This is a genomic window from Agrobacterium sp. CFBP2214 (assembly GCF_030209895.1).
Lineage (GTDB): Bacteria > Pseudomonadota > Alphaproteobacteria > Rhizobiales > Rhizobiaceae > Agrobacterium > Agrobacterium radiobacter.
Window position 1 is genome coordinate 1 of the sequence record NZ_JARVRC010000021.1, and the last position, 57671, is coordinate 57671.

Sequence of the window (57671 nt, forward strand, 5' to 3'; positions counted from 1 at the left end):
ACCCGTGTCAAACCGCTTCAACATCAAGCTTGCAACGGGGGAACAGTCCATAGATATAAAACGTTGCTTCTGAAATTCCGTGCTTGCGGCAGAGGTCGGCCACCTTCGCGCCAGCCTCCTGCTCCTTCAGCACCGCAATAATCTGCTCTTCCGTAAATCTCTGCTTCTTCATTCGTCCGTCCTTTAATGGGCCGGACTCTAATCCAATCTGGAGGAAATTCGCAGTGGCAGGTCATCGTCAGCGCAGGAACCGCCTGAAACGGCGAAGCGCAAAAACGAAGAGCGCGGAGCCGATGGCCAGCAGCGCCAGCAATTGCGGCCAGACCACATCCAGCCCCGCCCCTCTGAAAAGCACCGATTGCGCCAGAATGACAAAATGGGTGTTTGGCGCAAGAAGCATGATGTACTGGATGATATCAGGCATGCTTTCACGCGGCGTCATGGCGCCCGAGAGCACCTGCAGCGGCAGCAGGAACAGGATCAGCAACATGCCGAATTGCGGCATGGAACCGGCGACGGTCGCGAGGAATATGCCCATTGAGGTCATGGCGAAGAGTTGCAATGCCGTTCCGAGCAGGAAAAGCGAAAGCGAGCCTTCGATCGGAATGGCGAGCAGCCCCCTGACGACCACGAACAGGGAAAATGCCGAGGCCACCAGCACGACGAGGCCCATGGACCAGACCTTGCTGAGCATGATTTCCAGCGGCGTGACCGGCATGACCAGCAGATGCTCGACCGTGCCGTGCTCCCGCTCGCGAATGAGCGCCGCCCCCGTCAGCACGATCGACAGCATGGTGATGGCGGTGATGATATTGTTGATCGAGCCGAACCAGGACTTGTCCAGCTCCGGGTTGAAACGGGAGCGCAGGGTGAGGTCCACCGGCACCGCAGTCGCACCGCGATAACGGTTGACATATTCCTGAACTTCGCTGGTCACGATGCTCTGCACATAACCGCCGCCGCTGAAGGCCTGGCTCATGCGGGTGGCGTCGATATTGAGCTGGATGGCCGGCTGCTGACCCGCCATCAGCCGGCGCTGGAAATCCGGAGGGATGTTGAGCGCGAAAGTATCGAGCCCGGCATCCATGCGCTTGTCCATTTCCGCGATGGAAATCTGCTTCGGCGGTGCGAAATAGGGTGGATAAAACGCCGTACTGATGCGGCCGGAAAGCGGTGACTGATCCTCATCGACAATGGCGATGGCGGCATTGTTCAGCGTTTCCGGCAGCGCGCTGGAGCCGGTGTAGATCTGCAGCGTGAAGGCATAGACAATCAGGAGCAGCAGCATGCCGTCACGCGCAAGGCCACGCAGTTCCTTGATGCCGAGCTGGAAGATGTTGGACGAAAACAGCCTCATGACGCCTGTTTCCTCAAAAGTGCGGCACCGGCACTAAGCAGCAGCGGAATGGCTATGATGAGCGGCAGGAACGAGCCGGAAAGCCCGGCGAAATCAAGCCCCTTCGAAAAGGTCCCGCGCGAAATGGTCATGAAATAGGTGGCCGGATAGATGTTACCGATAAAGGCGCCGGCGCCCTGCAGCGAGGAGACGGGATCGATCATGCCCGAATATTGCGTGGCCGGAATGAGCGTCAGCAGGGCCGTGCCGAAAATCGCTGCGATCTGGCTCTTCATGAAGGATGACATGAGAAGGCCAATGGAGGTGGCGATGATGACGTAGAGCAGCGCTCCCGCCGCATAGGCGAGATAACTTCCGGTGAAAGGCACCTGGAAGACGAAGACCGCAAATGCCGTCAGAAGCAGGAAATTGAGCATGCCGAGGGCGACATAGGGAAGCTGCTTGCCGATCAGGAATTCCAGCCGCGTGGTCGGCGTCACATAGAGATTGACGATGGAGCCAAGCTCCTTTTCCCTGACGACGCTGAGCGCCGCCAGCATGGCGGGAATAAGCATGAGCAGCAGCGGAATGACCGCCGGCACCATGGCGACGAGGCTTTTGACATCAGGATTGTAACGATAGCGCGTCTCGATGCTGAAGCTGTTCTGTGTGGCGGCGCTGCCGTAAATCTCGGCGGCCTTCCGCGCAAGCCATGTCTGGTGCATACCCTGCACGTAACCGCGCACCGTCTCGGCGCGCTGCGGCATGGCGCCGTCGATCCAGGCGCCCACCTCCACCGTCTTGCCGCGCAAGACATCCCGGCCAAAGCCGGGGGGAATTTCAATGGCAAGGCTGAGTTCCCCATCACGCATGCGCCGATCCATATCGGCATAGTCGCGGATCGGTTCCTTTTCGATGAAATAACGGGAGCCGGCAATATCGAGCACGTAGTCACGGCTGATGGTGGAATCGTCGCGGTCCAGCACCGCAAAGGTCAGGTCCTCGACATCGAGATTGATGCCGTATCCGATGACAAACATCAGGATAACGCTGCCGAGCACCGCCAGCGTTCCGCGAATGGGATCACGCTGCAATTCCAGCGCCTCACGGCGGGTATAGCTGAACATGCGCCTGAAATCGAAAAACCTCTTGCGGACGGGGGCGGCATGTTGTGTCGTGGGCACCTCAGCTGCCGGAGCGGACGGTGCAACGGGTTTCACTTTTTTCACACCCGAGGCATCCTCGAGATAGGCGACGAAAGCCTCTTCAAGCGTTGCGGCATTGCGGCTTTTGGTAATCGCATCAGGCGTATCGCTGATCAGCACCTTGCCGGCATGCATCAGCGAAATACGGTCGCAGCGCTCCGCCTCGTTCATGAAATGGGTGGAGATGAAGATGGTGACATTGTCGTTGCGCGAGAGATCGGCAAGGATTTGCCAGAACCCGTCGCGCGCCACCGGGTCGACACCGGAGGTCGGCTCATCGAGGATGAGAATGTCAGGCGAATGGATCATCGCCACCGCCAGCGACAGCCTCTGCCGGATGCCGAGCGGCAGGTCGTCCGGCAGGGTTTCCATGACCGCGCCGAGATCGAATCGCTCCGCCATTTCGGCGATACGCGGCTGAATGGTGTCTTCCGGCAGCTTGAACAGGCGGGCGTGAAGATCGAGGTTCTGCCGCACCGTCAGTTCTGAATAAAGCGAGAAGGCCTGGCTCATGTAACCGACGCGGTGGCGGATCGCCATGTCGCTCGCATCCACCTTGTGCCCGAAGAGCTTGGCCTCGCCTTCGCTGGCCGCCAGAAGCCCGGTCAGCATCTTCATGGTGGTGGATTTTCCGCAGCCGTTCGAACCGAGAAAGCCGAAAATCTCGCCGCGCGGAATCTTGAAGCTGACATTGTCGACGGCGGTGAAATCACCGAAGCGCATGCTGAGATGCGACGCCTCGATGGCGTAATCGCCCTCACCCGTCACCTTGCGCGGCGCGATATGGACCTCGTGGTAACCCTTGCGCTTTTCTTCGGGAAGAAGCGCGATGAAGGCTGCATCGAGATTGGGTGCCGACGTGCGCTCGAGAAGTTCGGCGGGCGAACCGGTAGCCAGTATTTTGCCGCCATCCATGGCGACCAGCCAGTCGAAACCGGCGGCCTCTTCCATATAGGCCGTGGCGACGATGACGCTCATGCCCGGACGCCCGGCCCGGATGGAATCGATCAATTCCCAGAACTGCCGGCGCGACAGCGGGTCAACGCCTGTGGTCGGCTCATCGAGGATAAGCAGGTCCGGATCGTGGATCAGCGCGCAGCAGAGCCCGAGTTTCTGCTTCATGCCGCCGGAAAGCTTCATCGCGGGGCGATCGGCGAATGGTTCGAGGCCGGTGCTCTTCAGCAATTCGGCAATGCGCGCCTGCCGCTCCCTGCTGCCCTGTCCGAACAGCCTGCCGAAAAAGTCGATATTCTCGAAGACGGACAGGGTGGGGTAAAGGTTCTTGCCAAGACCCTGCGGCATATAGGCGATACGCGGGCAGGTATCCTCACGGTGGCGCGGATCGGACATGTCGCCACCCAGAACCTCCACCTTGCCCTTCTGGATGGCCCGCGCGCCGGAGACGAGCGACAACAGGCTCGACTTGCCGACGCCGTCAGGCCCGATGAGCCCTACCATCCTCCCTGCGGGAATCTCGACCGATATATCGGCCAGCGCAATAGTGCTTCCGAAGGTCAGCCGCACATCGGTCAATCGCGCGACCGGTGCGTTCCTGTCATTCGTTGCGGGAGGCGCGACCATGGTGGCCACCGTCACTTGACGAGATTGCGTTCGAGGTTTTCCGGCCAGGCGGCCTGCGGATCAAGCCGTACATAGGCCATGCCGGGCAGTCCGGTTTTGACATACTGGATATATTTCTGCAGCAGTTCCTGCGGAATTTGCGCCCGCACCCGGAAGGTGAGCTTCTGGCGTTCCTCTTCGGTTTCAACCGTCTTCGGCGTGAACTGCGCGACATCGGCCACAAAGGAAACTTTCGCCGGGATGGTGTATTGCGGTGCCGCATCCAGTATCAGGCGCACATCGGAGCCCATGGACGTGCGGCCAGCCTCTGCCGTCGGCAGGAAGAAGGTCATGTAGACGTCTCCGAGATCGACGAGGTTGAGAACCCGTCCACCGGCGGACAGCACTTCTCCGGGCTGGGCGATCCTATATTGCACGCGGCCGTCGCGGGGCGATTTCAGCGTCGCATCGGCTATGTCAGTCTCAATGCTTTCAATATCGGCCTGCGCCGCATCGACAGCCGCCTCGGCATCAACGATCTGCGCTTTGGCCGCGTTGATTGCCGCATCGGAGGCGGCAAGCGAGGCCTGCGCGGAGGCGAGTGTGGCGCGGGCGGACAGCTCGGCGGCTTCACCGTCGTCGACGATCTGCTGCGAAACGGCATTGCCCGTCAGCAGCTGCTTCGAGCGCGCATAGGTCTTGGAGGCGGAATCAAGCTGGGCCTTGCGCTGTTCCACGATCGCCAGCGCCGAGGTCTTCTCCGCCTCCCGCTGTGCGACAAGGCTGTTGGCCGTATCGATTGCTATTTTCGCACGGCGAAACTGTGCTTCCGCCTGACGCTTCCGCGCTTCCAGCTGGGCGGTGTCCATCTGCGCCAGCACCTGTCCGGCCTTCACGAAATCGCCTTCGCGCACCATGATGTCCTGAAGGCGACCGGCGGTCTTGGTGGAAATGTCGATCTCGACCGCCTCGATCCGACCGTTGCTGGACGCGAAACCGGAAGGCAGCCCCTCCCCCTTCAGCTTCGACCAGGCAAAGTAAGCGGCAACGGCAACAGCCAGAACCACCAGACCAATGAGCAAGCCTTTTTTAGACATCCGTCTTCCCCATGAACCCTTCAGGTTTCAACCGTAATACGTAAAAACCGAAGAAGCCAGCCACCATCGCGTTTAGAATTCGCACCCGACATTTCTCCTAGCCAAGCGAGAACAGATCGGGTCAAGGGCTGTTTAGGTGTCGTGGTGTTTCGTGGCCTTGACACAAGTCAAATGGGCCCAAGGATGTTTCGGGCAGGAAGCTGGGAGGGTGCAAATTGCGCTCGTCAAACGTTCTGCTGCTGTCGTCGCGACTGTCCAGAGGTTGCTAACACCACACTCGTCGTCATCCACGGGTTTGACCCGAGGATGACGACGGAGAGGTTTTAGGGCCACTGCCGGAAGTCCCGAAGGCAAGTGCGTTTCTCACAGCCGCCTTCGGACTTCCGGGCAAAGACAGGGCCAACCTTAAACCGCCCGCGCCCGCTTCACTTCCACCTGCGTCCATTCCGGCAGCCAGTCGCGATGGGCCAGCAGCAGATCGTCCACCAGCGACCATATCTGGTCGAGGTCGAGTTCGGCTGCGGTATGCGGGTCCATCATCGCGGCATGGAAGATATGCTCGCGATTTTCGCTCATCAGCGCCCGAACCGTCAGTTCCTGCACATTGATGTTGGTGCGCATCAGCGCTGTCAGTTGCGGCGGCAATTCGCCGATGAAGGTCGGCTGTATGCCGTTATGATCGACCAGACAGGGCACTTCCGCCGCGCAATCAAATGGCAGCGAGGTGATGCAGCCATTGTTGCGCTGGTTGCCGTAGATGACAGAAGGCTCGCCGGTCCAGACCGAGTTGATGATGGAGGAAGCATATTCCTTCGATTGTTTGACCTCGATCTTCTCGGCCGAACGATAGGCCGCCGCCTGCCCTTTCCAGCGCTCGATCTGCTCGATGCAGCGCTTCGGATATTCATCAAGCGGGATGCCGAATTTCTCGATCAGGTCTTCGCGTCCTTCCTTGATGAAATAGGGCGTATATTCGGCAAAATGCTCGGAACTTTCGGTAACGAAATAACCGAGCCGCGTCAGCATCTCGTAACGCACCTTGTTGGGGCAGCGCGGGTTCCAGCCGGGCTTTGGCGCACGGCCTTCGCGATAGGCGCGCACGAGATCGGGATAAAGGCTCCTGTAGCTGCCATCCGGCTGGCGATGTTCGAATTCGAGGAAAAACGCCATGTGATTGATGCCGGCCGAACGGTAACGGATTTCCTCGTATGGGATATCGAGATCATGGGCGAGTTCCATGGCCGTGCCCTGAACCGAATGGCAAAGACCCACCTGCCGGATCGTCGGGTACTTCTCGGCAATCGCCCAGGTATTGATCGCCATGGGGTTCACATATTGCAGCATGATCGCGTTCGGGCAGACGGCCAGCATGTCTTCGCAGATCTTCCACAGATGCGGCACGGTGCGAAGACCGCGCATGATGCCGCCGACGCCGAGCGTATCGGCAATGGTCTGGCGCAGGCCATATTTGCGCGGCACCTCGAAATCGGTGACCGTGCAGGGCTCGTACCCGCCTATCTGAAAAGCGACGACGACGAAATCCGCGCCGGCAAGCGCCTTTTTCTGGTCGGTATAAGTCTCGGCCTTCGCCTTTGCCCCCAGCGTCGAAATCAGCTTGTTGACGACGATGGCGCTTTCTTCCAGCCTTTCACGGTTGATATCCATGAGTGCGATGGTGGCGCCCGAAAGGGCCGGACGCTGCAGCACGTCGCCGACGATGTTCTTCATGAACACCGTGGAGCCTGCGCCGATAAATGTGATCTTGGGATCTCTTGCCATGTCTACCTCCGGCATTGGAATTCAAGCGATTTCGAAGGCGGCCCGTACAAGCCGCTGAGTATATTCTGTGTTTGGGTTTGTCAGCACATCCTCGACAGGACCTTGCTCAACGATCTGCCCGCGCTGCATGACGATGACGCGGTGGCAGAGCGCGCGAACCACTTTCTGGTCGTGGGAGATGAACAGGTAGCTCAGACCCCGCTCGTCCTGCAGCTTGCGCAGCAGATCGATGATCTGCGCCTGCACGGAAAGATCGAGCGCCGAGGTCGGCTCATCGAGCAGGATGAATTCCGGCTCCAGCGCCACGGCGCGCGCAATGGCGATGCGCTGGCGCTGGCCGCCTGAGAACTCATGCGGGAAACGTGAGAGGATGTTACCGGGCATGCCGGCCGCCTCCAGCGCATCACGCACCCGGTCCAGCCTTTCTGTCTTGGTCCGGCCAAGGCCGTTGATGATCAGCCCTTCCTCGATGATCTGGCCGATGGTCATGCGCGGATTGAGCGACGCGAAGGGGTCCTGAAACACGATCTGCATGCGCGAACGCAGGGGCCGCATCTCAGCGCGGGAGCGGCCATCGACCCTCTCCCCATCAAAGATCACCTCGCCGCCCACCGGTTCGTTCAGCCGCAGCAGGGATTGGCCGAAGGTCGTCTTGCCGGAACCGGATTCGCCGACGAGGCCCAGAGTCTCGTGCCGATTGAGGGTGAGCCCCAGGCTGTCGACGGCGATCAGTTCCTTCAGTTCCGGTTTGAACAGTCCGCCATAACGCATCATGAAGGAGACACGCACGCCGCTTGCCGTGAGCAGCACGCCGGAATTCTCCGGCAGCGGCTTTGCCGTTCCCTGCGGTTCGGAAGCGAGCAGCCTTTTCGTGTAGGGGTGCTGCGGTGCTGCAAACAGCTGTTCGGTGGTGTTATGTTCGCGCATCTCGCCATGCTGCATGACGTAAACGTAGTCGGAAAACTGCTTCACGATCGTCAGGTCATGGGTAATGAGCACCACGGCCATGCCGCGTTTTTTCTGCAGATCGCGGATAAGGTTGAGAATCTGCGCCTGCACCGTCACATCGAGCGCGGTGGTGGGTTCATCAGCAATCAGCACATCAGGATCGTTGGAGAGCGCCATGGCGATCATCACACGCTGCCGCTGGCCGCCGGAAAGCTGGTGCGGATATTGTTTCAGCCGCGCTTCCGGTTCCGGTATCTGCACCTGCCGCAGAAGATCGAGCGCCCTTGCCTCCGCTTCCTTGCGGCTGAGTTTTGAGTGCACCCGGATCGCCTCGACGATCTGGCTGCCGATCGTATAGATCGGGTTCAATGAACTCATCGGCTCCTGAAAGATCATCGAAATGCGATTGCCACGCAGCGCCCGGCGCTGGCGTGATGAGAATTTCAGGATGTCCTCGCCGTTGAAGCGCACCACCGCCGATTTCGAAATCGTTGCCCGCTTCGTCAGAAGGCCCATAACGGTGCGAGCCGTGACGGATTTCCCCGAACCGGACTCGCCGACGATTGCGATCGTCTCGCCGCGATAGAGCTGGAAGGAAATATCTTTCACCGCCTCCACCGTTCCGTGCTCCACCTTGAAGGTCACGGCAATGTTGCGGGCATCGATAATGGCATTGTCCTTGCGGTCATCGGCATCGAGGCGGATGGCGGGGGCGTAGGCGTTGTTCTGGGCAGCTACCATGTCACGCTCCTCTCAATAGGGATCGACGGCGTCACGCAGGCCGTCGCCCAGCGCGTTGAAGGCAAAGACGGTGACCAGCACGAACCCGACCGGCGCGAGGATCCATGGATAGGAACCGATGACGGAATAGGTCGCGGTATCCTGCAGCATCAGCCCCCAGGAGATGAGCGGCGGTTTCACCGCAAAACCGAGGAAACCGAGGAAGGATTCGAGCAGCACGACGCTCGGAATATGCAGGGTGACGGCGACGATCACGTGGCTCATCACATTCGGCAGAATGTGCTGGAAAATGATGCGCCGGTCGGTGGCCCCGACGGCAATCGCCGCCCGGACATAATCGATACGCGCCAGCGCCAGCGTCTTGCCGCGCACCTCGCGTGACATCTGCGCCCAGCCGAGCGCCGACATGACACCAACCACGAAGACGAGGAAAACGGTGGTCGGTGCGGTGACGGGAATGAGCGATGTCAGCGCGAGATAAAGCGGCAATTGCGGAAAGGCGAGCACCACCTCCACGAAGCGCTGCACCCAGGCATCCAGCGGCCCGCCGAAATACCCTGATATCAAGCCGACACTGGTGCCGATGACGGTGACGATGGCAACGACGCTAAGCGCAATCGCGAGCGAGATGCGCGAACCATATATGGCGCGCGACAGCACATCGCGCCCGAACTTGTCGGTTCCGAGAAAATGCACCGGCTGGCCGTCGGTCGAGCCGAAGAAGTGACGGCTCATCGGGATGAGGCCCAAAAGCCTGTATTCCGCGCCTTCGACGAAGAAGCCGAGATAGACGGGATTGTCGTAGTCCGGCCCGACGATAGGCTGGAACGTCACCGGATCGAGTTCTTCGGTCTCGGCAGTCGCATAAACCCGGGGGAAAGGACTGATATTGCCGTCCTTGTCAGAAAAACGCACCACCTGCGGCGGCGAGAAGCTGGCATTGGTTTCCAGCGGGTTCATCGGCGCGAAGAAATCGGCGAAAATTGCGATCAGGATCAAGAGCACGACCAGCACCAGCCCCAGCATGCCGGTGAAGGACCGCCTTAGACGCCGCCATACCAGGGCGAGATAGGACTCGTTGCCCTGCGTGCCGCGTTCGGGCTTGGGGGTGGCGGTGGTTTCGGTCTTCATGTTGTCAACGGCCACCATCTCAAGCCCTCCCGAATTCGCGAACGCGCGGGTCGAGCATGGCGAGCAGCATGTCGGCGATGATGTTGCCGACGATCAGCGTGGCGGCGAGCACCATCATGAAGGTCGCGGTGACGTAGACATCCCCCACCGCCATGGAGCCGACAATGGCCGGACCGACGGTCGGCAATGCGAAGATGATGGCGGTCTCGATTTCGCCGCTCAGCATATAGGGCAGCACAACGCCCTGATACATGACGAGCGGGTGCACCGCATTCGGCACGGCATGGCGCATGATGACCGCGCCTTCCGAAAGACCCTTTGCGCGCGCCGTTTCCACATATTGCGCATTCAGCGTATCGAGCAGATTGCCGCGCATCACCCGCATGTTGTAGGCGAGGCCGCCGAAGACGGCGATGGCGACCACCGGCCAGACATGGCTGACCAGATCGACAAATTTGCCCCACGACCACGGCGCACCGCCATATTGCGGCGAGAAGAAGCTGCCGATCTCAGACACATCGAAATGAAACACCATCAGATAGACAAGGATCAGCGCCATCAGGAAGCGCGGGATGGTCATGCCGAGAAAGGCGATGGTGGAGAGCAGGTTGTCGACCCAGGAATATTGCCGCGTAGCGGCCCAGATTCCGAAGGCGATGCCGAGAACAGATGCGAAGATGTGGCAGACCAGCGCCAGCGCAATGGTGCGCGGCAGGCGTTCGCCAACCACATCGGCGACCGGCTTGTTGTAGTAGAAACTGTAGCCGAAATCGCCACGGGTGATGATACCGCCGATCCAGTTGAAATATTGCATCACGAGCGGCTTATCGAGGCCGTGTTCGATACGATAGGCCTGCGCCTGCGCTTCCGCCTGTTCGAAGGAAGCCCCGCCCTGGTTCATCAGCTGCGAGCGGATGTAGTCTGCATAATCGCCGGGCGGCGCCTGAATGATGGCGAATGTCACCACACTCAGGATCAGCAGCACCGGAACGGCGGAGCCTATGCGTATCGTCAGGAATCTCAGCATCGAACGGTCTTCCTCCGTTTGGATGGGCCGTGTGTCTCCGGCCGCGCTTCACGCGCGACCGGTACCGGGTGTGCTCCGGGAGGAGTACTTCAAGGTATTCGCATTTCCGGACGGAAACCGGGGTCCGGTTTTTCTGGAAATGCTTTAGTTGATCGGGCCGCCCTCACCCGGCTTGCCGGGAAGCTGCTGCGGGAAGAGTTCGTATTTGCCCTGCTTGTCGGCCGCGACCCACAGCCGTTCGCGGATGATGGAATCTTCGGCCCAGTTGAACATGAAGATCGGCGTACCCTGCGGCACGTTGGAGAACCGCTTGTTGACGATGAGCGCGCCGGGATATTCGGTGAGGCCAATCGTATAGAGGTTCTGCGTGTAGACCTTCTGATATTGCTTCATCAGTTCCGCCCGCTCGGCATTGTCCTGCGAGGAAATAAACTTGCGTACCAGATCGGCCATCTCTTTCTCGAACGGCATCAGATCGAGTTCCTTGCCCTCGGGCGAGCGGTGGTTCCAGCTTGTGCGGGGGCCGACGGGTGCCAGCTGCTCGGTATTCTGCACCACGGAGGAAAGCTCGGTGGAGTTGCGGCGCACCAGCCAGTCGAACTGCCCGCCATAATGGGCGGCATCGCGCTGGTTGGAATCGAGGCTGTTGATGACGACGCGCAGGCCGAGTTTCGCCATCTGGCCAACGAGACCTTCCGCAAGGCTCTTGTCCGTCGCGTAGCCGTTATTGACGAGAAGGGTAATCTCGACATTGCGGCCGCCGAGCGTTTCCTTGGGGAAATTCAGGAACCCATCGCCATCGGTGTCCTTCAGGCCGATTGAGGCGAGCGAGGCCTTGGCGGCTTCGAGGTTGAAGGGGTAATAGACCGTGGAGGCGCGATCATAGAAGCTGGTGCCAGACGAAATGCCGCCCGGATAGATCGCCGTGAAAGGCCCCTTCACAAGCGAGTCGCCGATCGCCTTTCGATCGAGAGCGGAAGTGACCGCCTGGCGAAATACCTCATTGCGGTTCAGCTCACGAATGGCCTGTCCGCGCTCATCCGGATTGCCCCAGCCATTGGCGGAAAAGTTCATCTGCAGATTATAGCCGATGAGGCGCGGCCCAAAGGCAAGGCGGGCCGGCGCATTGGGATCTGCGGCGCGTTTCAGTGATGCGACGAAATTCTCCGGCTGTTCAAGATTGGAGAAATCGCCCGAGCCCGCAACGGCCTGCACATCGCGGTCCGCCCAGGTGGAAAGCTTGTAGTGGACCTCGTTGAGATAGGGCAGCTGCTGGCCCTTTTCATCGACCTTCCAGTAATAGGGGTTGCGCCGCAGCACGATGAGATCGTCCGGCCGATATGACACAGGCACCCATGCGCCCATGACCGGCATGTTCATATACTCAGGCGGGAAAGCGTTCTTGAACTGGTTATAGGTGTTCTTGGAATATTTCGGATGCTGGGGCTTCAGAATATGCGACGGCCCGGGGCAGAAGCTCGGATAGGCCATGGTGTAGAGATATTGCTTGGGAAAGGCAGCCTTGAAGGTCCATTGGACGGTGTAATCATCGACCTTCTTCAGCGTCGTTCCCTCACCGAAAGCCTCCGGCGAGGCGCCGCCGCCAAGCGGTGAAACATTGGGGTCGATGACGGCATCTTCCCAATAGAATATCACATCATCGGCGTTGAAGGGTTCACCGTCCGACCATTTGGCCCCCTTGACGAGATGCATCGTCAGCTTGTGGCCGTCTTCAGACCATTCCCAGCTTTTCGCCAGATTGGGCAGCGGCTCGGTATCCTTGGCATCCACCTGGAAAAGCGGCGCGGTACGCGTCAGGCATTCGGAAAGGGCGATATCGATGCCGCCCCAGCCCTGGCTCTGGCCGGCAATATAGTTCCAGCCCTCCGGCCGGCCGCCGACCACATGGCGCATGGTATCGCCATAAACGCCCATACCGTCAGGCATGTTGCCGGTCTTGTAGACGAGTGGTTCTTCCGGCAGGCGTTCCTTCAGCGGCGGCAGCTTGCCGGTCTTTTCGAATTTCTCGCTGACCCAGTCCGGCTCGCTGTAGTCAGGCAGCGCCTTGAATTCGAGGATCGAGTCGCGCGCCACGTAATTGATCTTGCCTTCGGCCGGAAATTGCGGCGGCTCGGGCGGCGTGGTGGTCTCGAAGGCATTCGCATTGAGTGCGATCATCGAAACACTGAGCCCCAGTGCCGAGATGATACCGATCTTGCGTTGAAGTAACATCGTCATTCCTCCCAAATGGCAGCTCTTCGACCGCCCACCCTCTGTGATCGTTCCGGTCGTGGCGGCGGACTCCCTTCCGCCGCCAGACCTGTTCCCATGTCTTTTCCTCAAACAGCCTTTTTCAGCGCCGATTTCTCGGCGCGCAATTCCTCGATGGAACGCACGTTGCGGCGTGCGGCGCCGGCCCAGTCGCGGGTCTTGACGCTCGATGTCGCAAGCCGCTCCTTCGCCGCCGGTACGGCATCGGCATATTGCGGCAGCCAGCGCGCTTGCGCGACAACCATCTCGTCCACCATCTGCCAGACCTCCTCCGGCGTGGCGACGGCGCCCACCAGCGGGTCATGCAGCACGGCGAGCTTCAAAAGATCGATATCGCCGCTCACCGCCGCATGGACAGACATGCGCTGCACATTGATGGAGGCCATGCAGGTGGCTGCACAGGCTTCCGGCAATGTTACGCCCGAGACCATGTTGATGCCGAAACGGTCGACAAAGCCGGGCGATTCGATGATGGCATCCGCCGGCAGATTGCTGATGACGCCATTGTTCTTGACGTTGAAATGGCCGCGATAGACCCGTCCCGTCTCCAGCGCTTCCAGAATATGGCTTGCGTGTTCATTGGAGCGCTTGGCCGGATCGATCGGCTTGGCGGCTGAGGCGAGGAACTGCGGAAACTCCGTTTCGAACCAGTTGCGCGTCTCGGTGGAGTGACGCAGATAACCGCCGGTTTCGCCGTGAATCCAGTCGGACATGTCAATCCAGCGGGAGATTTCATCCGGGCGCTTGCGATACCACGGCAGATATTCGGAGAGATGGCCGTTGCTTTCGGTCGAATAGACGCCGAAACGCTTCAGCACGTCGATGCGCAGCTTCTCCTGCTGCGAAAAGACCGGATGCGCTTCGAAGGCCGCGACCAGCTCATCCTTGCCGATCTTGCGGCCGTTAAGCCTCAGATCGATGAACCATGTCTGGTGGTTGATGCCCGAGCAGATGTAATCGAGTTCGGAGGGGGATTTCGCACCGAGGATTTCGGCGATCTGTTCCGCGCCATGCTGCACGCCGTGGCAGAGGCCGACCGTATCCACCTTGCCGTATTCGATGGCCGCCCAGGTATTCATGGCCATGGGGTTGGCGTAGTTCAGGAATTTCGCACCCGGTGCTGCGACTTCGCGTATATCCTTGCAGAAATCGAGAATGACCGGAATGTTGCGCTGACCATAGAGAATGCCGCCGGCGCAGATGGTATCGCCCACACACTGGTCGATGCCGTATTTCAGCGGAATGCGGATGTCGTCGGCATAGGCTTCGAGCCCACCGACCCGCACGCAGCTGATGATATATTTCGCGCCCTCCAGCGCCCGGCGGCGGTCCGTATGCGCTGTCACCTTTACGGGAAAACCATTGGCCTCAACGACCTTGTCGAGGATCGCCCTGATCATATCCAGATTGTGCTGGCTGATATCCGTCAGCGCGACTTCGATGTCGCGAAACTCCGGTACGCACAGGAGATCGGTGAACAGTTTTTTCGTGAAACCGACGCTGCCTGCGCCAATAATAGCGATTTTGAAACTCATAACGCCACCTCTGTTGCAAATCGAACGGGTGAAACGGGCCGAAGGATCATGAAATGGCGCTGCAGGAAAATACCCGTGAGAATCCCGGAAAACCGGCCTTCCTCCCAAATTTTTCAGCAACAATATCCCGCTGGCTGTCTCCTCGGATCGGGATTATGCGTATAAAGTTCGATAGAACCAGAGAAGGATTATGCTTTCATGGGTAATTTTGTGCTGCAGGATTTGATCGATCAGGGGCCCTGCATGCGAACCGTCTCGCTGCCGCGCGGCCGCCAGACGCTGCACACCATGCCGACCAGCAGCGGTTATGAAATCCGCCGCAGCGGCAATTACGACTGGGACGGGCGCAAACGCGGCCAGACGCCTTTTACCGTGCTGCAATATTGCATCGCCGGACAGGGCAACCTCCGTTACGAAAACCGCCACTATGTGGTGAGGCCGGGCGAAACCCTGCTGCTGCTCATTCCCCACAATCACCGCTACTGGCTGGAAGAGGGCAAGGAATGGGAATTCTTCTGGATTTCCATGAATGGCGAGGAAGCTTTGCGCATTCACCGCAATATCCTCTCTGTCACCGGCCCCGTCTTCAAACTCAAGTCCGAGACGGTGGACCAGCTCGCCGAATGCTGCTCAAGACTCGTCAATGGCGCGGAGACACCAGGCGCTGCCTCGGCCGTCGCTTACGAGGCGGCGATGACGCTTTATGATGATGTCTTCGGTTCGCACCCTTCCTTCGGCGGCGAATATCGCACGATGCAGCAGGTGCTGAGCTACATAGACGGGCACCTTGGCGAACGGCTGTCCGTCAGCGACCTTGCTGATGTGGCGGGCTTGAGCCGCGCGCATTTCTCCCGCATCTTCACGGCAAGCGAAGGCATGCCGCCTGCGGAATTTGTGCTGCAACGGCGCCTGCGCCGGGCGGCCAAGCTTCTCACTTCGGCTGCGAACATTCCCATCAAGGAGGTATCCGTGCTTTGCGGCTTCGAGGATCCGAATTATTTTTCCAAGGTCTTCCGCAGGCTCTACGGCACCAACCCGAGCGAATTCCGCACCACCGGCATGTATGCGAGCGTTCGGCAGAACTGACAGAAAATGCGACTTGGTTTTGACATGTTTCAGGCGATTAAGGATAGGCGTTACGCCCTTTTTGGAGACTGATCGAGGTGAACAGCAAAATCCGGACGATCCTCGTCTTTCCGATCAGGGCAATCATAATTTTCGCCCTTGTTCTCGACGGCATTTTCCGCCCGCTCTACCGGCCGGTCATCAGGGCCATATCGAACCTGACATTTATCCAGCGGCTGGAAAGCCGCATCGAGCGACTGCCGCGCCTTGCCATTCTCCTCTGTCTTGCCGTTCCCTTTGCGATTGCCGAACCGATGAAGATCGTCGGCCTCGTCCTCATTGCCCATGGCGCCTTCAAGTCGGGTCTGGTTCTGACGATCCTTGCCCACCTTTCCACCTTCCTGATTGTCGAGCGCATCTATCATGCGGGCCGGGAAAAGCTCCTCACCTATGGCTGGCTCGCCTGGATCATGCGCTATGTGCGTTTCGCACGTTCGTTTTACGACCGCTTCAAACTTGCGGCGCTGAACTGGATCCGGCTCCGGGTCCTTGCGCAATAGAGATAGAGCGCAACCGTCAGCCTTTGCGGCGCAGCCTTTTCAGCAGATATTCCGCAAGGGCAGTCGATTGCAGCGACACGAGAATAATGACGATGCCGAACACCACGCGGGTTTCAGGCACTTCATCGAACAGAAAATATCCGACAGCAATCACAAACAGGATCGACAGATAGCTGACAGGCGCAAGCACACTGGCATCCGCGATACGATAGGCCCGCAGGAAACAATATTGCCCCATCTGCGCCAGCAATCCGATGCCGAGCAGCGGAACCCAGTCGAATGACGCAACCGGTTTCCATGTCCAGATCGCCGGAACGGCGGTAATGACGGCAAGGCCCACCGTGTAGAACACCATCATGACCGTGGTGTTCTCCTGCCGCAGCGCGCGGGTCTGGATCACCGCAAACGCCCCGAACACCACCGACACCAGAACAACAATCACACCCGCGCCAAACTCCGTACCGCCCGGCCCGATGACGACCAGAACGCCTACAAATGCAAGACAGGCACCCGTCCAGCGAAAACGGCTCACGCTTTCGCCGAGAAAGGCGACGGCCATCGCCATCGTCACCAATGGCCGGGAGAAACCGACGGCATTGACGGTCGCAAGCGGCAAAAGGGTGATGGCGATGAAATTGCTGGTGAGTGCGATGGCGTTGCAGCAGATGCGGAAAATATTGCGCCAGGGATATTTGACGCGCAGCATTTCTCCCCTGTGCCGCCAGATGAGCGGCAGGATGAACATCAAACCGATCATCGCCCTGATAAAGACCAGCTGGAAGGCGGGATAGGTGACGCCCTGCGCCTTGACGAGCGCAGTCATTCCGCCCGCAACAAGGGTCATGTCCAGCAACAACCAGCCAATGCCCGCGCGCGTATCCGTCTCGCGCGGGTTTTGCTGTTCTTCGCTCTGGGTGTCGCCATTCACGCCGGCTGCACAAGATTGGCCATGAGGCGGAAGGCCCCGGGCACAAGCTTGTCCATCTGGTGGTGCAGCACGAGACTGGTATGGGTATGCCGGCCCTTGCCGATGACACCCGAAACCAGCGCACCCTTGAGCGGCTGTTCATCGACATCATGCATGGCGAGCAAGGGCTCGTAGACATCATCCCAGCGCGCAGCGAAATAGAGCCCGCGTTCCTTGTCCCAGCCCGCCCAGTCGGCAGCATCGATCCTGTTGGGGCCGGCAAGCAGCGGATGTTCGGGCGCCAGCACCGTTACCTCAGCCTGCGGGTCGGTCACACGCCAGCGCAAGGAAGGTTTGCCGATCTCAAGCCGCCTCACAGGCGTCGTCTCCGGGTTCCATCCGTCGGTCGGCCGGTGATAGAGCGTGACGAGATGACCGCCATCCTCGACGAAACGGTGAAGCCTTTCCGTTGCGGCGGCCAGATCCTTGCGGATGCCGAAGGCAAAGATGCCGATAACGATCGTCGTGAAGGACGACAGGTCACCGCCCAGCGCCTGGGCATCGAGTTCGGTGACATCAAGACCCATGCGCGACAGCCAAAGACCCACCCTGTCGGCACCGCCACCGACATAACCGACGCGTGCGCCCTCGGGCAGCTTGAGGTCCAGTGACAGGATTTTCAAAACGGACGGCGCCAGAAACCTTGCCCTGCCGATATGCGGATAGGCGATGGGCGTGATCTGGAAAGCGGGTTGTGAACCGACAAGCGCTTCGATCTGGGCAAGGCCTGCCTTCGCATCGCCGGTGCGTTCCGCAATCCAGTCGCCGCCGTTTCTGCGCAGGTTCCAGCCGCCCGTATTCCTGAACGACAGCGGCGCATCGGCACCCTTTACATGCGCCTGAAAGACATGGACGTCCTGCCCCTTTCCAAGCGGAACCAGAAGGGCATCCGGCGCGATCGTCAGCGACTGCGCGGGCGTTACGAAAAACGGTTCTTCCAGATCGAAGGCGGCCGAGACCTTTCTGCCCCCAACCGTTGCGGAAAGCAGCAGAGAGGCATGGCCATTGCCGCCCGAGGCTTTCCAGTCGGGCTGGTAAAGCCCGGAAACAGCAGCATCCTTATCGGCGACAAGCGAAAAGACCAGCGTCTCACCACGCGACTGAACGGATGACGACACCCCTGATGGCAGGACCGGCGTGACCTCAACATTAAGTTCAGCCGCCCTGTCTGAAAGCTCCACCGAAAGAACCGACGTTCCGCCCGGAACGATCTCTGCCGGCTCGGCATAGGCCCGTTCGAAAACATCGAGCGCCGTCAGGATAGCGGCATCAACCTGCGCCCGCTTGCGCGCGATCCGATGGCCGTGCAGCTCCTTGAAATCCGCAGCTGCGGTTTCGTCAACCTTCTGCAAAAGCGCCGCCGCCGCAAGAAGCAACGCCGTGATCCGCTCCCTGTCGGGAAAGGCCGAGATTGCTTCGCTTATCGCCTGTTCCGCTTTGACCAGCGCCTTTGCCAATTCCGAATCCAGCCCGGGGAAAGCCGCAAGGTCAGACAGGGAAGACGGCAGGCTGTCGAGGATCGAGTGCTCTTCGCCCGCCGCTTCACTGGCGAGTTCCAGATGCAGCGGCCAGACCTCCTGCGCCCGCTTCGGCCAATGCCCCATTCCCTGCGACGCATGATAATAACGCGACCATTCGCCGATGCGGTCATATTGCGCACCGGTGGCCGCCTCCTTGCCCGGAGCATTGACTATCAGCGTAGTCTCCGGCGGCGGCACTTCGTCATCATAGGTGTCGCCACCGCCAGACCATGCGGGAAGGTAATATTTGGCCACCTTCCACGGTTTCAGCCCCTCGGCGAAATGCTCGGGATAGGCCGCAGGGTCAGCGGCCAGCGTGATCGCGCTTTTCGCCGCCCGCGTCATGGCCCGGTGGTGCCCATGTTGTCCCGGCACATCGAGAAATGTCGGAATGACGATATCCGGCCGCTCCTTGCGGTAGGCGCGAACCAGCCGCTCGACAATGCGCTGCTGCCCCCAGCGGCCGAAGGTCTGGTCGCCATCCTTGGAAAAACCGAAGTCGTGAATGATGTCCGCCGGACCATGGCCGAGCCAGCTGATATCAGCATCGATGACGCGGGCAGCCTCCTCCAGCTCCCGCGACCGGATGACGCCAAGCGCGCCCAGCCGTTCCGGCCCCAGCGCATTCTGCCCGCCCTCGCCGCGTGTGGAGCAGGCGATGATGATCCGCATGCCCAGTTCCATGCGGAAATAGGCAAGAAGTCCATTCTGCTCATCGTCGGGATGCGCGCCGGTGTGCATGACGGTGACGGTGGATTTAAGCGCGCTCAGCTTGCGATGCAGGCGAATGAGCCACGGATCGGCCATCTGCCGTTCGATGCGCTCCCGAGGGTTAAGCATGGGCGGTCTCCTCCAATATTCAGCCGGGTGCCTGCGCTGCAGCTCCCGGGGATGTCTCGAGTTTTGGTGTGACGATGTCGAACAGCGGCAAGGCGGCGGCACCGAGCGCCGCAGTCAATTGCCCGGACTTGCCGTGGATGACCCGTGGCAATTCCCGTTGCCGCCGGCTCGCGACCGAGGTCGGCAAAGGCCCCATCCGCGCAATGATCTCGCTGATGATGATCTCAGGCAGCGCGCCGCCGAGAATGACCGTCTGGGGATCGAGAATATTCTCGAGCATCGCAACCATGGGCGCGAGATGGACGGCGGCCTCCTCTATCCATTCCATCACCACCGGATTGCCAGCCCTGAACAGGGCTTCCAGATCATCAAGTTCCGTATCCGCGACACCCGCGCAGACAAGCTTTTCCTTCAGCACATAGACTGAGGCATAGGCCTCCAGACACCCTCTTTGCCCGCAGGAGGGGCAAGGCCTTCCCTTCGGTGAAACGGTCACATGGCCGATTTCGCCGGCATTTCCGAACGCACCGCGATAGGGCGCGCCATCCTGAATGATGCCGAGGCCGATACCGACGCCGAAATAGATCATGCAGAAATTCGGGATGGCCAGCCCCGCACCGAACAGCCGTTCCCCGACCGCTGCCGCAGTCGCATCGTTTTCGACCACGACCGGCTGACCGCAGGCTTCGCCCAGCATCTGCCGGGCATCAATGCCGCCCCAGCCGGAAAGCGTCGTCGGCCCCACGGAGGTCATGCCATCAATCTCGAAGGGACCGGGCATGACAACCCCGGTGCCAAGCAGCCTGCAGCCGAGATTTTTCGCGACAGCGGCATGCTCGGCGGCAAAGGTCTTGAATATGGCGTCCGGTGTCGTGTCCTTGAGAGGGGTAACACGATGAGTACGCAACACGCCGGCAAGATCGAGGCCTACGGTGACCATATGGTCGGCGGCGATTTCCATACCGATCGTCGCGCCGCCATCTGGATTGACGGCGAACTGGATCGGCGGCTGGCCCCTGCCCGTGCGACGACGGCCGAGTTCCTTCAGCAATTCCTCGCCCATCAGTTCATCAACGATATTGGCGACCGCCTGCGGCGTCAGATGTGTGATCTTGGCAATCTGGGCGCGGCCGAGCGATCCGTGCCGCCGGACGATGTCTAAAACGACTCGCCTGTTATGTTCGCGGCTCCGCTCAGGATTTTTTCCGATTGCTACGGGATAAGCGTCTACCGTGTGCACCGTCATCTCTTCAACTTCCCGTCTCTTATAAAATTCATAGCGTCGAATTGACGATAAGCGCAATATAATAATTCAAGTAAATTATCTTATTGACAAACGCGCGCCTTCAGAGAACCGTAGAGGGCGACCGGGGGTCAGGCTTGTTTGGGGCGGAAGAGGAAACTCCGCAGCCGGCAAATCGATGAGCGCGCGCGAAAGCGCGGATAAAGGGAACGATCACTCCGCATCCGGAAGACCGGACGGAGGAAATGGAGGCTTACATGCGCAGGGCAACTCTGTTCGCCGGCTTGGTTGCCGGTTTCAGCACATTTGCATTCAACGCCGCGCAGGCGGTTGAAATCGAATATTGGCAATATGTCTTCGACACACGCGTAAAAGCCATGGACGAGCTGATCGCGGAGTTTCAAAAGGCCAACCCTGACATCACCGTCAAGCAGGTGACCTTTCCTTACGCCGACTACCAGACCCGCGTGATTGCGGCCAACATGTCCGGCAAGGGGCCTGACGTGATGCAGCTGTTTTACGGCTGGCTGGACAAGTTCGCAGCCGGCGGCATCTTGCAGCCGCTGCCGGCAGACGCTTTCCCGCATGACAAGATCGAAAGCGAATTCTTCCCCATCATCAGCGCCATGAAGCGTGGCGACGACTATTATGGCCTGCCGACAGCAGTTCGTTCGCTCGCCCTGTTCTACAACAAGAAGCTCTTCACCGAGGCGGGCCTCGATCCAGCCAATCCGCCGAAGACGCTCGATGAGTTCGTCGCAGCCGCGGAAAAAATCGCCAAGCACGACGCCGCAGGAAACCTCACCGTCGCCGGGTCCACACTCGACATGGGCGGCCAGGACCACCAGTGGTGGCGTGAAGTCCTCATTCGCCAATATGGCGGTGAGCCCTATACCGATAATGACCAGAAGGTCGCCTATAATAGCGAGCCGGGCATTCAGGCCCTGAAATTCTACACCAGCCTGCAGCTTGAAAAGAAGATCGGCCAAGTGGGTTTCATGGATGAGGGCCAGGCGGCCTTCCGCGCCGGTAAGGCCGGCATGACCATCGATGGCACCTTCCGGCTGGGCTCGTTCCGCACCATCAAGGATTTCGAGTGGGGCGTGACCGAACTTCCCACCAATGACAAGAATATCCGCTCCAACTATGCCAGCTACTTCGCCAATGGCATCAGCGCCAAGACCACGGGTGAAGAGCTTGAGGCCTCCAAGAAGTTCCTCGCCTATATCTCTTCCCCGGAAGCCATGGCGATCTGGCTGAAGACGGTGGGCGAGTTGCCGGCACGGCGCTCGGCGGCGCTGACCGAAGAAAACCTGAAGGACCCGATCTACGCACCGTTCCTGAAGGGTCTGGAATATGCCCATACGACACTGTTCATGGATGAGGCGGCCCAGCGGCAGAACGCCATCGACATGACCAACCGTGTCCTGCTCGAGGGCCAGCCGGTCGAGGATTCCATCAAGCAGGCCGCCGAGGCCGAGCAGGAAATCATCGACGCGGCGAAACCCTGAAAACCGCAGGTCCAACCATGACAGCGATAGATCAACAGGGGGCGGCATCCGGCCGCCCCGGCGGCTCCTTCGGGGATCGCCTTTCCATGCGCACGAAACGGCTTTTGTGGATCTGGAGCTTTCTGGCGATCCCGATCCTCTTCTACAGCGTCATCCGTTTTTACCCGACGCTACAGGCCTTCTATCTGTCCTTCACCAACTGGGACCTTCTGCGGCCAGCGAAGTTCATCGGCATCGCCAATTATGTGAAGCTGTTCAAGGACCCGCAATTCTGGAAGGTATTCAAGAATACCTTCACCTATCTCATCGTCGGCACGCCGATCAGCCTGGTGCTGGCTTTTGTCATCGCCTTTTATCTTGACCGGGGCCGCATCCTGCACGGTTTCATCCGCGCCCTTTATTTCCTGCCCTATCTGACGACCGCAGCGGCCATGGCCTGGGTCTGGCGCTGGTTCTACCAGCCGCCGCCGATCGGCATCATCAACGATGTGCTTGGCATGATCGGCATTCCGCAGCAGCCCTTCATCCGCTCCACCGATCAGGCGCTTTATTCGGTCATGGTGACAGCCATCTGGGCGGGGCTCGGTTTCCAGATCATCATCTTCATGGCGGGCCTGCGCGCCATTCCGACGACATTCTACGAAGCCGCCCGCATCGACGGGCTCGGCGAATGGGCGATCCTTCGAAAGATCACGCTGCCGCTCCTGAAACCAACCACCGTTTTCCTCGTGGTGTTTTCCTCCATCGGCTTCCTGCGCATCTTCGACCAGGTCTACAACATGACCACCAATGATCCGGGCGGACCGCTCGGCTCAACCAAGCCGCTGGTACTGATGATCTACCAGACCGCGTTCAATTCCTATGCGATGGGCTATGCCGCAGCACAGACGGTCGTCCTGTTCACCATTCTTCTTGTCGTATCGCTGGTCCAGCTCTGGGTCCTGAGGGAAAAGAAATGAGCGAAGCGCCGCCACTCTCCCACGCCCGCATCCGCCCCGGCCGCATCGTCACCTGGACGCTGCTGTTCATCGGCGGCCTGATCATGGTCTCACCGCTGCTCTTCATGTTCTCGACCTCGTTCAAGACGGCGGACCAGGTCTATGATCTCAGGCTCATCCCGGCCGCGCCGACGCTTGCGAACTATATCACGGTCATGGCCGACGGCCGTTTCCTGCGCTGGTTCTTCAACTCCATGCTGGTCGCGGTCATCGTCACTGTTTCCAACTGCTTCTTTGACAGTCTGGTCGGCTACACGCTGGCGAAATTCGAGTTCCGCGGCCGTTATTTCATCTTCCTCGCCATCCTGTCGACGCTGATGATACCGACCGAAATGCTGGTTATTCCCTGGTATCTGATGTCCAGCCAGCTGGGCTGGCTCGACAGCTACTGGGGGATCATGTTCCCGGGAATGATGACGGCGTTCGGCACCTTCCTCATGAAGCAGTTTTTCGAGACGGTTCCGAACGACTTCATCGAGGCCGCACGCGTCGACGGTCTGAACGAATTCCAGATCTGGTGGAAAGTGGCCCTGCCGCTGGTGACGCCTGCTCTTTCGGCGCTGGCAATCTTCACCTTCCTCGGCAACTGGACCGCCTTCTTCTGGCCGCTGATCGTCACGACAAGCAAGGAGCTTTACACCCTGCCAGTCGGTCTTTCGAGCTTTGCCGTGGAACAGCAGATCCAGTGGGAAATGATCATGACGGGCGCAGCCATTGCGACCATCCCCACCCTCATCGTCTTCATCGTCCTGCAACGCTACATCGTTCGCGGTGTGATGCTGGCGGGCCTGAAAGGATAACATCATGGCCGATATCAACCCGCGCCTGTCCGACACCAGCAGGTTTCCCGATCCTGTCTACAAGGAAACCGTGCTGCGCCCGCTTTTCGATGGCGCCAAGAACCACCATGTCGACGGGTTCCGCCGCATCGACCGCGCGCATCTCGTCATGCTGCGCGAAACCGGAATTCTGGATGCTGAAACGGCGGCGAGAATCGCCGGCGCGCTCGAAGACATCGACAGGACCATCGAGCCATCGGAGCTGGTCTATACCGGCGAGGTCGAGGATTTCTTCTTCCTGATCGAAAAGGAACTGAAGGCCCGTATCGGCGTCGATGTCGCCGGTCGCCTGCACACGGCCCGCTCGCGCAACGATATCGATCACACCCTGTTCAAGATCGGCCTCAAGGAAAAGATCGACACGCTCACCGCCAAGGCGCGTGTTCTGCTGAAAGCGCTGATTGATGCCGCCGAGCGCAATCAATCCACCCTGATTGTGGCCTATACGCATGGGCAGCCGGCCCAGCCCACCACTTTCGGCCATTATCTCTCCGCCGCCATCGAAGTCCTCATTCGGGATATCGACCGTTTCGCGGAAGCTCGCCGAATCGTCGATCTCTCACCCATGGGCGCCGCCGCCATCACCACCTCCGGCTTTCCCATTGATCGCGCCCGCGTCGCCGAGCTTCTCGGTTTTGCCGCGCCGCTGCGCAATTCCTATTCCTGCATCGCCGCCGTCGACTACACGACGGCGACCTATGGCGCGATCGAGTTGATGTTCCTGCATCTCGGCAGGCTCATTCAGGACTTCCAGTTCTGGACGAGCTTCGAAGTCGGCCAGATCTACGTGCCGAATTCGCTGGTGCAGATATCCTCGATCATGCCGCAGAAGCGCAACCCGGTGCCGATCGAACATCTGCGCCACCTCGCCAGCCAGACGTTCGGGCGGGCGCGGACCATGCTCGACGTGATGCACAACACGCCCTTCACCGATATGAACGACAGCGAAGGTGAAACGCAGGGCATGGGTTACGAGGCCTTCGCTTCGGCCGGCCGGGTTCTCGATCTCCTCGCCAGCCTTGTCGGCCAGATCAGCATCGACCCTGAGAGGGTCGACCAGAATATCCGCCGTTCCTGCATCACCATCACGGAACTGGCGGATTCGCTCGTCCGCATCGAGGACCTGTCATTCCGCCAGGCCCACGAGATCGCCGCGACTGTCGCCAAGAGCGTTGTGGCGCTGAAGGGCGATCTGCCGAATGACGGCTACCAGCCGTTCCTCAACGCGTTCGAGGAACTGGCGGGGCGCAAAACCGGCATCAGCGAAGAAAAGTTCAGGCAGATCGTCTCGCCGGAGCACTTTGTCGCGGTACGCGGCCGCTTCGGCGGCCCTGCCCCCGAACCGATGCGGGAGGCGATTGCCGCCTATCGCGGCAAGCTTGCTGCATTCGAGGCGGAAGCAAAACGATCCGCCGATCACGAAGCGGCAAAGGCCGCCGAACTGGCAGAGAAATTCACCGCCCTGACGGGAGCGCGATAATGGCGACAATCGAACTCACTCAACTCGTAAAGCGCTACGGCAAGGTGGAGGCGGTCAAGGGCATCGACCTTGCCATCGAAGATGGCGAATTCGTCGTTTTCGTCGGCCCTTCCGGCTGCGGAAAATCGACGACGCTGCGCATGATCGCAGGGCTCGAAGAAATCTCCGACGGCACGCTGAAGATCGGCGGGAACGTCGTCAACGAGAAGGAACCGAAACAGCGCAACATCGCCATGGTCTTCCAGAACTATGCGATCTACCCGCATATGACGGTTCGCCAGAATATTGGCTTCGGGCTTTATACCGCAAAGCTCGACAAGGCGGAAAAGAACCGGCGTATCGAAGAGGCCGGGCGGGTGCTGGGGCTTGAGGCGTTGCTCGACCGTCGGCCAGCGGCTTTGTCTGGCGGCCAGCGGCAGCGCGTCGCCATCGGCCGCGCCATGGTGCGCGATCCCGCAGCCTTTCTTTTCGACGAGCCGCTATCCAATCTCGACGCCCAGCTGAGATCGCAGATGCGCATTGAAATCAAGCGCTTGCATCAACGTCTTAAGACGACAACCGTCTACGTTACCCACGACCAGGTGGAAGCCATGACCATGGCGGACCGGATTGTCGTCATGAAGGACGGCCATATCCTGCAGGTTGGCACGCCGACTGAACTCTACGAAACACCCGTCGATGTGTTTACCGCCCGCTTCATCGGCAGCCCCTCGATGAACCTTTTGCGAGGGACCAAAACAACCAACAGCGTTACGCCCTCCGCCACGGGCGAGTTTTTGATCGGTGTGCGGCCGCACGACCTGCTGGTTGGAGAAACCGACGCCACACAGGGAACGTTTACGCTTGAAGGAACGGTAACCGCGGTTGAGCCTCTTGGCCCGGAAACACTGGTTCATCTGGACACCGACACTACCTCGGTGATCGCAACCTCTAGAGGCAAATCCATTCCGGCAGTTGGCACCCGGCTGCAATGCCGGGCGGAAACAGGCGCGCTTTATCTTTTCGATGCGAAGACGGAAAAGCTTCTGGGCCGCGCATGATGACAACAGAAAAATCAGCCGTCATCAGCATTGGCCGCATCTATTGCGACCTCATTTTCACCGGGCTTGACGAATTGCCGGTGCTCGGCCGGGAACTGTTTGCACGCGACATGGAAATCGCCGCCGGCGGCGGGGCTTTCATCGCCGCCGCGCATCTCGCCCATATCGGCCGTCCCGCTGCGCTGCTTGCAAGGCTCGGCACCGACACCTTCTCGCGCGATATCGGTGAGAAAATGCAGGAGAGCGGTGTCGATCTGCAATTTCTGGAGCATTCGGCGGATGCGGGGCCGCAGGTCACGGTGGCGACGGTGGTTGGCCACGACCGTGCATTTTTGACACGCCGCGCCGGCGCCGCCCGACCTTCGACACTGGATACCGCCCTTGCGTGGGACAAGGCACGGCATATGCACATCGCCGAATTCGCTACTTTGCACGAAATCCCCGATCTCGTCGCGCGCGCCAAGGCGAGCGGATTGTCCGTCTCGCTCGACCCGAGCTGGGACGCCTCGCTGATCTACGACAAGGGTCTGCTCAGGGCCTGTGCCGGTGTCGACGTTTTTTTGCCCAATCTTGAAGAGGCCGAAGCAATCACCGGGCATTCGGAACCGGAAACGGCTATCCGGAGATTGGCGGAGGCTTTCCCGATGGTCGCCCTCAAAGGCGGCGCGGAGGGTGCATGGGTATCATCTGCAGCCGGGATTCAGCATAAAGCCGCCCAAAAGGTCCCGGTGGTCGATACGACCGGCGCAGGCGATGCCTTTAATGCCGGTTTTCTTGATACATGGCTTCAGGGTCAGAACGAACAGCAATGCCTCGAAGCCGGCATCGCAGCGGGCAGTCTTGCCGTGCAGGCGGCAGGCGGCGCACCGAAGGTGACCGCCGCCGCGTGAGACGCCCTGCCCACATCACTCCCCGCGCGGAAAACGCTGGTTCTCTTCCAGCACGTTAAGGTCCATGTGGTTGCGCATGTAGCGTTCGGAGGCCTTTTGCAGCGGCTGGTAATCCCACGGGTAATAAGCGCCATTGCGCAACGCCTTGTAGACCACCCAGCGCCGCGCCTGGCTTTCCCGCACGGCAGCATCGAAAACAGGCAATTGCCAGCGCCGGTCGATTTCGCTGGCAAGCGATGAAAGCACGGCACTGAAAGCGGGATCACCGGCAAGGTTGGTGCGCTCTTCCGGATCGGCTTCGAGATCGTAAAGCAGCGGCGGATCAGCCTCGCAGACCGACAGCTTGTAGCGCCCGTCACGGATGGCGACGAGCGGCGCGATCGAGCCTTCGGCGGCATATTCCATCGGCACCGGGCCGCGCTCTCCAGTTCCCGCAGCCAGCGCCGACAGGTCTTCGCCATCGGTCCAGCGTTTGAGCGAGGTGATATCGAGGCCCGCAAGCCCGCAGAGCGTCGGCGTGACATCGAGCGTCGAGACGGGCGTGTCGATCAGGGCCGGCTGCCAGCCGGGTGCGGCGATCATCAGCGGCACGCGGGCGGAGCCCTCAAAGAAACACATCTTGAACCAAAGCCCACGCTCGCCCAGCATGTCGCCATGGTCGGACAGGAAGAGGATGATGGTGTCCTCCTCCATCCGTGTCGCTTTCAGCACGTCGAGAATCTCACCGATCTTCTCGTCGATATAGGAGATATTGGCGAAATAACCGCGCCGTGCACGGCGTATCTGCTCCGGCGAAATATCGAAAGCCTCATGATCGCAGGCTTCCAGCAACCGTTTCGAATGCGAATCCTGCTCCTCGAAGGCAATCGCCGATGTCTGCGGATCAAGCGCCGGGCAATCCTCGTAGAGATCCCAGAATTTGCGCCGCGCCACATAGGGGTCGTGCGGATGGGTGAAGCTGACGGTCAGGCACCAGGGGCGGTCATCGAGCCGGCGCGACAGATCGTAGAGCTTGCGGGTGGCGTGATAGGCCACCTCGTCATCATATTCCATCTGATTGGTGATTTCAGCGACACCCGCACCGGTGACCGAGCCGAGATTGTGATACCACCAGTCGATCCGTTCGCCGGGCTTGGTATAATCAGGCGTCCAACCGAAATCCGCCGGATAGATATCCGTCGTCAGACGCTCTTCGAAGCCATGTAATTGGTCCGGTCCGACGAAATGCATCTTGCCTGAAAGGCCGGTGTAATAACCCGCCGCCCGCAGATGGTGCGCATAGGTCGGAATGTCGGAAGCGAATTCGGCAGCGTTATCATAGACCCGCGTCCGGCTGGGCAACTGCCCGGACATGAAAGAAGCGCGGGCCGGCGCGCAGAGCGGGCTTGCCGTGTAAGTGTTGGCGAAGCGGACAGACCGCTCCGCCAGTGCTTTCAGATGTGGTGCGTGGATAAAATCGGCCGGACCATCGGGAAAAAACGTCCCGTTGAACTGGTCGGCCATCAGGATCAGGATATTGGGACGCGGCATTTCGACTTTCCGGCTTAGAGACCAAGCTTGCCTTTGACGGCGTCCGCACCCGGCTTGCCATCCAGCGTGGTGACGCCTTGCAGCCAGCCATCCAGCACCTTCGGATTGGCCTTCAGCCAGGCCGTCGCCGCCGCTTTGGAATCCTCACCGCCGAGAATGGAGCCCATCAGGCTGTTTTCCATGCCGATATCAAACTTCAGGTTCTTGAACAGCGTCGCCGCATTCGGGCATTGCTGCGCCCAGCCGGTGCGGGCCAGCGTATAGACTTCCGCGCCGCCGAAATTCGGGCCGAAATAGGCGTCACCTCCGGAGAGATAGGCGATATCGATCTTCTCATTCATCGGATGCGGCGCCCAGGCGAGGAAGACCACGGCCTTCTTGTCCCTGCCCGCCCGTTCCACCTGCGCCAGCATGGCCTGTTCGCCGGATTCAACGAGCTGCCAGCCTTTCAGGCCGAAATCATTGGCGTCGATGATCTTCTGGATATTCTGGTTGGCCGGCGCGCCCGGCTCGATGCCGTAAATCTTGCTTTCGAACTCATCGGCATGTCTGGCGAGATCGGCAAAATCCTTCACGCCCTTTTCCGCCATATAGGAAGGCACCGCCAGCGTGAACTTGGCGCCCTCCAGGTTCTTCGTCATCACCTCGGCCGCTTTCGCCGCGTTCAGATCGTCGACGAAGGACTTCTGGGCCGGCATCCAGTTGCCGAGAAAGACATCGATTTCGCCATTTTTCATGGCCTGGTAGCCGATCGGCACCGAAAGCGTCTTGACGTCGGCTTCATAACCCAGCGCATCGAGCACGACGGAAGCGACACCGTTAGTAGCAGTAATGTCGGTCCAGCCGGGATCGCTGAGGCGAATGGTCTTGCAGGCGGCGTCATCGGCCGCCTGTAGCGGGGTGGAGAATGCCGCCACGGACAGAATGAGACCGGCGGCGATGCGGTGCAGATGAGAAACGGTTTTCATTGCGGCTCCCCTTTTATTAGTCCAGTTTATTGAACACCACATTGTTTTTGCCTGTGAAGCGGGTATTTTTCGATGACTGATATAAGGAAATTTAATGTCTGATCGGCCGCTTGACCTCGGATGGATGCGCATTTTCACCGATGTCGCGCGCCGCGGCAGCCTCACGGCTGCGGCGGCATCGCTGCGACTGACCCAGCCGGCCGTCAGCTATCAGATGCGCAAACTCGAGGATGAGCTGGGCGTGGTTCTTATCCGGCGCAAGCATCGCGGCATCGAACTCACCGCCGAAGGACAAAAGCTGTTCGACATCGTCTCGCGTAATGTCGACGCCATCGATCTTCTCGCGCAGCAGCTTCGCCGGACGGAGGACCGGCAGACTATCCGCCTGCACACGGACTATGCCTTTTCGTCCCTGTGGCTCATCCCGCGCATGCATGGCTTTCGAGCGCTCAACCCCGACATAAACATCCAGATCGTGGCAACGCAGGACCCTCTTGGTCAGGGCAAACATGATAGCGACGTGATGATCATTTTCGGCACGCGGCAGGAAGCCGGCGAAGGGGCGGTGTTGCTGCTCTCGGAGAAGGTCACGCCGGTCTGCTCACCTGCCCTGCTGACCGAAACACCGGCACCCGCGACCGTCGCGGATTTTTCACGGCGAAAGCTCATCCACCTCGAAAATACCTCGCAAGCGCACTGGTTCGACTGGGCTGCCTACTTCAAGCATTTCGGCGTGCATCGCGGTGCCGAGCATGATGGCGGCGATATCAGCTTCAACAATTACACCATGGTGGTGCAGGCAACCATCGGCGAACAGGGTTTCGCGCTCGGCTGGGCAGGACTGGTCGATCCGTTGCTTGAGGCCGGCGTGCTGGTGATGGCCGGCCCGAGCCTCGATGCGCCGGGACGCGGCTACTGGCTGATGCGGCCGAAAAGCAGCGACAGCGCGGTGAGAAAACTCACCGGCTGGCTGATTGACGAGCGGCGATGACGCCGCCCGCCACCCTGTACCGTTTCCTGTTCAGATCGGATAATGCAGCGGCCCGTCCTGCAGCGTGACCCAGCGTAGCTCAGTGAATTCCGCAATGCCCGCCGTACCGCCGAAGCGGCCGTAACCGGAAGCCTTGACCCCGCCGAAGGGCATCTGCGCTTCATCGTGAACGGTCGGGCCGTTGATGTGGCAGATGCCACTTTCAATGCGGGCGGCAATGGCAAGCGCCCGTGCCTGATCCCTGCCGAAAATTGCGGCGGAAAGACCGAACTCGGTTTCGTTGGCGATGCTCACCGCCTCATCGATGCTGCCGGCGCGGATGATGGAGACGACGGGACCGAAGCTTTCCTCCGCATAAAGTCGCATGGCGGGCGTGACGCCATCGACGGCGATCGCATCCACCATCGTGCCATTACCGCCGCCGCCCGCGGCCAGCCGCGCGCCCTTGGAGACGGCATCATCCACCAGCGCCCGAATGCGCGATGTCGCTTCGGCGCTGACCAGCGAGCCGAGCGGTGTTTTGCCCTCACGCGGATCGCCGGCCGTGAGGCTCGACGCTTTTTTGGCGAAGGCCTCCACAAATGCATCGGCAACGCTGTCGAGTACGATGATGCGCTCCGTCGACATGCAGATCTGGCCCTGGTTCATATAAGCGCCGAAAGCGGCAGCCGCGACAGCCGCATCGATATCGGCGTCATCAAGCACGATGAACGGCGCCTTGCCGCCAAGCTCCAGCAAAGCGGGTTTCAGATAACGGCCGGCGGTTTCGGCAATCACCCGGCCAACGCGGGTCGAGCCGGTGAAATTCACGCGTCTGACGGCGGGGTGTGCGATCAGCGTATCGACGATCTTTGCCGCATCTTCCGGTGCATTGGAGACGGCGTTGAGCACGCCCTTCGGCAGACCCGCCGAAGCGACGGCTTCAATGATCAGCGCATGGGTGCGCGGGCACAGTTCCGAGGTCTTCATGACAACCGTATTGCCGCAGGCGAGCGGCGTGGCGATGGAGCGCACGCCGAGAATGACCGGCGCATTCCACGGCGCGATGGACAGCACGACACCGGCGGGCTGGCGCAGTGCCATCGCCATGGTTCCGGGACGGTTGGAAGGAATGACCTCGCCCTTGATCTGGGTCGTCAGGCTTGCCGCCTCCACCAGCATATCGCTTGCCAGTTTGACGTTGAACCCGGCCCAGGCATCGGTTGCGCCGATTTCTTCCTTCATCGCCTGGGTAATGTCAGGCCCGGCAGCGAGAAGCGCCTGTGCGGCAGCCAGAAGCAGGCGGCGGCGTTCACCGGGAGGCGTTGCCGACCAGACCGGGAAAGCGGCCGCCGCGGCATCGGCTGCCCGGGTGGCGTCCTCCACCGTTGCCGCCGCAGCACTCGTCGCCACGTCGCCGGTGATGGGGTTGCTGCGTTCGAAACGCTTGCCGCTTGTGGCCGGGCAATGGTCGCCGCCGATGAAAAGATTGACTGTCTGCATGGTCTTCCTCCTGAATTCAGACAATGGCGGCGGTGGTGCCGCCAAGAAACGCCCGTTGCACGGCGGGATCGGCGGACAGGGCCTCAGCCGTGCCTGCCCCGACAATCCGCCCTGCTTCCAGCAAATATCCGCGATCGGCAAGTGCGAGGCTTTCGCGCACATTCTGCTCCACGAGCAGAATTGAAAGGCCGCTCTTCTTGATCTCCGCCAAAGCGGCAAAAAGCTCCTGCGTGACGATGGGCGCAAGGCCAAGGCTCGGCTCGTCCAGCAATAGATAATCCGGCGCTGACATTAGCGCACGCCCGATGGCGACCATCTGCTGTTCGCCGCCGGACATGGTGCCGGCAAGCTGCTGCCGCCGCTCGGCAAGGCGCGGAAACAGCGAGAAAATATGCTCTCGTGTCGCTTTTTCCGCTGAACGGGCATGGCGGGGATTGGCCCCGAGACGGAGATTGTCCTCCACCGTCAGCGCCGCGAAAATTCCGCGTCCCTCCGGCACCAGCGCCACGCCCCGCTCCACAATCTGATGGGCGGGGACAGCGGCAAGCGACGCGCCATTGACGCGCACTTCGCCGGAGACCGGAGCCACCATGCCGCCGACCGCCTTCAGCAAAGACGACTTGCCCGCACCATTGGCACCAAGCAGCACCACCGTTTCGCCCTTGGCAACATTGAGCGATATGCCGTCAACCGCGAGATGTTTGCCGTAGCGGATTGTCAGTGCGTCTATTTCAAGCATGCGCCGCTCCCAGATAGGCGGAAATGACCTGCGGATCGTCAAGCACCGTTGCCGTCGGCCCATCGGCGATCTTGCGACCGGCCGCCATGACCACGGAGCGCGGGCAGAGTGCGTGCACAGCAGCCATGATATGTTCCACCAGCAGGATCGTCGTACCCTCGGATGCCAACCGCCGGATCAGCGCTATCCCTTCCTGCAGTTCGGTGGGATTGAGACCTGCAAGCCATTCATCCAGCAACAGAAGCTTCGGTTCGCCCGCCAGCGCACGCGCCAGTTCAAGGCGTTTCTGATCGATATAGGTGAGGTCGCCGGCCGGCATGGTTTCCCGCCCGGCAAGGCCTATTCTTTCGAGGCAGGCGCGCGCGACCTTCTCCGCCTCGATACGGGACAGGCGTTGTGGCCCGAACATGGCCGATACGGCAACGTTTTCAAGCAGGGAAAGCGACGGCAAAAGCCGCACGAGCTGGAAGGTGCGCGCCACGCCGGCGCGCGCAATCACATCCGGCCGCCGGCCTGCAATCTCCTGCCCTTTGAGCCGGATAGACCCTTCAGTGGGCTTCAGCGCCCCGGAGACGAGGTTCATCAGCGTCGTCTTGCCGGAACCGTTTGGCCCTAGCAGCCCGACGACCTCGCCGGCCTCGATGGTGAGGCCAAGGCCATCCACCGCCTTCAGCCCGCCAAAGGTCTTGCGGATATCAGTGATTTCGAGAACGGCGCTCATGCGGCTTTCTCCTTTTTGCGCAGCTTCTCCAGCGCCGCCAGCACCCCATCCGGCAGAACAAAAACGATGAGGATGAAGAGAGCGCCGAGAATGATGGAAAAATGATTGGGGAAGTTCGCGCCCAGCCACTCGAACAGCAGGAACAGCGGCACCGCACCGAGAATGGGTCCCAAGCGGCGTGTGGCTCCGCCGAGCAACGCCATGATGACGGTGAGGAACGATACCTGCGGATTAAAGACGATGGCCGGCTCGATATAGACCCAGCGCGGGGCCTGAATAGCGCCGACAAGCGTGATGATCGTGGCGGACAGCACGAAGAGCGTCAGCTTGGTGCGGGCCAAGTTGATACCCGCATGGGCGGCCACGACCTCGTCGTCACCGATTGCCTTCAGCGCCAATCCGAGCTTGCTGCGGTCGATGAGCGTCGACAGCAAAAGTGTGACGACAGCCAGCGCCAGCAATTGCCAGAGTACGTGTTGCGGCTCCAGCGGCAAGAAGATGTAACGCCCGAGCGTGCCGGTCACATTCACCTCATACCAGGTGATGAGCTGGCGGATGAGCTCGGCAAGACCAAAGGAAAAGATCACGAAATAAATGCCGGCGACGCGCAGTGTGGAAAGCCCGACGACAAGCGCCAGCGCCGCGCCGACAAGGGCCGCGCACAGGAGCACCAGCGGCCATGGCAGAACCTCGCTCAGCACCGCGACCGTATAGGCCCCGACACCGAAAAAGGCGACGGTGGCGAGCGAAATATAGCGCGTCGGGCCGGAGAACATCGCCCAAGCAGAGGCGAGCGTCGCATAACCGAGAAGGCCGATAATGACGCCGACGCCATAGGCATCGAAAAAGAAGGGGGAAAGCGCCAGCAGTGCAGCTGCGGCAAGGCCGATGAGAAGCGGGATCATTTGCCCCTCCTTGCGAAGATGCCTTCCGGACGCCAGAGCAGCACCACGAGAAAGAGCAGATAGGTGGCGGCAAGCGTGAGGCCGGGATCGACATAAACGAGCACGAAGGTTTCCACGAGACCGAGCAGCAGGCCGGCCACCAGCGCGCCAAGCAGATTGCCGACACCGCCCATGATGACGACGACAAGCGCCTTCATGGTGAAGACCACGCCATAGGAGGCGGAAAAGGTCTGGTACATCGAGATCATCACCCCGCCGGCCACGGCGAGTGCTCCGCCAAGCGCAAAGCCGATCGAGGCCACACGGTTCACATCAATGCCGACCAGCGGCGCGGATTTGGGCGCAAGCGCCACCGCCCGCAGGTTCAGGCCCCAGCGGCTGTGGGTGAGCGCTAGATAAAGCCCGCCGCCAATCGCGACCGACAGGATGAACGACAGGAGCCGGTTCAGCGCTACCGTCGTGCCGAAGATGTCGACGCCATCGGAGAGATAGGAATAGGAATGGTAGTTGCCGCCGAACACCACGAGCATGATCCCCTGGATAACGAAGAGCAGCCCGAAGGTCGCCAGAATGGAATCGACTTCCAGGCGGCCGGAGCCGCCCGAACGGCGCACCAGCGGCCGCATCATGACCCGGTAGATCACGAAAGACAGGGCGTAACCAAGCGGCACGATGATGAACAGCGACCAGAGCGGCGACAGGCCATAGCTGGAAAACAACACGAAGGTGATGAAGGCAGCCGCAATCAGCACCTCGCCATAAGCAAGGTTCATGATGCGGGCAATGCCATATTGCAGCGAAAGTCCAAGCGCGATCAGCGCATAGGTCCCTCCCAGCATCAAGCCGAAGATGAGGGTGGATAAGAACAAGGGAATGTCTCCAGTATGGAAGATGGCCGAAGCCTTCCGGCCGGGGTTCGCGGCCCCGGCCGGCAAAGGCTCACCATTGCGGCTTCGGAACGACCGGCTTGGCCGCACCCGGGCGGTCTGCGGGCGCAATCGCCACAAAACGCTCACCCTGCCATTGCCCCGCCCACCAGAGCTGGCGAAGCTGGTTGTCTTCAAGCTTGACCGGGCCGATGACGGTGTCGAAGCTTCCCGTCGAAAGTTCATTTGCCACCGCCACCTTGTCGAGGCCGACGCGCTGGATGGACTGGGCCAGCATTTCGAGGCTTGCATAGGTGATGGCGCTTGCCCAGCTGTCCGGCTTGGTGCCTATGAAGGCTTCGTGGCGCTTGAAATAATCCTCGATCTTGTCGCTGCTGCCATCGACGCCGCCGATGCTGATCACGCCTTCCTGCTTGCCATCCGAGACCTTCGGGAAGATCGGGAAAGCACCGCCGACACCGATATAAAGGACCTTCGGATTATATCGCGCGGTCTGCGCCTGTTTCGTCACCGCAAAACTGTCGGGCGGATAGGAAAAAGCGATGAAGCTGTCCGCACCGCTCGCCGCCGCCTCGTTCACAAGTGCTGCGAAATCCGAGGTGCCGACCGGATAGGTCTTGTCATAGGCAAGCGTGAAACCCGCTTCCTTCAGCGCCGGCCGCGCGGCCTTGATGAGATCGATGCCGAAACCGTCAGCCACGGAAATCACCGCGACCTTGTCGTTGATCTGGCCGGCATCGCGCGCAGCTTTCAAGACATCGGCGAGCGCATTGGCATAGTCATGACCACCGCCCAGCATCCAGAAGCTCTTTTTCCAGCGCGCCGCGAAATCGGGCGCCTTGTCGGTAACGCCGGTCACGGCCAGCTGTGGATAACCGAAACGGTCGTAAAGCGGTGCGACGGCCAGATTGAAGCCCGTGCCCCAGGGCGGCAGGATGAAATCGACCTTGTCCTGGCTCGCCAGACGCTCGGTGAACCGCACCGCATCCTCGGCCGAGGAGCGGTCGTCATACTCGACCACTTCCACCGGCAGGCGCTTGCCATCCGGCAGGGTCAGGCCACCGGCATCGTTGACCTCTTTCACCCATAATTTGTAGTTCGGAATGGTGGTGATGCCAGCACCCGTGGCATTGGCGCCGCTTTTTGAAACGGCATAACCGATCTTCACCGAGGTACGATCCTGCGCAATGGCGTGACCGAAAGATACCGCCGACAAGGCAGCACCGGAGAGCAGGCAGAACAGCGTTCTGCGCTTCAGACTATTCATGATGTTCCTCCCAAAGCGCGTTGTCGGGGTTGCCGTTCTCCTCAAGGCTTTCCCCTGCGCCAAGCAAAGTTTAGCAATGACAGCCGCATATAAAATGCACTAGTGTGGCGCATTATTGTACTTTTGGGGATTGAATGCCACTGCACAGCCAGATTGCCGGCAATCGCTTGGAGATCACGGCGCGCATCCTCGCCTCCACGCTGCGCATATCCGAATTCCGGCTGGAATCGGATAGCGCCCATCTACTTCTCGTTTCCGCCGGGGAGGCGGAAATCATACAGGGCGAAAAGACGCTGCCTGTCCCGGCGCCGGGGCTTATCTGGCTGCCCATCGGCCCCACCGGCCGCCTGCGGCTGAATCCCGGAAGCCGTGGATCGCTGCTTAAGACGACGGAGATCGGGCTTGCCCATGCGATGCCCACCGGCACGAGCGCAAGCGCTGTTCGCAATATATTGCAACGTGTTCTGACGCAGACGCCGGCAGAGAAGGACCGGCTGGAGCTGGCGGGTTATCTCGAGACCATCGCCAGCGAAAACGTCCGCGCGACAACCGGTTCGGACACGATCATCGAAAGCCTGCTCTCCGTCACCCTTATCCGCATCTGCCAGCACGCCATCGCCGATATTGCCGCAGCCGTCTCAACCCCCGGCAGCCTCACCGAGCGTTTTGTGCTGCTGGTCAACCAGCACAAACGCGACCAATGGGGTGTGGAAGACTATGCAAGGCGCCTCGGCGTCAACCGCGAACGTCTTGGATTTGCAGTGCGCAAGGCGACAGGGCTTTCGCCGCAGGCCTATATTCACCGGGAACTGCTTTCCGAAGCGCGCGATCTTCTTCTCAACTCATCGCTGCAAGTCGCTGAAATCGCATTCCGATTGGGATTTCAGGACCCCGGTTATTTCAATCGCTTCTTCACCCGCAACGAGGGCACGTCTCCCGGCCGGTTCAGGAGAACGGCAACGCGAATGCAGAACGTGCCGCCGCCGTCTTATGCGGCCTGGCCATGACCTGACAGGCGGGGCTGAGAATTAGGCCGCTTCCAGTTCCTTGATATTGGCAAGGTCCGCTTCCAGCCTCACAGCCGCCGCCTTAATGTCGAAGGCGTTCTGCAAGTTCAGCCAATATTCCGGTGTGGTCTCGAAAAACTTTGCAAGGCGCAAGGCGGTGTCGGCGGTGATACCAAGTTTCTCTCCCGCAATCCGTTCTATGCGGGTGCGCGGAATATTGAGGTGCCTTGCAAGAGCGTAAGCCGACATCCCCAGCGGCTCAAGATAGAGTTCCCGCAGGATTTCGCCCGGATGGATCGGAGGCGATTTACTGATTGTCATGCTCGCTGGCCCTCCTTGGCCGATTTTTCATGAGCCTCTCCACGAGAATTCCAGACTAGTGATAGTCGGTTATTTCCACGCTTTCCGGCCCTGCTTCCGTCCAGACGAAGCAGATGCGCCACTGCTTGTTGATCCGGATCGAATGTTGGCCTTCACGGTCGCCGGACAGCTTTTCCAAAGGGTTACCGGGCGGTGACCGAAGGTCTGCTGAAGTGGTCGCCGCATCCAGGATGCGTGAGCAGCTGCTGGGCGCCGCGTACCAGATCGGCGGGAAAGCCCTTCTTCACAGATCCGTCGTCAATCGATGCAGCCAGCTTGTTTTTGAAAGAGCGGATCATTGCTGGCCTCGCGATGTTGGTATCACAAACGGATACGTACGGAAGTCAACAGAACCGTATCTCAAAGAGATACGGCTATTACCACCCCGCCACCGTTCGATGCCGCCCGATCGGCAGCATCATCGGCTTGCCCGAGGTCGGATCCTTGATGACCCGGCTTTCGATGCCGAAGACGCGAAGGACATTCTCCTCCGTCAATACTTCCTCCGGTGTGCCGAAGACATGCAGTTTCCCGTCCCTCATGGCGACAAGATAATCGGCATAACGCGCCGCAAGATTGAGATCGTGCAGCACCATGACGATGGTCGTCTCACGGGTCTGATTGAGGTCGGTCAGAAGATCCAGCACCTCGACCTGATGACTGATATCGAGGAAAGTGGTGGGCTCATCCAGCAGCAATATGTCGGTCTGCTGGGCGAGCGCCATGGCGATCCAGACACGTTGCCGCTGGCCGCCGGAAAGCTCGTCCACCGGCCGCTCGGCCAGTTCCACCGTATCGGTGGCGACAAGGGCTGCGGCGACGGCCTCGTCATCCTGCCGCGACCAGCGGGCGAACAGGCCATGATGCGGGTGCCGGCCACGGCTGACGAGATCGGCGACCACAATGCCCTCCGGCGCTATCGGCGATTGCGGCAGGAGGCCCATGCGCCGTGCAAGCTCACGCGAGGGAAGATGATGGATCGACTTTCCATCGAGCAGAACCTGGCCGGCGCGCGGCGTGATCAGCCGCGACATGCTGCGCAGCAGGGTGGACTTGCCGCAGGCATTGGCGCCGACGATGACGGTGATCTTCCCGCGCGGGACAGTGAGGTCCAGCCCGTCGATAATAAGGTTTTCGCCATATCCGGCCGAGAGGCGGCTTACGGAAAGGGAGTGGCCGGTCATAACGAGCCTCCGCTGCGGTTGACCCGCACGATAAGGTAAATCAGATAGGGTGCGCCGAGCGCCCCCGTGACGACGCCGACCGGATAACGGCCCGGCAACAGAAACTGGCCGCAATAATCGCCCACCAGCACCAGCACCGCCCCGACCAGAGCCGCAGGAATGAGCAGCGAGCCGTTGCTGCCGACGATGCGCGCCGCAATCGGCCCGGAGAGAAAAGCGACAAAGGCGATCGGCCCAGAGACCGCCGTTGCAAAGGCGATCATGCCCACGGCGGCGATGATGACGATGATGCGGGTTCGTCCCACCCGCACGCCGAGCGCTGCTGCGGCATCATCACCCAGTCTTAGAGCTTCCAGATCACGCGCACGGCTGAGGAGCAGGCCGCCGAACAGGATGAGCGCGATGGAAAGCGGCAGCAACTGGGCGACCTTCGCGCCGTTGACGCTGCCTGTCAGCCAGCGCATCGCCTCCTGCAGCATCCAGGCCGGCGCGACGGAGAGAATATAGGCAATGAAGCTTTCAAGCATCGCCGACACGCCGATGCCGACGAGGATCAGCCGCGTGCCGGCCACGCCGTTTCGGAAGGACAGGAGATAGACCAGAAGGGCGACGCCGAGACCGGCGGTGACGGCGAAGACCGAGACCAGCGGCCCGCTCATCTGCAAAACGACGATGGCGAAAACGGCCGCCGCACTTGCGCCGGAACTGATGCCGATAATATCGGGGCTGGCGAGCGGATTGCGCAGCATGATCTGGAAGGCGACGCCGCCGAGCCCGAAGCTCAGGCCTGCGAGAACCGAAAGCAGCGCGCGCGGCAGGCGCAACTGCCCGACGGTGAAGGTGACGCCGGCAATATCCTCCCCCAGCAGAACGCGGATGACATCACGGGGCGGCGTGAAGGATTGCCCGAGCATCAGCGTGATTGCGAAAGCAAAGATCAGGATCACCGACAGGACAGCGATGACAAGGCGACGTCGGCGCTGACGTGTATGGCGGTTGAAGACGAGATTTTCGATGACGGGAGCGTGCATGGTCACAATTCGCGCACCCTCTGGCGTCTGACGATCCAGATGAAGAAAGGCGCGCCGACAAGGGCGGTGACGATGCCGACATCAAGTTCGGACGGCCGCGCCACAATGCGCCCGACAATATCGGCGGAAAGCAGCAGACACGCCCCGCCTAACGCCGAGAACGGCAAAAGCCAGCGATTGTCCACGCCAACCAGCAGGCGGCAGAGATGCGGCACCACCAGCCCGACAAAACCGATCGGCCCGCAAATGGCGGTGGCCGCGCCGCAGAGCAGAATGGCGCCGAAGGACGCCACGGCTCTGGCTGCCATGACATTCTCGCCAAGCCCGGCGGCGAGTTCATCGCCGAGCGCCAGAGAATTCAGCTTGCGCGCCGAAAGCAGGCTGACGATGAAGCCGGCGGCGAGAAAGGGCAGCACGGTCTCGATGCGCTCGAAGGTCGCTCCGCCGACGCCGCCGATCTGCCAGGAGCGGATGCCGCCGGCAATATCGCTGCGCGGCAGCACGACGGCGATGACGAGCGACGAAAAGGCGACGGAGGTGGCGGCGCCCGCAAGTGCGAGTTTTAGGGGTGTCGCCCCCCCTCGCCCGAGCGAACCGACAACATAAACGAAAACCGCTGATACCCCCGCTCCGGCAATTGCGACCGTGATGAAGGCATGAGCCGAGGCGATGCCGAACCAGACAATGCCGATGACGACGGCAAGCGACGCCCCCATGTTGACACCGAGAATGCCGGGATCGGCAAGCGGATTGCGGGTAACACCCTGCATGATGGCCCCAGCCAGCCCGAGTGCGGCCCCGGAAAGCAGGGCAAGCAGCGTGCGCGGCAGGCGCACCGCAACCGCCGCTTCGGCAACCGTCTCGACGCGGCCACTCAGCCCGCCAAGAATATCCGCAAAAGAGACCTCACGCGTGCCGATGGCGACGGAGAGCGCACAGAGCAGCGCGAGAAGCGCCAGTACCGCGCCGAGCCATGCGGTTCTCGCGCGGCTGGAGCGGCCGGCGAGCAGCACCGCCGTCGCTTTGCCGGGTCCCGACATCGTCACTGTGATTTCCCGGAGGATTTGTCGGCGGCCTTCGCCAGGAGATCGGCATAGTCCTTCAATACCCATGAAATCGACAGCGGTGTGGGGTTGGAGGCCGTGCCAAGCGGATCGCGGCCGAGCATGACGATCGCATCATTGGCGACGGCCGGCATGCGGGCGAGAAGCGGATCGGCGCGCATGGCGTTCAGCAGCGGCTGGCTGCCATAGGTCACGACGATATCGACATCGTCAAAGGCATCCACACGCTCGGCGCTGACGCCGGCGGCGAATTGCCCCGGCTTCGTCGCCTCCAGGACGCTTTTCGGCGAGGCGAGCCCCAGATCGGCGAAGAACTTCACCCGGGTGTCATTGGCCGTATAGAAATTGACGACGCTGAGATTGGTGGCGTCGAGATGGGTGACGAACATGGCCGACTTGCCCTTCAGCTGCGGGTAGCCGGCGGCGACCTGCGCGATTTCGCCCTCGGTGCGTTTGATGAGCGCCTCACCTTCCACCGCCATGCCGAGCCCGTCGCTGTTGAGCCGGATCATCTCGCGCCAGTCCGTCGCCCAGGGGGAGACGGGATAGGCGACAACAGGGGCGATCTGGCTCAGCGTATCGTAATCGGACTGGCTGAGGCCGGAATAGGCGGCAAGGATGACATCCGGCTGCGTTGCCGCCACGGCCTCGAAATCGATGCCGTCACCCTCGTCGAACAGAACAGGCTTTGCCGCGTCGAGTTCGGTGAGCCGCTTTGCCACCCATGGCAGCAGGCCGTCGCCATCATCATCGCCGAAATTGGCCGCCGCAAAACCGACGGGCACGATGCCGAGCGCCAGCGGCACCTCATGGTTCGCCCAGGCGACAGTTGCGACCCGCTGCGGTTTCTTCGCAATCGTGGTCGTACCGAACGCATGTTTGATGACGATGGGATAGCTGGCCGTGTCCTCCGCCGAGGCCATATCAGGCGCGATCATCGACAGGAAAAGCACAAATACCGGCACGAGGCAGCGAAACGGGCGAAGCATGGCGAAGCTCTCAAAGGTTCAAAAGTGGACTTGAACTCTCAGCTTCAAATGCCCCCGTCAAGCCCAGGCAAGAAATGCCGCCGCAACAGCGGTGAAATTTCCGGGGTTTTGTACAAAACCGCAAAAAGTTACAATACCGGACAAACTTTCTCAAGTTATTGGGCGCTTCGAGAGTGGGCCGTGAAAACGGCGATCGGGGCATCAAGGTCTGGAACATACCAATGAATATCGAAACCGAAGGCAGACACTGCAAAACCGCGCGACGTCGTTACCAGGAGGCGGCCCTGCTTGCCTGCACGGCGCTTGTTGCCACCCTGCCCGGCTCCCTGCTGGCGCAGGAATCTGCCAATACGGGCGGCAGCACGGTTCTGGAACGCATCACCATCGACAGCGGCGACAATGACGACCAGAAATCGATCGTTGCCACCCGCACCACGAGCGGCAGCAAGATGGCGTCCGATATTCTCGACACACCTGCCGCCGTTTCCGTCATCACCGCCAAGGAAATGCAGCAGCGCGGTGTGCAGACCGTGGAGGAGGCGCTGCAATATACCGCTGGCGTGACCACGGATTTTTACGGCTCCGACGACCGTTTCGACTATTTCAAGATTCGCGGTTTCGATGCCTATACCTATCGCGATGGCCTCACCCTCGGCCGTCCCTTCGGTGCCCTGCGCGAAGAAACCTATGCCTATGAGCGGGTGGAAGTGCTGAAGGGCGGCAATTCCACCACCTTCGGCGTCTCGGATCCCGGCGGCTCGGTGAACTATTCCACCAAGGTGCCGAAACGCACCCGTTTTGGTGAAGCCTATGTGACCGGCGGCTCCTACGGCCGCGCCGAAACCGGCTTCGATTTCGGGGACAACATCACCAGCGACGACACGCTGTCCTATCGTCTGACCGGCAAGCTCAGAAATGCCGATGCGGAATATGACTATTCCCGCGATGACGAGAAATTCTTCATGGGCGGCCTGACCTGGCGTCCGACCGACGTCACCAGCCTCACCGTCGTTTACGATCATCTCAACAAGGATGGCGTTCCCGGCGGCGGCGGCCATCCCGTCGGCTCGCATTTCGACCGGAGCCGCTTCTTCGGCGAACCGGACTACAATTATCGCGGCACAAACCGCAATTCGCTGAGCGTGATGTTCGACCACGATTTCGGCTCGGGTCTGACCCTGAGTTCCAACGCCCGTTACAGCAAGGCGAATACGGACTTCGGTTATGCCTATATCTCGTCGACGCCGACCAACGGTTCGACCATCGCCAACCGTTCCTATTTCGGCAACGACACCGAGACCGAAAACTTCCTGATCGATACGCGCCTGCAATATGACACGCGGTTTGAAAATGTCGAAAGCCGCAGCCTCGTCGGCGTCTTCTACAACGACTACACATCCGGCAGCAAAAACTACTTCGGCGCTGCGCCGAACATAAACTGGATGAACCCGGTCTATACCGGCGCACCCTCCTCGGTGCCGCTCTTCTCCAACTCGCTGACGGACCAGAAAACCAAAGCCATCTACCTGCAGCAGGACCTGACCTTCTTCGACAGGCTCACCGTCAGCGCCGGCCTTCGCAATGACTGGATCGACACCGACCAGACCAACCGGCTGAATGGCACGACGGCAAGCGGCGACATCAGCGAGCTGACCAAGCGCATCGGCGTGTCCTACAAGGTCACCAACGAAATCGCGCCCTATATCAGCTATGCCGAATCGGTGGTGCCTGCATCCGGTCTCACCGTTGAACCGGAACGCGGCGAACAGATCGAGCTCGGCGTGAAATACCGGCCGGACGCTTTCCCGGCCCTGTTCACCGCCTCGATCTACGATCTGAAGAAGAACAACATCACCGTCACCAGCCCGATCACCAGCCTGCCGACCACCATCGGCGAGGTGCGCGTGCGCGGCCTCGATCTTGAAGCGAAGGCAGAGGTAACAGACAATCTCAGCCTGACGGCGGCCTATTCCTATCTCGATGCGGAGATCACCGAAAACGGCACCGGCGGCAATGTTGGCAACCGGCCGCAATTCGTCCCCGAGCATCAGGCTTCACTGTGGGTCAATTATACGCTCGAAGGTAACGACCATTTCGGCGACATGACCTTCGGTCTCGGCGGCCGCTATACCGGCGCCTATTATTTCGACAATTCGAACAAGATCGAAACCGGAAGCAGCGTGACCGTGGATGCGGCATTCAGCTACAAGATTCAGGAAACCGCCTCACTGGATGTCAATGTCTCCAACCTCTTCAACGAAAAACACGTTTCGTATGGCGGGTTCGGCGCTGACTTCTACAATCCCGGCCGGGCGTTTTCCGTGACTTTGCGAAAGACGTGGTAGAAAAAAATATCTGATTTCAAACTACTATACGACAATCCTAATGTTTAACGTCATCCTCGGGCTTGTCCCGAGGATCCAATTCAAAGCAGCCTGTGCAGACGCCGCCAGGCGGCGGGCGTGTTGCCCACGGACTGGCGGAAAGCCTTGGTCAGATGCGCCTGATCGGAAAAGCCGAGCTGGGCGGCGATATCGGCCACAGTCAGATCGCCTTTCAGCAGAAGTTTCTGGGCCGCGTTGATGCGACGTTCCAATTGCCATTGCAGCGGCGTCTTGCCGGTGCTCTGGCGAAACACGGTCGCGAACCAGCTTTCCGAAAGCCCGACAATATCGGCCATCTCGGCAACCGTCATACGGTCGTCGCCACGCTTTTCGACCTGGGCAAGAAGCTTGTTCAACTGCGCCTGCGTCAACCGGCCATTCACCTGCTCCGGTGAAGGGCCGGGAATATCCAACAGGCCGGCAACGATGCTGCCGACGAGACTTTCCGCATAGACCGCATGTTTCGAGGGCTCCGCCAGCTCATCGACAAGTAGCCCGGCAAGGGTTTCCACCGAGCCGATATCCTGTATCTCGACCGGGCGGCGCAGCGCCGTCATCGCCGCCGAACTGCCGACCGAAGGTGACAGGAAGCGCAACAGCCGGTCCTTGTGAATATGCAGGTTGAGATGCGAGAACCGGTGCGTGGCGTTGCTGCTCGTCCACATCGGCACGCCAGCCGGCACATAAACAGCGCGTGTCATCGGCCGCGAATGGTTGCTGAACTCGCCGTTCCGGTTGGACATGCTGATGCGCGAAGACACATCGTTGAAAAAAATCATGATGCGCGGATCGGCGGCAAGATAATAACCCTTCGCCCCCATCTGGCTTTCCGCCTCCCAGAAAGCACTGACGAGCCCGTCCAACTGGCGCCACTTCACCGGCGCAGTGACGCTGATCCCTTCCGTGTGCCAGGTCATGGAATGCCAGAAACTCAATGCGGGTACCGTCCGGTTGTCGGGTTTTGGTTGAGGGCTTGGAAGACAGGCGCGCGGCGCCAGTCATCGCGCTCCGCCCCAATAACATGACTTATGAATTCATGTTAATAGCAAAGATCGTTATGAAGAGAAACATTCACTGACGCGACTATTCTGGAACCTCTGCCCAGGACACCCGTTGAACTCCTGACAGGAACGCAACAATGGAGACTATCATGGACAGCAAGAAGGAACCGGGCAACTTCGCGGACAAGAAGCGCGAAGAGAAGGGCCGCGGCGTCATCGTTGCCGGGCCGGATGCGCATGAGAATGAAAAAAGCGGCATAGCGCCCTCGGAAAAGGCCGAAAAATCCTCTCCCGGCAAACCGGTTTCGTCTTCGGACAGGCGATAGGGCAGCACATCCCACTACGAGCGGAATGCAGAGGCGAATAACCTCCCCTCATGCCGGATCGCGTAGTGACTGATTCAATCTCGCCAACCCACCGGCCGCAAAAACACCTCCCCGATCGCTCAGGGAGGTGCATCACCATTTAACGGTCGGCCTTCCTTACAGAAGGTCGAAACGGTCAGCGTTCATCACCTTCGTCCAGGCGGCGACGAAATCACGCACGAATTTCTCCCTGCTGTCGTCCTGTGCATAAACTTCCGCATAGGCGCGCAGGATGGAGTTCGAACCGATGACGAGGTCGACGCGGGTGGCGGTGTACTTGGCTGCCCCAGTCTTGCGGTCACGAATCTCATAGAGATTGTTGCCGGTCGGAACCCAGGAATAGGCCATGTCCGTCAGCGTCGTGAAAAAGTCCGTCGTCAGCGCGCCGGGCGTGTCGGTGAACACGCCATGCGCCGTACCGGCATAATTGGTGCCGATGACGCGCAGGCCGCCGATGAGCACGGTCAGTTCCGGCGCGGTCAGGCCCAGAAGCTGCGCGCGATCCAGCAGCAGTTCTTCGGGGCTGACAACATAGTCCTTCTTGACCCAGTTGCGGAAACCATCCGCCAGCGGCTCAAGCGGAGCAAAGCTGTCGGCATCCGTCTGCTCGGCGGAAGCGTCACCACGGCCGGCCGCAAAAGGCACGGCAATGTCGAAGCCGGCCGCCTTGGCCGCCTGTTCCACACCGTAATTGCCGGCGAGAACGATCACGTCCGCAATACTCGCGCCGCTTTCACGGGCAATCTGCTCCAGAACCGCAAGCACGCGGGAAAGACGGGCGGGCTCGTTGCCTTCCCAGTCCTTCTGCGGTGCGAGGCGGATGCGTGCGCCATTGGCGCCGCCGCGCTTGTCCGAACCTCGGAAGGTGCGGGCGCTGTCCCAAGCGGTCGAGACCAGATCGGCAACGGAAAGGCCAGACGCCGCGATCTTCGCCTTGACGGCAGCGACATCGTAGCTGGTGGAGCCTGCCGGGATGGGATCCTGCCAGATCAGGTCTTCCGCCGGAACGTCAGGGCCGATGTAACGGGACTTCGGCCCCATGTCGCGGTGCGTCAGCTTGAACCATGCGCGGGCGAAGACGTCCGAGAAATGATCCTGGTCGTCCTTGAACTTCAGCGAAATCTCGCGGTAGATCGGGTCGACCTTCAGAGCCATGTCGGCATCGGTCATCATCGGAATGGTGCGGATCGAGGCATCCTCAACGTCCACGGGCTTGTCTTCTTCGGCGATGGTGATCGGCGCCCATTGTGATGCACCGGCAGGGCTGTGGGTCAAGGTCCACTCATGCTTGAACAGCATGTCGAAGAAGCCGTTGTCCCACTTGGTCGGCTCGCTCGTCCAGGCACCTTCGATACCGGAAACAACCGTGTCGCGACCAATGCCGCGGCCCTTGGTGTTGATCCAGCCAAGACCCTGAAATTCCGGGCCTGCGGCTTCCGGGTCGGGGCTGAGGTTGGCGGCGCTGCCATTGCCGTGCGACTTGCCGATGGTATGGCCGCCGGCGGTGAGAGCCACGGTTTCCTCGTCATCCATACCCATGCGGGCGAAGGTCTCGCGCATCTGCGCCGCCGTTGCCAGCGGATCGGACTTGCCGTTCACACCTTCCGGGTTGACGTAGATGAGGCCCATCTGCACGGCGGCAAGCGGGTTTTCCAGCGTCTCGGGCTTGGTCACGTCGCCGTAACGGCCATCGCTCGGCGCCAGCCATTCCTTTTCGTCACCCCAATAGGTGTCCTTTTCCGGAGCCCAGATGTCTTCACGGCCGAAGGCGAAACCGAAGGTCTTCAGACCGGCGACGTCGTAGGCAATGGTGCCGGCGAGCGCGATCAGGTCTGCCCAGGAAATCTTGTTGCCGTATTTCTTCTTGATCGGCCAAAGCAGGCGGCGGCCCTTGTCGGTGTTGACGTTATCAGGCCAGGAATTGAGCGGAGCAAAACGCTGGTTGCCGGTGTTGGCGCCACCACGACCGTCCGTTACGCGGTAGGAACCCGCCGCATGCCAGGTAACACGGGCCATCATGCCAACGTAGCTGCCCCAGTCGGCCGGCCACCATTCCTGGCTGTCGGTCATCAGGGCACGCAGATCGGCCTTCAGCGCCTCGACGTCGAGCGTCTTCAGGGCTTCGCGATAGTTGAAGGAGGTGCCGAGCGGATTGGTCTTGGTATCGTGCTGATGCAGGATGTCGAGGTTCAGCGCATTCGGCCACCATTCGGTAACTGATTTACCGGAGGCCGTGTTGCCTCCATGCATGACGGGACACTTGCCAGCCGGTTTTGAAGTTGCGTCCATTTCGCCCTCCGATGGGTTTAGCAATTAAACGAAATAATCAATTCGACATGTGCAGCCTGTTGGAGCCAGAGCCTGCGGCAGGTCATGGGAAACCGTGCAGCGAGGCTGATGATCTCTGACAGCTACAGCTTCTTTCTGTCATGAAGATGACTAACAGCCGGGTTCCATAATTTCCAATTGTATATTCTAAAGGCTGCGATATGCTGAGCTTATGATTGCGCTCTCCATGAAACATCTCCGTTATTTCGACGCTCTGGCCAAGATCGGCCATTTCGGTCGGGCGGCGGAGGCATGTGCGATTTCCCAGCCGGCGTTGTCGCTGCAAATCCGCGAGCTGGAGGAACTGATCGGCGCGCCGCTTGTCGAACGCGGCAGCCGCCAGATCCGGCTGACGACGCTTGGCGAAGAATTTGCCGAGCGCACCCGCTCGATCCTGCGTTCGGTGGACGAGCTGCAGGATCTGGCGCGTGCGGGCCAGGGCCCGCTCAGCGGCCGCCTGCGCATCGGCGTCATCCCGACGGTCGCGCCTTATCTTTTACCACAGGTCATCAAGACTCTCACCCGACATTATCCCGGACTGGAGGCCCGCCCGCGCGAGGCGGTGACGCAGAAGCTTATCGAGGACCTGCTGGAAGCCCGGCTCGACATGGCGATCGTCGCCCTGCCCGTTTCGGAGCCCGCGCTGGAAGAGGTTCCGCTGTTTTCGGAGGAATTCATTCTGGTGCGGCCGATGGAGGATGCGGGCATGCCGGTGCCGAGCGCCGACAAGCTCGGCGAAATGCGGCTTCTGCTTTTGGAGGAAGGCCATTGCTTCCGCAATCAGGCGCTTTCCTTCTGCAGCACGACCAATGCGCCGCCGCGCGTGCTGATGGAGGGCTCTTCGCTCTCCACCCTCGTGCAGATGGTCGGCGCCGGCATCGGCGTTACGCTCATTCCGCAGATGGCCGTCGATATGGAAACGAGGCAATCCACCGTTTCGGTATTCCGGCTTGTGGAGCCGCGCCCGTCGCGCACCATCGGCATGGTCTGGCGCAAGAGCAATCCGCTTTCGGCCCAGTTCGCCCATATTGCGGAGATCGTCCGCGAATGCGGCCTCCAGAAGCTCGGCCTCGCGGCATAGGGACTTGGCTCGGACGATCGCGCGCCGTAATGCGCGCGATCTTCATATGGAGCGGCTGGCCTATCGCGAAGCGGCTTTCGCGCGCCCGTCGTCGGTCCATTGCGGCGGCGCGCCGAACTTGTCGGCCACCATGCCCTTCAAGCCACGTGACCGGCCATAGGCATCGCACTCGACATATTTCGGTTTTCCGCCCAGAGCCGACCGGATTCGATGGCCGGAAGGAATAGAGAGGTTCAGGCCGTCGGAAACTTTGCCTGTCACGAGAATACGCGAGAAGTAGTTGGAGAAATCGGTGGCAAGCTCGTAAGCGTCGCCGATTTCCGATGCGCGGGCGTTACCAGTGATGGAATTCGCGCCCTTGGACCAGACAGCCGCCGCACGCTGAACGCCGCCACTATCCACCGCCTCGGCCTCAACGGCCAGCCCGCCAAGCCCGAATGGGAGACGCGGCACGCTGACCGGCAGGACGAAGCCGCTGCCGAGCGTCACGGCCGTCGATACCCCGGCCATGGTCTTGTCGGTCGGCACCAGATCGGTGATGACCGTGCGCACCGTCATATCCGCCGGCTGTCCAAGAGCGGCGATTCGGTATTTATCGCTGAGCGCCACGCAGATGGCGCGATCCAGCGCATTCGAAACAAGGGCACGATCCTTTTCCGATGTGATCCGCGACGAGGCGGCGAAGGAGAAGGTGGTCGGCACGATGGCGACGGTCTTGACCCCGGCCAGCCCGGTGGCGTCCACGAAGGTTCGCGATTTGGTGAACTTTCCCTTGGCCGGGCTGAGCTGCGCATAGGAGGTAAGCGTGCCACCTTCTTTCAGCGGCACGGAGGTGCAGCCGGACATGATGATGGCGAAGGGCAAGGTGGCGAAGGCGACACCGCGGCTGCGGGACGCCTTGTCGCCGGAACCCCGGGCAAACAGATTCCACTGTTGTTTCACTGCACGTACTCCGGTTGGGATGATTGATCCTGTGCCCCGCACGGTACGACAGCTAAAATTGCGGCAACATTACAATCACCAGCCTCTGGACAGCGCGCAACGCGACGATCAGAAACGTAACCGGAAGGTGCTTCCGAAAGCGCTGCTATCCAGAAAGATTCGCCCGTTATGGTTGGCGACAATCTGCTTGACGAGGCTGAGGCCAAGCCCTGCCCCGGTGCTGCGCGGTGTGATGCGGTAAAAGGGCTCGAAAATCCGTTCCCGCTGGTCTTCGGCTATCCCCTGCCCTTCATCGGAAATCGCGATCTCACCATTGGCGAGAACCGAGATATGGATCATCCCCCTGTTGCCACCATAATCGATGGCATTGCGTACGATGTTGCTGATGGCGCGCGGCAGGGTGAAGGGGTTGCCCATCACCTCATATCGCGCGATCTGCGTATCGAAGGAGATGTCATAACCCGCCGAAAGCGCAAGCGGCGCAAGATCGGCGACGACGGTGCGGGTCATCTCGACGAGCTCCACCGTCTCGCGCCGGTCGTTCACCTGATCGTTTCTTTCGAAAGCGAGAAGCTGTTCGGTGGTTTCGCCAAGCCGCGCGACATCCTCCATCAGGCGTTGCTGTTCCGGCCCCGGCAAGCCCTCTATCCGGGTCTGCATGATCGCAATTGGTGTTCTAAGCTCATGCGCCGCATCGATGAGAAAACGCTGGCGCGCCCGAAACTGCTCTTCCAGCCGTTCGAGGATGCTGTTGAAGGCAAGGATCAGCGGAACCACCTCGCGAGGCACATCCTCGACGGGAAGCTTTGAGCCCGGCCGCCGCGGATCGATCTCGGGGGCCTTTTTGACGACGGAACTGAGGCCGGAAAGCGCCTGGCGCACGATGCGGGGAACCGAGAAGAACACGGCGGGCAGGATGACAGCCAGCAGGGGAACGTAAATCTTGTAGGTTCCGGCAAGAAGCGTCAGGAACTGCCCGCCTACATGCGTCGTTCCGCCGAACATGACCCTTACCGCACCCCATTTCGTTTCCATGCTTTCAACCAGGGCGACCTCGACGATGCCCTTTCCTCCACGAATATCGGCATCCGTCATCAGATGCAGATACCGCGACAATTCCTCATAAACGGCAGGCACGGCGCCGTAGGTCGCCACCCGCCCATCCAGCGTGGAGGCAACGAACCAGAGTGTTGAGTTCTCCGCCTTCAGGGCCCGCAATGCCGGGCTCTCGGTAATGACCAATCCCTTTTGCGGGTCGAGCGAAAGTGAACCATCAAGCGTGGCCGAGAGGTCGTCCCAGAGCGCAATATTGGGGGAAAGCATCATCACGCCGTAAAAACAGAGCCCGATGATGACCACGGCAATCATGGCAGAGACGACGACGCTGAGCTGCCAGCTCAGTTTCCACCACAAGGACGGGTTGGACGTGCCCTGCGCTTTCATGCTTCTTCCTTCAACAGATATCCGATACCACGAATATTATGGACGCCGACGCCTGCGGATGCATCGAGCAGGCGTTTTCGCAGCCGCGATATATGCGCGTCGAGCGCATTGGACTGGATCTCCTCCTCGTAATTGTAAACGGCTGCCTCGAGCGTGGAGCGCAGCACGGATTTGCCCTTGCGTTTCGCCAGCGCAATGAGAACCGCAAGCTCGCGTCTTGGCAGATCGAAGGGAACCGAATTGATCGTGACGCTGAGATGGAGCGGATCAATGACGATGCGGCCAGCGGTGATCTGGGCCGGCGCAAGGTTTGCCGGCCTCCTGAGAACCGCGCGCACCCGGGCCAGCAACTCGCCGACGAGAAACGGCTTGCCAAGATAATCGTCTGCGCCGCCGTCCAGCCCCGCGATCCGCTCTTCCGGCTCGTTCATCGCCGTCAACAGAATGATCGGCGTGTCGATACCTGCGCGGCGCAGCTGCGGAATGAAGGAGAGCCCTTCCCCGTCAGGCAGGCGACGGTCGAGCAGAATGGCGTCATAGACGTGCTGACGCGTCAACTCCATCGCATCGCCGAGCCACATGGTATGGTCGATGACGATCCCCTGCTTGCCGAGCGTCGCCGTCAGCGCATCCGCCATTTCCTTTTCGTCTTCGATCAACAGAAGTCTCATGCGTCACCGTCCCTTCGCCTTCCGTTTTCTGCCAGAAAGGTTGCGGCAGTATTGCGGCGAAGACGACGCTGGAGCATTTACAACCAGGATCCATAATGGTTTCACCTCTGGAAAATTCATAAAAACAGAACTTTGGAGCACTAGGCGGTTCCGTTTAGGCAGGCGCGCCCCGGAGGGTAATGCTGCTGCAATTATGGATGCCTATCCAGAAACCATCCGCCTCGACAGAGGCAATGCGACCGCCTGAGCGGCGGTCCCGGGATGGAAAGGATTTCAGTATGTGGATGAAGAGAACCATCAAGGCGGGGATCGCGCTTGCAGGTTGCGTTCTCGTTGGCACCGCTCTCGATCCGGCGCGCGGCGGCGTCGATGCGAATGAGCGTGTCAAAGGCATCGTGAACGGGCTCGTCGAAACCGCTTCGATGAGCCCCGCAGGCACGCCATTCGAGCTGACGGCCGCGGAAACGGCAAAGATCGGCACGCGCCCGATGGTGGAGCGGCTTGGCATCAGCGGCGAGCTTCAACCGATCACCCGTGTGGTGATCCGCGCCCGTGAGGCCGGCAAGATCGTGGAAATGAATGTCCGCGACGGAGATACGGTGCAGGCGGGCAAGCTGCTCGTGCGTTTCGAAACCGATGAGTTGCAATCGACGCTTTTGCTGCGGCAGAGCGACCGGGATGCGGCTGAGGCCGAGCTGATGCTGGCGATGCAGGCCCTGACGAGAACCGAACAGCTTGCCCTGAAAAACATCGCGTCGGCAGAACAGCTCGACAAGGCGAAAAGCGATGTCGCGGTGAAGACGGCAAGGCTCCAGAGCCTTGCGGCGCAGGCGGATATCGCCCGCCTCGCCCTTCGCAATGCCGAAATCCGCGCACCCTTCAGCGGCACCGTCACCCGTCGGCTGGCCGAGGCGGGATCGCGAGTCGGTGCGGATGGCGAGCTTCTCACACTGGTCGATACCAGCGTGCTGGAAGCGAAGGTTCTTGTCGCCACCCGCGACATACCGCGCGTGGCGCTCAGCCAGACGGCGGAACTGGCGATCGACGGCCTTGGCGGCCAGATCGTCAAAGGCACGGTCGACCGCATCAGCCCGGTTGCCGAAGACGGCACCCGTTTCGTCGCCGTCTATCTGCGGCTTGCCAATCGGGACGGCCGGCTGTGGGGCGGAATGTTCGCCAGCGGATCGATCCTCCTGCGTGAAAAGAACGATGCGCTTGTCGTTCCCGCAATCGCGCTGCGCAAGGACGAGACGGGTTACCATGTGCTGAAGGTGGAGGATGGCCATCTTCGCCGCCAGACGGTCGCAGTCGGAGCGCGCTGGAACGATGGCGACCTGGTCGAGATCGCCGCCGGCCTGAAGGATGGCGAGACCATCCTCACCGCACCGCTTCCCGAACTGGGGCCTGACATGGCCGTCACCATCGACAAGGCAGGCTGAAATGTTTTTGACCCGCATATCCGTTACCCATCCCGTTTTCGCCACCATGATGATGGTGGCGCTTCTGGTCATGGGCGCCTTCTCGCTGCAGCGGCTTGGGCTGGACCAATATCCCAATGTTGACGTTCCCGTGGTAGTCGTCGTCACCTCTTATCCGGGCGCGACGCCGGAGACGGTGGAGACCGAGGTGACGCGCCCGGTCGAGGACGCGCTGAACGCCATTGGCGGCCTCGACGAGGTCACGTCCACCTCCTATGAGGGGCGCTCCGTCGTGGTCGCGAAATTCAAGCTCGAAGTGCAGAGCTCGGCCGCCGCGCAGGAGGTCCGCGACAAGATCGCCGCCATCGAGGCGAATTTTCCGAAAGACGCCAAAAAGCCCGTCATATCGAGGTTCGACCCCGCCGCCGAGCCGGTCCTGTCGGTTGCGATCAGTTCGACGTCGCTCGATGTGCCCGCCCTCACCACGCTTGCCGACCAGAGGGTGGTGCGGCAGCTGACGACCGTTGCCGGCGTCGGCCAGGCAACGCTGGTTGGCGCCCGCAAACGGCAGATCGATGTGACGATCGACGAGACGCGCATGCGCGCCCTTGGCATCGGCATCAACGAGGTTGTGAATGCGCTCCGCGCCGGCAATACCAACAGCCCGGCCGGAAGCGTCGTCGATCCCGTCTCCGAACGGACGATCCAGGTGCAGGGCCGCATCGAGGAGCCGCAGGCGCTGCTGGACATGGTGGTGGCAAGGCGCGGCGGCGCGGCCATCGAGCTTCGCGATGTCGCCAAACTTTCCGAAGGGGCAGCCGATGCCGAAAGCCGCGCCCTCTATAACGGCCAGACGGCGCTGGCGATCGACATCGTCAAGGTTCAGGACGCCAATACCGTTCAGGTGGCGACGGATGTGAGAAAGCGCCTCGATGCGCTCAACGCCGAGCTTGCCCCGCAGAACGTGCAGCTGCGTATCGTCACGGATTCATCGATACCCATCCGCGAATCCGTCGGTCAGGTACAGACGACGCTGATCGAAGGTGCGGCGCTCGCAGTCGCCATCGTCTTCCTGTTTCTCAATTCCTGGCGCAGCACGGTGATTACCGGGCTGACATTGCCGATCGCCATCATCGGCACGCTCACGGTGATCGATTTCCTCGGTTTCACGCTCAATACGCTCAGCCTGCTGGCGCTGACGCTTTCCATCGGCATTCTCGTGGATGACGCCATCGTGGTGCGCGAAAACATCACCCGCCATCTGCATATGGGCAAATCCCACCTGCGCGCAGCCCTCGACGGCACCAATGAAATCGGGCTTGCGGTCATTGCGACAACGGCGACGATCGTGGCGGTTTTCCTGCCGGTTGCCTTCATGGATGGCATCGTCGGCCGGTTTTTCTATGAATTCGGCGTCACCGTCTCCGCCGCGGTGCTGATCTCGCTTTTCGTCGCCTTCACGCTCGATCCGATGTTATCAAGCGTCTGGTACGATCCGGACGCCCAACCCGATGCAAAACGCGGCCCGATAGGCCGACTGATCGCACGTTTCGACCGCGGCTTCGAATGGATGGCCGGCCAGTATCGCCGCGCCATCGGCTGGACCCTGCGGCACCGGCTCGTCACCCTGCTTGTCACATCGGGCATATTTATCGCCAGCTTGTTCATGGTGCCGCTGGTCGGCACGGAATTCGTTCCGAATGCCGATGAGGGCCGCTTCCAGGTCAACATCACCGCGCCGGTCGGCTCCTCTCTGGACTATACGACGACCAAGGTGCGGCAGGTCGAGAAGGCGCTGAGGGAATTTCCGGAGGTCGAGATGCTTTATTCCACCATCAACACAGGCGGCGCCGCCGGCAAACATCGCGCCGCCATATTGGTGGGCCTGGTGCCGCTCGATATGCGAAGCCGAACCCCGCTCTCCCTTGCCGAGCCGGTTCGCAAGCGCCTGTCGGCCATACCTGGCATTGAGGTCACGATCCTGCAGAATGGCCTTGGCGGCGGCGAAAGCCCGGTGCAGCTGAGCATCCTCGGCGACGACCGGGCTGTTCTTGAAAAAATCGCCGCCAGCCTGGTCGAAGACATGACAAAAATTCCGGGCCTCGTGGACGTGACCTCCAGCGCCAAGGATGTGACCTCTGTCCTGTCAGTACGCCTGAAGCCTGCGGCGGCGAGCGATCTCGGCATTGCCCACGCCGATCTTGCCGCAGCACTTTCCCCCCTTATCGGCGGCGAGGATGTGTCGAAATGGACGGATAGTGACGGCAATACGTACGATATCGTCACCCGCCTGCCCGCCGAGCGGCGGTCCGACCTGGCAAGTCTCGGTGAATTGATGATTGCGACCGGCCGCACGGCGGCGAACGGTGCACCGCTGATGGTGCGTCTCGATCAGGTTGCCGATATCGGCATCATGCCGGCCCCCGCCGAAATCCGCCGCATCGACAATCGCCGCGAGATACTGGTTTCGGCCAATATTGCCGGCCGCACGCTTGGCGACGTGACGGAGACGCTTCAGGGCCTGACCGCCGGTCTTGACCTGCCGAACGGCTATCGCATCCGCTTCGGCGGTGACGCCGAAACCATGCAGGAAACCGTCGGCCATATGGTCACGGCGCTCAGCATGGCCGTCATCTTCATCTACATCGTGCTCGCCTCGCAGTTCGGCAGCTTCTTGCAACCGCTCGCCATCATGGCGTCGCTGCCGCTGTCGCTCGTCGGCGTCCTCATCGGGTTGATGGTCGCCGGCAGCACCATCAACATGTTCTCGCTGATCGGCTTCATCATGCTGATGGGCCTCGTGACCAAAAACGGCATCCTGCTGGTGGATTTCGCCAATCGTGAGCGGCGGCGGGGGCTTTCGCTGAACGAAGCGCTCGAGAATGCGGGCGTCATCCGCTTCCGTCCGATCATCATGACGACGCTTGCAATGATCTTCGGCATGATCCCGCTCGGCCTGGCCGTCGGCGGCGGTGGCGCGCAGCGCGCGCCGATGGCCCATGCGGTGGTTGGCGGCCTCATCAGTTCCACGCTGCTGACCCTGATCGTCGTGCCGACCATCCTGTCTTATCTGGATAGCGTCATCAGGCGTTTCGCCCGCCTGTTACCGAAAGCGCCGGATGAAACGGGGCATTCGAACCATGAGGCGCAACCTTCCCAAAAGCAGCCGGCCTGACAAGGTCGGCTAGACACTAATCCGGCTGACAACGGGAAGGCGACACCGCCTTCCCGTCATTCCGAATGGTGCCCCTGTCGTCATCTCAGCAAAAGAATCGCAGCCGGGCCCGCCAGAAGCAAAGCGATGGCGATAATCGGATGGAGATAACGCAA

Annotated in this window: 45 protein-coding genes and 2 pseudogenes; 15 read left to right on the forward strand and 32 right to left on the reverse strand. The window is 60.6% G+C overall.

What is annotated here, in order from left to right:
* Window positions 1-55 precede the first annotated feature (55 nt).
* The 10 genes and pseudogenes from QRN60_RS24575 to QRN60_RS24620 form a co-directional block, all read right to left on the reverse strand.
* A pseudogene (locus QRN60_RS24575) lies at window positions 56-172 on the reverse strand (transposase); the annotation flags it as partial.
* A gap of 66 nt (window positions 173-238) precedes the next feature.
* Complete coding sequence (locus tag QRN60_RS24580; RefSeq protein WP_020810891.1) at window positions 239-1357, reverse strand: ABC transporter permease; 1119 nt, start codon at window positions 1355-1357, stop codon at window positions 239-241.
* Entirely contained in the window at window positions 1354-4122 is a 2769-nt protein-coding gene (rbbA, locus tag QRN60_RS24585; protein ID WP_031234011.1) for a ribosome-associated ATPase/putative transporter RbbA, read from the reverse strand. Before rbbA ends, QRN60_RS24580 begins: the two co-directional genes overlap by 4 nt.
* Window positions 4123-4133: 11 nt before the next feature.
* The gene (locus tag QRN60_RS24590; protein WP_020810889.1) at window positions 4134-5198 is read right to left on the reverse strand and encodes an HlyD family secretion protein; all 1065 of its coding nucleotides are present in this window, start codon (window positions 5196-5198) and stop codon (window positions 4134-4136) included.
* Between the two features lie 405 nt (window positions 5199-5603).
* Window positions 5604-6977, reverse strand: a complete 1374-nt coding sequence (locus tag QRN60_RS24595; protein WP_129565204.1) for an alpha-glucosidase/alpha-galactosidase — start codon at window positions 6975-6977, stop codon at window positions 5604-5606.
* Window positions 6978-6998: 21 nt separating this feature from the next.
* Window positions 6999-8666: an ABC transporter ATP-binding protein gene (locus tag QRN60_RS24600; RefSeq protein ID WP_284767150.1), complete on the reverse strand. Its 1668-nt coding sequence runs from the start codon at window positions 8664-8666 to the stop codon at window positions 6999-7001.
* 12 nt (window positions 8667-8678) lie between these two features.
* A complete protein-coding gene (locus tag QRN60_RS24605; protein WP_020810886.1) occupies window positions 8679-9815 on the reverse strand; it encodes an ABC transporter permease in 1137 nt (378 codons plus the stop codon).
* A gap of 1 nt (window position 9816) precedes the next feature.
* The gene (locus QRN60_RS24610) at window positions 9817-10824 is read right to left on the reverse strand and encodes an ABC transporter permease (protein ID WP_020810885.1); all 1008 of its coding nucleotides are present in this window, start codon (window positions 10822-10824) and stop codon (window positions 9817-9819) included.
* Window positions 10825-10968: 144 nt separating this feature from the next.
* Window positions 10969-13056, reverse strand: a complete 2088-nt coding sequence (locus QRN60_RS24615; protein WP_031234010.1) for an ABC transporter substrate-binding protein — start codon at window positions 13054-13056, stop codon at window positions 10969-10971.
* A 107-nt stretch (window positions 13057-13163) separates the two neighbouring features.
* Entirely contained in the window at window positions 13164-14630 is a 1467-nt protein-coding gene (locus QRN60_RS24620) for an alpha-glucosidase/alpha-galactosidase (protein WP_020009828.1), read from the reverse strand.
* A 198-nt stretch (window positions 14631-14828) separates the two neighbouring features.
* Here QRN60_RS24620 and QRN60_RS24625 point away from each other — a divergent pair, with 198 nt between their 5' ends.
* Window positions 14829-15716 carry an AraC family transcriptional regulator gene (locus QRN60_RS24625; protein WP_020810883.1) on the forward strand — a complete coding sequence of 296 codons (888 nt, stop codon included), beginning with the start codon at window positions 14829-14831 and terminating at the stop codon, window positions 15714-15716.
* Window positions 15717-15793: 77 nt separating this feature from the next.
* Complete coding sequence (locus QRN60_RS24630; RefSeq protein ID WP_003505634.1) at window positions 15794-16255, forward strand: hypothetical protein; 462 nt, start codon at window positions 15794-15796, stop codon at window positions 16253-16255.
* 16 nt (window positions 16256-16271) lie between these two features.
* Here the strand turns inward: QRN60_RS24630 and QRN60_RS24635 are convergent, their stop codons facing one another.
* From QRN60_RS24635 to QRN60_RS24645, 3 genes are read right to left on the reverse strand one after another with little or no spacing between them, the layout of a single operon-like run.
* Entirely contained in the window at window positions 16272-17183 is a 912-nt protein-coding gene (locus QRN60_RS24635) for a DMT family transporter (protein WP_111791442.1), read from the reverse strand.
* Entirely contained in the window at window positions 17180-19582 is a 2403-nt protein-coding gene (locus QRN60_RS24640; RefSeq protein WP_111791830.1) for a PIG-L family deacetylase, read from the reverse strand. Before QRN60_RS24640 ends, QRN60_RS24635 begins: the two co-directional genes overlap by 4 nt.
* Window positions 19583-19601: 19 nt before the next feature.
* Window positions 19602-20828, reverse strand: a complete 1227-nt coding sequence (locus QRN60_RS24645) for an ROK family transcriptional regulator (RefSeq protein ID WP_111791444.1) — start codon at window positions 20826-20828, stop codon at window positions 19602-19604.
* A gap of 242 nt (window positions 20829-21070) precedes the next feature.
* Here QRN60_RS24645 and QRN60_RS24650 point away from each other — a divergent pair, with 242 nt between their 5' ends.
* From QRN60_RS24650 to QRN60_RS24675, 6 genes are read left to right on the forward strand one after another with little or no spacing between them, the layout of a single operon-like run.
* The gene (locus tag QRN60_RS24650) at window positions 21071-22336 is read left to right on the forward strand and encodes a sugar ABC transporter substrate-binding protein (protein WP_111791445.1); all 1266 of its coding nucleotides are present in this window, start codon (window positions 21071-21073) and stop codon (window positions 22334-22336) included.
* Window positions 22337-22353: 17 nt separating this feature from the next.
* Window positions 22354-23295, forward strand: coding sequence for a carbohydrate ABC transporter permease (locus QRN60_RS24655; RefSeq protein ID WP_284767157.1), 942 nt, complete (start codon window positions 22354-22356; stop codon window positions 23293-23295).
* A complete protein-coding gene (locus QRN60_RS24660) occupies window positions 23292-24134 on the forward strand; it encodes a carbohydrate ABC transporter permease (protein ID WP_003505628.1) in 843 nt (280 codons plus the stop codon). Before QRN60_RS24655 ends, QRN60_RS24660 begins: the two co-directional genes overlap by 4 nt.
* Before the next feature lie 4 nt (window positions 24135-24138).
* The gene (gene argH / locus QRN60_RS24665; protein WP_020810877.1) at window positions 24139-25653 is read left to right on the forward strand and encodes an argininosuccinate lyase; all 1515 of its coding nucleotides are present in this window, start codon (window positions 24139-24141) and stop codon (window positions 25651-25653) included.
* On the forward strand, window positions 25653-26693 hold the full coding sequence (locus QRN60_RS24670) for an ABC transporter ATP-binding protein (RefSeq protein ID WP_111791447.1): 1041 nt from the start codon (window positions 25653-25655) through the stop codon (window positions 26691-26693). The genes argH and QRN60_RS24670 overlap by 1 nt, the downstream gene beginning before the upstream one ends.
* A complete protein-coding gene (locus QRN60_RS24675) occupies window positions 26690-27583 on the forward strand; it encodes a carbohydrate kinase family protein (protein WP_111791827.1) in 894 nt (297 codons plus the stop codon). Before QRN60_RS24670 ends, QRN60_RS24675 begins: the two co-directional genes overlap by 4 nt.
* A gap of 15 nt (window positions 27584-27598) precedes the next feature.
* On the opposite strand, the gene betC is transcribed toward QRN60_RS24675, so the two are convergent.
* Window positions 27599-29113, reverse strand: a complete 1515-nt coding sequence (gene betC / locus QRN60_RS24680; RefSeq protein ID WP_111791826.1) for a choline-sulfatase — start codon at window positions 29111-29113, stop codon at window positions 27599-27601.
* A 14-nt stretch (window positions 29114-29127) separates the two neighbouring features.
* Window positions 29128-30081: a choline ABC transporter substrate-binding protein gene (locus tag QRN60_RS24685; RefSeq protein ID WP_020810873.1), complete on the reverse strand. Its 954-nt coding sequence runs from the start codon at window positions 30079-30081 to the stop codon at window positions 29128-29130.
* Window positions 30082-30175: 94 nt separating this feature from the next.
* Here QRN60_RS24685 and QRN60_RS24690 point away from each other — a divergent pair, with 94 nt between their 5' ends.
* On the forward strand, window positions 30176-31072 hold the full coding sequence (locus tag QRN60_RS24690) for a choline sulfate utilization transcriptional regulator (protein ID WP_111784927.1): 897 nt from the start codon (window positions 30176-30178) through the stop codon (window positions 31070-31072).
* 30 nt (window positions 31073-31102) lie between these two features.
* On the opposite strand, the gene QRN60_RS24695 is transcribed toward QRN60_RS24690, so the two are convergent.
* The 6 genes from QRN60_RS24695 to QRN60_RS24720 all read right to left on the reverse strand — a co-directional run bounded on the left by QRN60_RS24695 (window position 31103) and on the right by QRN60_RS24720 (window position 37073).
* Window positions 31103-32554 (reverse strand): aldehyde dehydrogenase, encoded by a 1452-nt coding sequence (locus tag QRN60_RS24695; RefSeq protein WP_077998797.1) that lies wholly within the window; start codon window positions 32552-32554, stop codon window positions 31103-31105.
* Between the two features lie 16 nt (window positions 32555-32570).
* A complete protein-coding gene (locus QRN60_RS24700) occupies window positions 32571-33293 on the reverse strand; it encodes an ABC transporter ATP-binding protein (protein WP_080864438.1) in 723 nt (240 codons plus the stop codon).
* Window positions 33286-34014 (reverse strand): ABC transporter ATP-binding protein, encoded by a 729-nt coding sequence (locus QRN60_RS24705; RefSeq protein ID WP_080864439.1) that lies wholly within the window; start codon window positions 34012-34014, stop codon window positions 33286-33288. Before QRN60_RS24705 ends, QRN60_RS24700 begins: the two co-directional genes overlap by 8 nt.
* Entirely contained in the window at window positions 34011-34919 is a 909-nt protein-coding gene (locus QRN60_RS24710) for a branched-chain amino acid ABC transporter permease (RefSeq protein ID WP_129565203.1), read from the reverse strand. The genes QRN60_RS24705 and QRN60_RS24710 overlap by 4 nt, the downstream gene beginning before the upstream one ends.
* Window positions 34916-35788, reverse strand: a complete 873-nt coding sequence (locus QRN60_RS24715; RefSeq protein WP_020811628.1) for a branched-chain amino acid ABC transporter permease — start codon at window positions 35786-35788, stop codon at window positions 34916-34918. Before QRN60_RS24715 ends, QRN60_RS24710 begins: the two co-directional genes overlap by 4 nt.
* Window positions 35789-35858: 70 nt before the next feature.
* A complete protein-coding gene (locus QRN60_RS24720) occupies window positions 35859-37073 on the reverse strand; it encodes an amino acid ABC transporter substrate-binding protein (protein WP_112346342.1) in 1215 nt (404 codons plus the stop codon).
* Between the two features lie 134 nt (window positions 37074-37207).
* Between QRN60_RS24720 and QRN60_RS24725 the strand changes: the two genes are divergently transcribed.
* Complete coding sequence (locus QRN60_RS24725; protein ID WP_112950976.1) at window positions 37208-38080, forward strand: helix-turn-helix transcriptional regulator; 873 nt, start codon at window positions 37208-37210, stop codon at window positions 38078-38080.
* A gap of 21 nt (window positions 38081-38101) precedes the next feature.
* Here QRN60_RS24725 and QRN60_RS24730 read toward each other — a convergent pair whose 3' ends face one another.
* The 6 genes and pseudogenes from QRN60_RS24730 to QRN60_RS24755 form a co-directional block, all read right to left on the reverse strand.
* A complete protein-coding gene (locus QRN60_RS24730; RefSeq protein ID WP_112950975.1) occupies window positions 38102-38401 on the reverse strand; it encodes a HigA family addiction module antitoxin in 300 nt (99 codons plus the stop codon).
* A gap of 55 nt (window positions 38402-38456) precedes the next feature.
* Window positions 38457-38739 (reverse strand): annotated as a pseudogene (locus tag QRN60_RS24735) (type II toxin-antitoxin system RelE/ParE family toxin).
* A 78-nt stretch (window positions 38740-38817) separates the two neighbouring features.
* Window positions 38818-39624 (reverse strand): ABC transporter ATP-binding protein, encoded by an 807-nt coding sequence (locus QRN60_RS24740; RefSeq protein WP_111833956.1) that lies wholly within the window; start codon window positions 39622-39624, stop codon window positions 38818-38820.
* Window positions 39621-40655: a FecCD family ABC transporter permease gene (locus QRN60_RS24745; RefSeq protein ID WP_112950974.1), complete on the reverse strand. Its 1035-nt coding sequence runs from the start codon at window positions 40653-40655 to the stop codon at window positions 39621-39623. The genes QRN60_RS24740 and QRN60_RS24745 overlap by 4 nt, the downstream gene beginning before the upstream one ends.
* A gap of 2 nt (window positions 40656-40657) precedes the next feature.
* Complete coding sequence (locus QRN60_RS24750) at window positions 40658-41701, reverse strand: FecCD family ABC transporter permease (RefSeq protein WP_129565202.1); 1044 nt, start codon at window positions 41699-41701, stop codon at window positions 40658-40660.
* Window positions 41698-42708, reverse strand: coding sequence for an iron-siderophore ABC transporter substrate-binding protein (locus QRN60_RS24755; RefSeq protein ID WP_112950973.1), 1011 nt, complete (start codon window positions 42706-42708; stop codon window positions 41698-41700). The genes QRN60_RS24750 and QRN60_RS24755 overlap by 4 nt, the downstream gene beginning before the upstream one ends.
* Window positions 42709-42929: 221 nt before the next feature.
* On the opposite strand from QRN60_RS24755, the gene QRN60_RS24760 reads away from it, so the two are divergent.
* Window positions 42930-45053: a TonB-dependent siderophore receptor gene (locus QRN60_RS24760; RefSeq protein WP_112950972.1), complete on the forward strand. Its 2124-nt coding sequence runs from the start codon at window positions 42930-42932 to the stop codon at window positions 45051-45053.
* A gap of 80 nt (window positions 45054-45133) precedes the next feature.
* Here the strand turns inward: QRN60_RS24760 and QRN60_RS24765 are convergent, their stop codons facing one another.
* Window positions 45134-46027, reverse strand: coding sequence for a helix-turn-helix domain-containing protein (locus QRN60_RS24765; RefSeq protein WP_207909212.1), 894 nt, complete (start codon window positions 46025-46027; stop codon window positions 45134-45136).
* 215 nt (window positions 46028-46242) lie between these two features.
* Here QRN60_RS24765 and QRN60_RS24770 point away from each other — a divergent pair, with 215 nt between their 5' ends.
* A complete protein-coding gene (locus QRN60_RS24770) occupies window positions 46243-46419 on the forward strand; it encodes a hypothetical protein (RefSeq protein ID WP_077998798.1) in 177 nt (58 codons plus the stop codon).
* A gap of 156 nt (window positions 46420-46575) precedes the next feature.
* Here QRN60_RS24770 and katG read toward each other — a convergent pair whose 3' ends face one another.
* Window positions 46576-48747, reverse strand: a complete 2172-nt coding sequence (gene katG, locus QRN60_RS24775; RefSeq protein ID WP_112950970.1) for a catalase/peroxidase HPI — start codon at window positions 48745-48747, stop codon at window positions 46576-46578.
* A 211-nt stretch (window positions 48748-48958) separates the two neighbouring features.
* On the opposite strand from katG, the gene QRN60_RS24780 reads away from it, so the two are divergent.
* On the forward strand, window positions 48959-49867 hold the full coding sequence (locus QRN60_RS24780) for a hydrogen peroxide-inducible genes activator (protein WP_111820833.1): 909 nt from the start codon (window positions 48959-48961) through the stop codon (window positions 49865-49867).
* 60 nt (window positions 49868-49927) lie between these two features.
* Here the strand turns inward: QRN60_RS24780 and QRN60_RS24785 are convergent, their stop codons facing one another.
* From QRN60_RS24785 to QRN60_RS24795, 3 genes are all read right to left on the reverse strand, one after another.
* Complete coding sequence (locus QRN60_RS24785; RefSeq protein ID WP_080864449.1) at window positions 49928-50809, reverse strand: DUF3313 domain-containing protein; 882 nt, start codon at window positions 50807-50809, stop codon at window positions 49928-49930.
* Window positions 50810-50917: 108 nt separating this feature from the next.
* Entirely contained in the window at window positions 50918-52252 is a 1335-nt protein-coding gene (locus QRN60_RS24790) for a sensor histidine kinase (protein ID WP_080864450.1), read from the reverse strand.
* On the reverse strand, window positions 52249-52923 hold the full coding sequence (locus QRN60_RS24795) for a response regulator transcription factor (RefSeq protein WP_020009793.1): 675 nt from the start codon (window positions 52921-52923) through the stop codon (window positions 52249-52251). The genes QRN60_RS24790 and QRN60_RS24795 overlap by 4 nt, the downstream gene beginning before the upstream one ends.
* Window positions 52924-53201: 278 nt before the next feature.
* On the opposite strand from QRN60_RS24795, the gene QRN60_RS24800 reads away from it, so the two are divergent.
* Together QRN60_RS24800 and QRN60_RS24805 are read left to right on the forward strand one after the other, a co-directional pair.
* Window positions 53202-54362 carry an efflux RND transporter periplasmic adaptor subunit gene (locus QRN60_RS24800; protein ID WP_284767168.1) on the forward strand — a complete coding sequence of 387 codons (1161 nt, stop codon included), beginning with the start codon at window positions 53202-53204 and terminating at the stop codon, window positions 54360-54362.
* Window position 54363: 1 nt separating this feature from the next.
* The gene (locus QRN60_RS24805; RefSeq protein WP_112950969.1) at window positions 54364-57516 is read left to right on the forward strand and encodes an efflux RND transporter permease subunit; all 3153 of its coding nucleotides are present in this window, start codon (window positions 54364-54366) and stop codon (window positions 57514-57516) included.
* The last annotated feature ends 155 nt before the right edge of the window (window positions 57517-57671 follow it).

Bases quoted from the DNA above. Each gene is read 5' to 3' on its own strand.
- QRN60_RS24725 (WP_112950976.1), top strand. From the start codon at position 37,208: ATGCCACTGCACAGCCAGATTGCCGGCAATCGCTTGGAGATCACGGCG.
- argH (WP_020810877.1), top strand. From the start codon at position 24,139: ATGGCCGATATCAACCCGCGCCTGTCCGACACCAGCAGGTTTCCCGAT.
- QRN60_RS24590 (WP_020810889.1), bottom strand. From the start codon at position 5,198: ATGTCTAAAAAAGGCTTGCTCATTGGTCTGGTGGTTCTGGCTGTTGCC.
- QRN60_RS24780 (WP_111820833.1), top strand. From the start codon at position 48,959: ATGATTGCGCTCTCCATGAAACATCTCCGTTATTTCGACGCTCTGGCC.
- QRN60_RS24805 (WP_112950969.1), top strand. From the start codon at position 54,364: ATGTTTTTGACCCGCATATCCGTTACCCATCCCGTTTTCGCCACCATG.
- QRN60_RS24645 (WP_111791444.1), bottom strand. From the start codon at position 20,828: ATGACGGTGCACACGGTAGACGCTTATCCCGTAGCAATCGGAAAAAAT.
- katG (WP_112950970.1), bottom strand. From the start codon at position 48,747: ATGGACGCAACTTCAAAACCGGCTGGCAAGTGTCCCGTCATGCATGGA.
- QRN60_RS24615 (WP_031234010.1), bottom strand. From the start codon at position 13,056: ATGTTACTTCAACGCAAGATCGGTATCATCTCGGCACTGGGGCTCAGT.
- QRN60_RS24685 (WP_020810873.1), bottom strand. From the start codon at position 30,081: ATGAAAACCGTTTCTCATCTGCACCGCATCGCCGCCGGTCTCATTCTG.
- QRN60_RS24770 (WP_077998798.1), top strand. From the start codon at position 46,243: ATGGACAGCAAGAAGGAACCGGGCAACTTCGCGGACAAGAAGCGCGAA.
- QRN60_RS24605 (WP_020810886.1), bottom strand. From the start codon at position 9,815: ATGGTGGCCGTTGACAACATGAAGACCGAAACCACCGCCACCCCCAAG.
- QRN60_RS24625 (WP_020810883.1), top strand. From the start codon at position 14,829: ATGGGTAATTTTGTGCTGCAGGATTTGATCGATCAGGGGCCCTGCATG.
- QRN60_RS24580 (WP_020810891.1), bottom strand. From the start codon at position 1,357: ATGAGGCTGTTTTCGTCCAACATCTTCCAGCTCGGCATCAAGGAACTG.
- QRN60_RS24730 (WP_112950975.1), bottom strand. From the start codon at position 38,401: ATGACAATCAGTAAATCGCCTCCGATCCATCCGGGCGAAATCCTGCGG.
- QRN60_RS24755 (WP_112950973.1), bottom strand. From the start codon at position 42,708: ATGCTTCGCCCGTTTCGCTGCCTCGTGCCGGTATTTGTGCTTTTCCTG.
- QRN60_RS24600 (WP_284767150.1), bottom strand. From the start codon at position 8,666: ATGGTAGCTGCCCAGAACAACGCCTACGCCCCCGCCATCCGCCTCGAT.
- QRN60_RS24595 (WP_129565204.1), bottom strand. From the start codon at position 6,977: ATGGCAAGAGATCCCAAGATCACATTTATCGGCGCAGGCTCCACGGTG.
- QRN60_RS24800 (WP_284767168.1), top strand. From the start codon at position 53,202: ATGTGGATGAAGAGAACCATCAAGGCGGGGATCGCGCTTGCAGGTTGC.
- QRN60_RS24720 (WP_112346342.1), bottom strand. From the start codon at position 37,073: ATGAATAGTCTGAAGCGCAGAACGCTGTTCTGCCTGCTCTCCGGTGCT.
- QRN60_RS24655 (WP_284767157.1), top strand. From the start codon at position 22,354: ATGACAGCGATAGATCAACAGGGGGCGGCATCCGGCCGCCCCGGCGGC.
- QRN60_RS24620 (WP_020009828.1), bottom strand. From the start codon at position 14,630: ATGAGTTTCAAAATCGCTATTATTGGCGCAGGCAGCGTCGGTTTCACG.
- QRN60_RS24700 (WP_080864438.1), bottom strand. From the start codon at position 33,293: ATGCTTGAAATAGACGCACTGACAATCCGCTACGGCAAACATCTCGCG.
- QRN60_RS24790 (WP_080864450.1), bottom strand. From the start codon at position 52,252: ATGAAAGCGCAGGGCACGTCCAACCCGTCCTTGTGGTGGAAACTGAGC.
- QRN60_RS24640 (WP_111791830.1), bottom strand. From the start codon at position 19,582: ATGCTTAACCCTCGGGAGCGCATCGAACGGCAGATGGCCGATCCGTGG.
- rbbA (WP_031234011.1), bottom strand. From the start codon at position 4,122: ATGGTCGCGCCTCCCGCAACGAATGACAGGAACGCACCGGTCGCGCGA.
- QRN60_RS24690 (WP_111784927.1), top strand. From the start codon at position 30,176: ATGTCTGATCGGCCGCTTGACCTCGGATGGATGCGCATTTTCACCGAT.
- QRN60_RS24705 (WP_080864439.1), bottom strand. From the start codon at position 34,014: ATGAGCGCCGTTCTCGAAATCACTGATATCCGCAAGACCTTTGGCGGG.
- QRN60_RS24670 (WP_111791447.1), top strand. From the start codon at position 25,653: ATGGCGACAATCGAACTCACTCAACTCGTAAAGCGCTACGGCAAGGTG.
- QRN60_RS24610 (WP_020810885.1), bottom strand. From the start codon at position 10,824: ATGCTGAGATTCCTGACGATACGCATAGGCTCCGCCGTTCCGGTGCTG.
- QRN60_RS24695 (WP_077998797.1), bottom strand. From the start codon at position 32,554: ATGCAGACAGTCAATCTTTTCATCGGCGGCGACCATTGCCCGGCCACA.
- QRN60_RS24745 (WP_112950974.1), bottom strand. From the start codon at position 40,655: ATGCACGCTCCCGTCATCGAAAATCTCGTCTTCAACCGCCATACACGT.
- QRN60_RS24760 (WP_112950972.1), top strand. From the start codon at position 42,930: ATGAATATCGAAACCGAAGGCAGACACTGCAAAACCGCGCGACGTCGT.
- QRN60_RS24650 (WP_111791445.1), top strand. From the start codon at position 21,071: ATGGAGGCTTACATGCGCAGGGCAACTCTGTTCGCCGGCTTGGTTGCC.
- QRN60_RS24660 (WP_003505628.1), top strand. From the start codon at position 23,292: ATGAGCGAAGCGCCGCCACTCTCCCACGCCCGCATCCGCCCCGGCCGC.
- QRN60_RS24675 (WP_111791827.1), top strand. From the start codon at position 26,690: ATGATGACAACAGAAAAATCAGCCGTCATCAGCATTGGCCGCATCTAT.
- betC (WP_111791826.1), bottom strand. From the start codon at position 29,113: ATGCCGCGTCCCAATATCCTGATCCTGATGGCCGACCAGTTCAACGGG.
- QRN60_RS24740 (WP_111833956.1), bottom strand. From the start codon at position 39,624: ATGACCGGCCACTCCCTTTCCGTAAGCCGCCTCTCGGCCGGATATGGC.
- QRN60_RS24710 (WP_129565203.1), bottom strand. From the start codon at position 34,919: ATGATCCCGCTTCTCATCGGCCTTGCCGCAGCTGCACTGCTGGCGCTT.
- QRN60_RS24795 (WP_020009793.1), bottom strand. From the start codon at position 52,923: ATGAGACTTCTGTTGATCGAAGACGAAAAGGAAATGGCGGATGCGCTG.